The organism is Ascidiimonas aurantiaca (assembly GCF_037646345.1).
Lineage (GTDB): Bacteria > Bacteroidota > Bacteroidia > Flavobacteriales > Flavobacteriaceae > Ascidiimonas > Ascidiimonas aurantiaca.
The window spans coordinates 230,685-288,355 of record NZ_JBBEWR010000001.1 but is presented as its reverse complement, the minus strand read 5'-3'; the positions used below and the strand labels follow the sequence as shown (position 1 = coordinate 288,355).

Here is a 57,671-nt window from a genome sequence, read left to right as displayed (position 1 = left end):
AAAAAAGGTGATGCCAAAGAAGAAAAAGCCATTGAAGACAGTTTTATTTACAAGTGGTATGAAAAAATGGAGCGACCGCTTATAGAAAATAAGAAAAAACGACTTGTTTTCCTTCTCATTACAGTATTGCTGTTAGTTGGGTCTGTCGGGATGTTCTTCACCAAATCAGTTGCTGTAAAAATGCTGCCTTTTGATAATAAAAATGAATTTCAGGTAGTTATTGATATGCCGGAAGGCACCACGCTTGAACGCACCTCAGCCGTAACCCGGGAGATAGGACAGTATCTTTCCGGAAGGACCGAAGTGGTAAATTACCAGAGTTATGTAGGTACCTCTGCTCCCATTACCTTTAACGGACTTGTACGGCACTATGATCTGAGAGGTGGCAGCAATATGGCCGACATTCAGGTAAATCTGGTAGATAAGCATGACCGGAGTGCCCAGAGCCATGATATTGCTAAATTGCTACGGCCCGGCATTCAAAAAATTGCCGCGCGTTACCAGGCCAACGTAAAAATAGTAGAGGTCCCTCCCGGCCCCCCTGTACTCTCAACCATTGTAGCGGAGGTATATGGACCCGATTACAAACAACAAATACAAATTGCGAACCAGGTACAGGAAATTCTCAAAAATACCAGTGATGTTGTAGATACCGACTGGATGGTAGAAGATGACCAGACGGAATACATTTTGGAGACCAATAAAGAAAAGGCAGTACTTTACGGAGTATCTCCCGAACAAATTACCTCTACTCTCCACATGGTAATGGCCGAAAGACCGGTTACTACCCTGTACGATGAAAACGCTTCCCGGCAGGTACCTATTACGTTAACGCTAGATGAAAAAGAAAGATCGGCCCTGGAAGATATTCAGGGTATTCAGATACGATCGCAAAACGGAACCATGATCCCGCTTCATGACCTGGTACAGGTAAAGGAAAAAATACAGGCTAAAAGTATTTACAGAAAAAACCAGAAACGTGTAGTCTATGTGATGTCTGATATGGCGGGGAAACTGGAAAGTCCGGTATATGCCATCCTGGGGATGACCGATAAGCTGAAAAACCTGGATCTGCCGGAAGGCTATCATCTGGAAGAATTGTATATAAAGCAACCGGCATACGAGGATCACTACACTGTGAAATGGGATGGTGAGTGGCAGATCACCCTGGAAGTATTTCGGGATCTGGGTATTGCTTTTCTGGGGGTTATTATCATTATTTACATGCTTATTGTGGGTTGGTTCCAGAATTTTAAAACCCCTATAGTGATGATGGTAGCCATTCCGCTGTCGCTTATTGGCATTGTGCTCGGGCACTGGCTCCTGGGTGCTTTTTTCACCGCTACTTCATTTATCGGTATGATCGCCCTGGCAGGTATCATGGTACGAAACTCGGTTTTGCTAATAGATTTTGTAAATCTGAGGCTCAAAGACGGGGTACCCCTTAAAAAAGCCGTAATTGAAGCCGGAGCCGTACGTACCACACCCATTTTATTAACTGCAGGAACCGTAGTTATCGGTGCTTTTGTCATTCTCTTTGACCCTATTTTCCAGGGACTGGCCATCTCTCTTATGGGAGGTACCATTGCCTCTACCATACTCACGCTGCTGGTAGTGCCCCTGGTGTATTATTTAATTGAACATAAAAAATATAAATAAAATGAAACTGGTAATAGTAACCTCTGTAGAACAATTTCACGATGATGTGTATAGTCTTTTTAAAAAAGCAGGTATTGAACAATTTAGCGGATCTGAGATTGAAGGCTATCAAAATATCACCTCTGCAATAGCTGCTACCCGCTGGTTCCCGGGTAAATCGGGAGGTGCAGAATCCAGTCTGTTTTTCTCATTCACCCAGGACACTCAGGCACAGGATCTGTTTACACTCATAAAACAATACAATAAAAATATGAAAACGAATAACCCTTTAAGGGCCGTAATAGTACCCGTTGAAAAATTTATTTAATTTAAAATCAAAGAAGTATGAAAAATAGAATTATACGAGCCATAGCAGGTGTTTTTATTCTTACCAGCTTACTACTGGCTATAAAGGTAAATATGAACTGGCTTTGGTTTACCGCATTTGTCGGAGCCAATCTGTTACAATCGTCCATCACCAAATGGTGCCTAATGGAAGTGTTTCTGGAAAAACTCGGAGTTAAGGATTGATGTGGTAACACAGGTATTTTGATTAATTGCCAAAGCCCCAAAATACAGGGGCTTTTTTTGTTTATACGGGTTACAAAATAAACTCTCGGGAAGTGATACTTATCATTAATCAATTACAAAAGTCTGTCTAGATTTACAAAATCCGGAAAAGCCGTATATTTTTTTATAAAGAAAAGCATATTGAGTACACTCTTTATACGAAAAATCATTTTAAAACAACTGTTATGAAAATAGTATGGAGTATTATTATCATAGTACATGGTTTGATCCATGTCATGGGGTTTGTCAAAGCCTTTGAACTTGCTGAGGTCAGTGAGCTTTCAAAGTATATTTCAAAACCCATAGGTGTTTTATGGCTGCTAGCCTGTGTTTTGTTTTTGGTAACTTCTCTTTTGTATATCCTTGATCGCCCTTTATGGCCTGTTTTAGGGATCATTGCTATCCTGTTATCTCAAATACTTCTATTTGTTTCCTGGGGCGATGCTAAATACGGTACTGTTATAAACCTTATTATTCTTTTGGTATGTATAGCCGGATATGGTAAAATAAGATTTGAGAACACCATTATTCAGGAAGTAACGTCCCTGTTAAAAGTTAGCGCCCCTGCTGTAAAGGAAAGTTATATTCCTGATATTGACTCTGCAGGCTTACCTCCTATTGTTAAAAAATGGCTTCAATATACGGGAGTTACTGAGAACGAACCGGTACAAACCGTATATCTGGAACAAACGGGTGAAATGAAAACCGAACCGAAGGGGGAATGGATGCCCTTTGCAGCAAAACAATACTATCGTTTGCCTGATGCCTCTTTTATATGGACGGTGAATGTGGAAAGCGGCTCTTTATTACAAATTCAGGGCAGGGATAAACTCATAAACGGAGAAAATGAAATGCTCATAGTGGCTTATCACCTGTTCCCTATAGTCAAAGAGGGGTATCATGATAAAATAAACCGTTCCGGGATGACACGCTATCTGGCTGAAATATGTCTTTTCCCTCAGGCTGCTCTTTATAAAAACATACAATGGGAGTCACTATCGGCAAACTCTGCTAAGGGTACACTTACCTCAAAAAACACAGAGGTATCTGGTATTTTTACCTTTACCGATACCGGTGAACTTATAGCTTTTGAGAGTAAACGGTTCTATGGGGGTGCTACCGATGCACAATTACAGAACTGGCTGGTTGAAATACAGGATTACCGCGATTTTAATGGTTACCGTTTACCGGCTTCCTGTAAAATAACCTGGAAGCTCCCCGAAGGCGATTTTGAATGTTTTCGTATTAAAATTGCCCATATAGAATACAATCGAAAAGCCTTTTAACCGTTCTCGTCAAAGAGTGTATAGGTGTCCAAATATGTAAAAATGAAAAATGTGTACATATAAATTGGTTTCTTAGGGTAAGCTGATTATATTTGCACCGCTTTTCCTGAAAATGGAAGAGGTCGCGTAGCTCAGCTGGATAGAGCATCTGCCTTCTAAGCAGACGGTCGCAGGTTCGAATCCTGCCGCGATCACTTAAAGCGGAAAATCCATCGCCAAAGTGATGGATTTTTTGTTTTATACCGCTTATTTACTGAGTTTAACCCTTGTTTTGTTTAGGTTTCTTAGAACTCCCTTTTCATCCTCTATTGCTTAATAAGTTTCTATAAGTTTGTAAAAACCTACCCCCTTTTCTAACCCTTTTTTTATTTTAGCATAAATACACCTTGTAATAAGCCACATTTAAGGTCTTTTTTATTCTTATGAAACAAGTAAGTGTGACGTAATGAAAAAAATGCTTAGAAGTGCCTAAAATTATATGTTAATTATTTGATAATAAGTTTGCTTTAATCCTTTTGTAAAGGAAGTTTTATAATCTAACTTTGGTAGCCTAACACTAAATTAATTTATGGTTTTAAGCGGAAGATATAAAGGAGATGCATTTAGATTAGCAGCGGTATTATATGTTGATAATAATTATGAGGTTACACCTAGAACTATTCTCAGGAAAATAATTGAATCTATTTTCTTGGAAAATGATAATGTATTTCTTTCGACTGATAATGTAATAGATCAAATCCAAGATAGGTATGAAATAACCTATTCAGAGGAAGAGGTAAAGGAATGTATAAACTCTAATTTAGAAGATCATTTTTTGGTTAATAAAAAAGATGACGGTAGTTATATATTATGCCTTGAAATTAAACGATTAGAGTTATTAAGAAAGAAACTTAACCATAAAAATATAGATTATTTTATAGATGAGTTTTTGAAATTAAACGCAACTAATTTTGAGGGTGTAAGTAATGGTAAAGAAGTAATTTATAGATTTTTATACGAGGGTTTTTTATCTAATATTTCTAGTTTTACGAGACTTCTCGACTCTGACTTTGATTTAAAAACCTTTATAGAAAACCTAAATCATAATTTCGACTTAGACGAAGCTAAACTTATTAATAGTTTCTTAAAATGGGATGAATCTGATAAGAATAAGTGTGTTTTTGATATATCTTGTTTTGCTCTAGAATACTGTTTAATAACTAACAATAAATCTAGCTCTGTATTTGAGTTGAATAATTTAAAAAATAAAAATTTTTATTTAGATACGAATGTAATCTTTCGGGCTATAGGAATAAATGGAGATACTCGAAAGAGAAGAACGTTAACATTTTTGGATAAGTTCTCTGATGCCCAAGAAAAACTTATTATAACTAAGTTTTCTGATACTGAATTTAGAGCTACAATAGATCATTATATTAGTGAATTAGGGAGGTTTAGTAAAGGAAAAAGAATAGGGTCTGAGGTATTTTTAGAATATAGTTCTAATAAAGACATTTATCATCATTATTTTGAGTGGAGGTCAAAAAGGGCTAATAATAGTTTAGAATTATATAGGGCTTCAATTTTATCTACTTATGAGGCTCTTATTAGAAAATATAATATTAAACTCTATGAGAATATACCTATAAATGTTTTTGAAGAAGATACTAAAAAAGATATTGATCAATTAATTGAGGATATATACGCAGGGAAAAGACTTTGGGCTAGAAACCCTGAAAATGTAAACTATAGTTCTATCCATTACGATGCTAAGAATATTTATTTAATTGCAAAAGAAAGAGGAGAAGCTACTAACGACATTTTTCAAGCTAAACATTTTTATATTTCTACTGATCAGTTATTGAAAAAATGGGATTTAGAACGTGAAACAAAAACCCCCATTGTAATATTACCTTCTCATTGGATGACGATACTTCTAAAATATTATTCTAGGACTAATGATGATTTTAAGAGTTTTGTAAGTTTTATTAGTCTATCTCAAAATGGTAGTAGTATATCGAATAGAACCCTTGCTAATGTATTGAAAGGAATTAGTGAAATTACTGAGGATGTAAGCCAACAATCTAGAATAACTAAGGTCTTGGTAGAGAATAAATTTAATGATATTATTAATGAAAATTCATCTGTTGATGAAATAGCGGATAATGCTAGAAATTATACTGAAAATCTCTTAGAGAAAGAATTAGCTGAACAGCGTAAGGCTATATCTGATTTATCGGGAGATTTTAAGAAACAGGAAGAAAAAATTAAGAAGCTTCAAGCTTCTAAAAAAAACGACTCTGATAAGCTAGATAAATACCAAAAAATCATTATTGATGGTAAGCTTAAAAAATATAGTCGATTGGGATATTTATTTTTATTTGGTGTTATACTTGGGGTTATAATTCTTCTTTTGTTATTTATTTACCAAGATAGTAGTTGGAACCATATTAGTAAATTAAAAAATTGGTGTAATAGTCTTAAAGAAGACAGTTTAGAGAAAAGTATAGCTTTTGCTTTGTCTTATGCTATTCCAGTTGGATTAATTGCTTACTGTTTTAGCGAGTTTAATAAACGTCTATGTAGTAAAGAAAAGAAAAATGAAAAAAAAGAAACTTACACGAAAGAGCTATTGAATGAAAATTAATTTATGCAGTTTATCCAATGAAATTGTATTTTTTACACTAAAACACCGTGATTTAACCCCAAATATAACCTCCTTTAAAAAAATGAAGTGCTAGAGTTGGTTGTTTATGTGGGGTTTAAGAAAATAGTTGGAAACTTGCCGCGATCACGAATAAATCGACAAAAAATTGAAAACGAAGCAAGCTAAACACATAGCTTGCTTTTGTTTTTAGGGTTGTATAGTTTTCTTTTCCTGGTGTGATGACAAGTGCAATGACTTTTAAAAAATAGCGAACTTCGGTTCGCTTTTCCTTTTATAACACTGCAATCCCTTACAAAATACAAAACGCCTCATCCATCTAATTCGTGAAAATATTCATATAATTACACTTTTTATTTACTCTCTAAAAAAGTATTAATCCTGGTTTAAACTAACAAATATCATTTTGAGAAATAAAATATTTATTTCTTTTTGTAAAAAACTTTGAAAAATGAAGAGAAAAATTTTTATAACAGTATTAATGATCGGAGCTAGTTTTAATATTACAGCACAAGAAAAAATTTTAACAGGAGATAGTGGTAAAAGCGATTTTGTTTATAAAAACGGTAATGTCGGCATTGGAACTAATGATCCTATTTCAAAGCTATATGTTAGAAACGGAGGGCAGCACTTAGCATTTTTAGAGGGCAGTAATACCAGTGGTTATGTACTAAGTATAGGGGTCAATGATGATGGAGTAAATATTGTGAATAACTCTATTATCAGAGGGTTTAATTTCCGAAACGCTAATGGAAACTTATTAAAAATTTCACATACGGGAGATGCTGCTGTATATGGCAAATTCGAAGCAAAAGAAGTTAAAGTAAGTCTTACTCCTACCGCCGATTTTGTATTTGAGAATGATTATAACTTACCTACTCTTGAATTTATTGAAAATTATATAAAAGAAAAAAAGCATTTACCAGAGATTGCTTCCGCTAAGGAAATGGAAAAAAACGGAGTGAATATAGGAACATTTCAAATACAATTACTCCAGAAAATAGAAGAGCTAACTCTTTACACCATACAACAGGAAAAGAAAATTAAAGAACAGGCTCAAAAAATTGAAGATCTAGAATCTTTAAATAACAAACTTCTTGAATTACAATCAAGGCTGGAAAAACTGGAATCTGAAAAATAAAAAGCTTATAAACCATATATAATAAAACGTAGTTGCCCTTCGGGAGAGACAAGGTTTGTTATGTTTACGGATGTATCCCCGTTTGCGAAAATCTGATTAATTGATTAACTAATCGTTATAGAATACACACAGGGTTTTTCTGAAACAGTGTAACAATTCGCGACTTATTTCGTCATTCAGAAAACCTGTAAGCTGAATGGGAGAAATATACAAGACATTATGAAATCAATTTACTTACCCTGTATATTTGTGCTATTTTTTAGCGACCTGATAGCTCAAAACTCCAAATCTGTTGAAAGCAATATTCAACAAAATGTGAGTAATTGGCTCGTTGAGGCAAAATTGCCAGGAATAGCTATTGCTAAAATCACAAATGGTAAGATCACTCAAATAATTCTTGAAGGAACGGATGCTAAGGGTAATAAAATAACATCTTCAACGCTATTTGACGTAGCATCGTTAACCAAAACCATAACTACCTTAGTTACCCTTAAGTTATATGAAAAAAAAGATTTTAATATAGACGAACCACTTTATAAATACTGGATTGACCCAGATATACAAGAAGATACGAGACACAGAAAGTTGACCTCAAGACTTATTTTAAGCCACAGGAGCGGGTTTAAAAACTGGAGATATATGAATGATGACAAAAAACTGTCGTTTGATTTTGAACCCGGAGAGAAGTTTCAGTATTCTGGAGAAGGGTTTGAATATTTACGAAATGCCTTAGAACATAAATTTGACACCTCGTTAGAAAGGTTGGTGGACTCACTTGTGTTCAAACCTATTGGAATGGTAAATAGCTCTCTGGTCTGGAACAGAAAGATGGAGAAGCTTGATTTTGCAGGCTCTCACAACAAAGAGGGTGAAATGTATGATTATGAAAAAACTTCTGAAGCCAATGCAGCAGATAATTTACTGACAACTTTGACAGATTTCAGCAAACTCACAATAGCGTTGCTCAATAATTCCTATCTTGACAATTCGCTTTTTGAAGAAATGAGTAAACCGCATTCTAAGGTTCGTGAAGGTATTAGTTTTGGTTTAGGGTGGATTATATTTCAAGACTTACCTAATGAAGAATACGCACTATTTAATGCAGGTAGTGATAAAGGCGTCAATTCATTAATTGTTCTTTTACCTGAGTCAAAAAGAGGTTTAGTAGTGCTAACTAATGGAGATACTGGAAGAGGTATTGCAATGAAAGCTGTCAAATTATTCTTAACTGATACCGGAAATGAGATTTTAAAACGGTTTTAATTTTAAATCGGATTTTAGACATATCAATTAACAAACTGTAAACATCACCTTATATAACATAATATGACCGGCAAAGACTTCATCTAAAAGCAGGAGTTTAGCTGCATAAATAACTGCCAGATTTTAGTTATTGACTCTGAAGTTTCAGGAGGAGAGAATGCGCTTCAAATGTACACCTATAAATCTGATAGCCTATTATCTAAAATGGAGAAATAAACGAACTGAAAATAAAATCCGGAGTTCGAGCAATAGCCAACCCAATAGCAGGAAACATAGAGTTTTTTATCGATAATTTTTTATTAAACGTAGAATAGAAGCTTACTACCCTAATACATAAAAAGTTATTCAAAGAAAAGGATATAATAAATTATTGAACTAACCCAATTGAGTTAATGTGTAAACTAAATACAACACTCCACCTGGCTTCAGGTTTTTATAAGAATAGGTTAGAGTGCATTTACCCTTTCTGTTTGCAAAACTTCATTATTTGCCATTGGTATGCACAAAACCCAGTTGCTAAAAAATCAAAGATTTTTTCTAAAGTAAATTCTCATTTTTTGCCCTGCACTCCTGTGAAGCGTTGAACTAAATGGTTCAAAACCTTATGAGTACAGCCAAAGCACGGTATCGGGCAAAACCTACACAAACATAGTCGCTTAAACACCATTTAGAAACACCCTACCTGTCTTGTTAATTTTATGTAACTTCGTTGCCGCTAATTTTCAAGACAGAAAGTTACTACGTTTAGCAACTTGTTGTAGCTACTTAAAAAATGGAGCCCAGAGACCATTAAAAACGGGGTGAAACCGAAAAACCTTAAGAGTAGGAATTATAAATATTAAAAAAATGAAAATTAAAAACTTACTAATTTTAGTACTAGCATTGGGTCTATTATCTGGCTGTTCTTTTCGACTTGTAGATTTTACAGTGATTAGCTCAAAAAACGTTAGTTTGGATATTGACAGGGCTGAAGGAAAGAAAGTGGAAGGAAAAAAATCCTATTTTTTAGGTATCGGTTGGAACATAAAAGACGCTATGGATGAAGCTCTGGAAAAAGCCGGACCTGAATACGATTTACTCGTTGACGGCGTGGTTAGATATGGTAGCTATCCTTTCGTTGCTTCTGTTACAGTCGAGGGAACAGCAGTGAGTTCAAAAGATATGAAAAATAAGTTAGGTGAAACCGGATTCAAAGATTGGTTGAATGGAAAAAAACTAACTTATGATAAACAAACTGAAGTAGTATATACTGAAAAGAAGAAATAACACAACCAGCCACAACAAAGTATAGTTAAGAGCTAAAATAAAGTTTTAGACCTTTTCTGCCATCTTTGTTTTTCAACTAAAAAATATAGCATTTTTTACTTCGCTATTTTACAAATACAAAAATGTTGGAGTGCATTCACCCTTTGGGTGTGCAAGATCTCTTTATTTGCCATTGGCTGACACAAAACCCAGCTACTAAAAAATCTTTGATTTTTCCCAAAGCAAATGCTTGATCTTTGCCCTGCACTCCAACAAAGCAATAAACCCCAATGAATACACCCAAAGCGCGGTATCGGGCAAAACCTACCGACGGTATGGCCACTTAAAACCATCTAAAAACGTCCTACCTATCCTATAAATTTTCACATAAATTCGTTCCACTAATTTAAAGGAAAGAACCTTACTGCGCTTAGTGTTGCATCACTCATGATTTTGAAAATTTACCAAAATTTGGTGCTTTACCCAAAACCAAGGGAAAGGTTAATGGCTGGATTCAAGTTAACGAACAAAACAGTAGCCGATTTAAACAGAGCTTGGGAATATAAGGAGGAAAAATCGTTAGAGAAGCTAGCTGACAAATATTACAGAGAATTTACAGAATACCGAAAATGGATTGCCGAAAAACCAACATTCATAAAAAATACAGGCTACAAGGTGTATAATAAATTGTAATAGAATTTCCTCTCGGAAATTTCCTTTATGTTAGCTACCTTTGGTTTACGGCAGATATTTTCTGCTTCGTAAAACATGGCTAGTCTCAAAAAATCTGCAACTAATCATACACTAAACCATTGCAAGTAATTTTTTAAAACATTAAGGTAACATTTTATTGTTTTTAAATACTTGCCAATATTAACTCACAAACTTATGTACAAATGAAAAAACCCTTATTCCTTTTCTTGATCCTTACCTCCCAAATATTTTTCGCTCAACAATACTGGAGTACTAATCTGGCAGTAAAAAGTGACGGAATAACTGAAATTGGAAAATATATAGATTTTCACGAATCATCAAATGATCCGAATGATTTTTCCGTAAGGTTGTCCAGTATAGATAATATACTGAATTCATCCAGTTCATTACTAATTTCCGGAACGAATTTAGATAATAAAAACCTGTCTTATTTAGCCAATTCCAGATCCTTACTTATTGGGTGGAATCGAAATGCAGGAGATGGTGAGACGAGCTTCATTACTAATCGAGGGGCCGGATCTACAGGAGGGTTTGAATTTAGGGATATTGATAATTCCGGAAACGAAACCCTTCTATTTAAAATTGTAGGAAATGGAAATATTGGTATTGGCACGGCTAATCCCGGCTCTTGGAAATTAGCCGTAAACGGAAATATCAGAGCAAAAGAAATAAAAGTAGAAACAGGATGGCCTGACTTTGTTTTTTATGATGATTATAAGTTACCGACACTTCAAGAAGTAGAAAACCATATAAAAGAAAAAGGACATTTAAAAGATATTCCCAGCGCCAGAGAGGTGGAAGAAAACGGAATTTTGCTTGGTGAAATGGATTCTAAATTGCTTCTAAAAATAGAGGAATTAACTCTTTACACCATCCAACAGGAAAAGAAAATCCAAAAACTGGAAAGAGAAAATAAAGAACTAAAGTCTTTATCTGACAGACTAACAGAAATCGAGAAATTATTCAAATCAAAACAATAAAAAGCTTATAAAACTACAATAATGAAAAAAATAATGTTTTCGATTGCCCTGTTTGTAATTACTTTTGGAGTGAATTCACAAAATCAAACTATTGGAGTAAATTACTCTTTTGGTTTTAATCCCGATAATGACAATTTTACGTATAACGGAGCCTCTTTAGGAAATTATGCTTTAGGCTGGTATTCGGGTACGAGTAGTGCTGAAGCAAGATTATCAGGTTACGGAGGGATTAAGCTTTTTACAAATAAGAACCCCAGATTAACAATATCTATTAATGGTAATATAGGTATAGGAACCATTAATCCCTTAAGCAAACTCCATTTATATAGTAATGATTCAAATGTATCTTCAGACGCAGGGTTGACCGTCGAACAAAATGGTTCTGGAGATGCTCAGGTGCAATATCTTTTAACCGGTGTTCAAAGATGGGTTACCGGAATTGACAATTCTGATGGGAATAAGTTTGTCATTGGGAGGGGAACTAATTGGGTTCAAGGTAGAGATTTGATTATAACTGATAGTGGAAATATTGGAATTGGCACTTCAAACCCTGATATGAAATTAACCGTAAAAGGAAACATTCACGCAGAAGAGGTTAAAATTGACCTTAATGTGCCTGCCCCCGATTATGTTTTTAAAAAAGACTATAAGCTTAGAAGCATAGAAGCACTCGAAAAGTTTATTGAAGAGAATCATCATCTGCCTGAAATACCTTCTGCCAAAGAATTTGAACAAAACGGAATACTCCAGGCTAAAATGGATATGGATCTTCTTAAAAAAATAGAGGAATTGACACTTTATATTATCGCTCAACAAAAAGAAATAGAAAGACTGAAGTCTATGGAAAAGAGACTGACTGAAGTTGAAAAGTTACTTGAATTAGAAAATAGAACACTCTATAACAACAAACATAATTAATAACGATTTCTATTGTAAACACAAGAGTAAAAGTACCCGAAAAAAGTATATTTTAAACCGAAAGCAAATGTAAGTACTTCTTAATGAGCCACGGCTAAAAATAAAATAATAACCATAATTTTAAAGTAATGAAAAAAAATATTCTTATCTCGCTCTTTTTAAGTCTTACATATAGCGTAAATGCCCAACAATGGAACCCCAATGGAGACAATACCACTTCTGGGGCTGTAATAACTCAAAACCCAAACAATACGGCGGCAAATTCTGCCTTTTCCTGGTATAACAATACAGCTAGAATTCGAATTGGAGGAACTGGAAATGGTATTGAAAACGGATTTCTAATTCAGGGAGTTGGTGAGAAAAAGCTTTTCGAAGTTAATGATGGTTTTGCAAGAGTATTCAACCCAAATAATAGAGAAGCCAATATTACCCTTTCCTGGCTTAATAATATCGCCCGGCTCAGGATTGGCGGATCTGGTATAGGGGCCGAGAACGGGTTTGAAATTCAATCAACCAACGAGAAGAAATTATTGAAACTAACACATAGTGGGAATCTGGCTATTTATGGAAAAATAGAAGCAAAAGAAGTTAAAGTAAGTCTTACTCCTACCGCCGATTTTGTATTTGAGAACAATTATAACTTACCTACTCTTGAATTTATTGAAAATTATATAAAAGAAAAAAAGCATTTACCAGAGATTGCTTCCGCTAAGGAAATGGAAAAAAACGGAGTGAATATAGGAACATTTCAAATACAATTACTCCAGAAAATAGAAGAGCTAACTCTTTACACCATACAACAGGAAAAGAAAATTAAAGAACAGGCTCAAAAAATTGAAGATCTAGAATCTTTAAATAACAAACTTCTTGAATTACAATCAAGGCTGGAAAAACTGGAATCTGAAAAATAAAAAGTTTATAATCGATTGTATAATGCAAATAAAAAACAGTGATATTACCAATATTGATAAAATATTTGAACTTTACGATTTTGCAACAAAAATGCAAAAATCCAAATCTGTTGTGCCCTGGCCAAAATTTGACAGAAATCTCATTGAATTGGAAATACTCGAAAAACGGCAGTGGAAAATGGTAGATGGAGACCAAATAGCCTGTGTATGGGCCATTACAGATGATGACCCGTTAATATGGGGAGAAAAAAATAATGAGCCTGCAATATATATACATCGAATTTCTACCCATCCTGATTTTAGGGGACAGAGTTTAGTAAAAGTCATTGCCGAATGGTCCGGAAATTATGCGAAAAAAAACAATAAAAAATATGTGCGTATGGATACTGTAGGTGAAAACGTCGGGCTTATAAATCATTATACAAAATGCGGATTTGATTTTCTGGGGCTCTCTAAACTAAAAAACACCGGGGGGCTACCGTCGCATTATCACAATGCTACTGTCAGTCTTTTTCAATTAACGGTTTGAGATAGATTGCAAATCATTATGTATGGTGTTTATTATTAACAAAATACGAATGTAAAACCCGTAACAAACGCCTATACAAAACCATTAGCTGTAAACTAAAAAAAATTAAGTATAAAATGAAGAAACTATTAATCCTTCTAGGACTTGTTACCGGAATGAACTTAAATCTCCCTGCTCAGGAAATCATTTTAAGTAAGGCCTAATTAGAAAATATATTATGCAAAAAATGGGAAGTTGATTATGCCATTGTTGATGGAATGAGAATTAATCAAATACTTAATACGGCGCGTTATGATCTCAAATTTCAACCTGATGGTAAATATGACCTAATTTCAAAAAATGGCAATGCCGAGAGCGGGATATGGATTTATGACACAAATAATAAATTTATTGAGCTTTTATTCTAAGGAAAAGTCGTTTCTCGCATAAAGTCAATTAACAAAACAAAATTGATTTTGACACTTGTTTCAGAAAAAAATAATCCTTCAGGAATCGATGATATAACTGTGTATTTTAAGCCATATTGATTTTATCTTTTATACCAAAAATCAATACCTAGTAACATCATAAAACCATTCTGAGTAGCCTACCTTACCATTTATGGTAATCCCTTCACAAATAAGCACCATTTTACCGGTAACATCGCTATTAAAAAAAGTGGTTTTCGTCTTACCGCTACGATCGGTAATGATATCGGGTTTCCAATACAATAGTGTTCGTCTGTCAGGAACATTCCAGTCTATTTTTGAAGGGTCATGGTATGGAGGAACATAATATTCGCGTAAGGGAGAATACTGAGGAGCTGTTTCATTTAACATGTTAGTTCTGTTAGGGAAAGCACCATACAGCCCCTTACCCGAATATGTATAAATAGCTAATATGGCCGGAAATGGCGGAGGTGAACACAGGCCACAATTAAAAACATCCCGAAAATACTTGTTGGCCGTCGGGGCATTTCGTATAATCTCGGTACTTTTTATACCTCTCAGGGGAATATCGCCAATATGTCTATAATCCTGTATATCTACCGGAATACCGTCTATTACCACATACGTGAAATCGGCCCCATGTACACTTGCCATTTCAAGCTGTCCGTTCCTACCCACACGTTTAATTTCCAATTCTTCCGGATAATTGTACAAAAGCCATGAATAAAGTCGGCCTGTCCAGTTTTTTTCTTTCTTTTTTAATTCTCTATTGTCGATAACCACATCTGGCATACCATGCTGGTCAACCATTTGAGCACGTTCTGGGGTAAGATTATAATCACTTACTACTACTTCATTAAGTACTATGGTATTGGGCAACAGGAAAGGATCATATCGTATATCATCTTGCATTTTTTGTATTATTTTATTTTGAATAACACTATCTACGGGTACAATAATTTTTTCTGTTTTATATGCTATCTCGGGTATTTTTCGTCTTTTAATATTAACTTTAAAACTACTGCTTTTATTCTTTGTATCTGATGGTTGTATCACAAACTTTTGACCATTTCCATAACTGTCTCTCAAAGCAAACTTAAAATACCCGGTACTGTCTATATCCTGTGTATAAACCTCCAAGGGCTCCCCCATCATTAACATATTTATAGAATACGTATTATTCTTTAACCGTTTTCTTTTACTCACCTTATACATCCCTCCCACGGTACCTGTTACCTCCAGTCCTTTTTCAGCCTGAAAAAATTTTAACTGCCTCTTCGGTCTGTATTTATAATTGGTCCACCCCTGGGTCAGCATAAGGTAATCCAAATCGGCCAGGTGGTTGTTATTATCAAAATAGTATGACGGATTTTCTACAGTTCCCTTAACATCTGATTGTAGCAGAAAATAGGATACAATAGTATTTCTCCTCAAATTGGTGCCGTAAAAATAACTGGAATCGACTGCCATAACAGAAACTGAACTGGATATAGGTTGGCCGTTATACTCTGTTGTTATTGAGACCTGTACACTATCCCGAATGGAATACTCTTTGCTATCTGTTCCAATTTTAATGTGCAGTCTTTCCTCTTTCAATTCATTAAAAAAATGACGTTCGGCAACAGGTCTGTAATTTTTGTCATATACGGTGAGCCCTACAACCCCATGTGGCAGATCTTTATTCTGAAATCTATACACAAAGAGGCCGTTTTTAAATCTTGATTTTAAGAAGTACAGGTTTTTGCCTCGGTGGTACAGCTTCACAAAAACGCTATCAGAGTTTTTTATTTTATTCTTAACTCGTAGCTCCTTATACGATTTATTGTGACCTAAACTGAGTACTACACCTGCTGTTTTGGGTTTGGGTAATTCAAATTTGAAGGTATTTCCATTTTTTGTGGTTATTACTCCGTAATAGGTTTTTCCTGCTTCCGGTAACAGGCTCACTTGGCCCATACCTAAAATATTGCTTTCAAATTCAACCACTTTATTTTGGTTGTTATCTTCAATAATTCCCTGAACTTTAGCACCTTTTGACCTGTAATCTAAATATTTAAAACCAACAACACTCTCTAATCCTTCTACCAAAGCACCCCCTTCCGGAAAAAACTGCAATGTACCGTGTTCCTCATCCAGTACTATTGATTTTTTGAACAACTTATTCTGCGTTTTCAACTGGTAATTAATAATCTGTACGTTTAAGGGTACGGCATGCTTTATAGCTGTATTAAACTTCTTCCCGGTCTTTATGAGTATAGAATCTGTGCTGTCTTTCCAATTTATATATAACATGGCATTCCCTTTATGAAGACTGTCTAATACCATTGGAAAAATCACAGACGAAACCGAAAACGCATTTGTTGCCAGATCCTTTGTAAAAACAATATCCTGTATTGGGTTAGTTTCGTCAGGACTTCGTTGTAATTTATATATGTTTACAGGTACTGAAGTAATAAAATCCGGGCCAAAATTTTTGTTCCATTCTGTATATGCTCTTATGATATATTTTCCCTCTGTATAACTGGAATGTAATTGAAAAAAGCTATCAGCAATACCGGTGCTGATTTTTAAGAGCTTTCTGTCCACAATACGTTTATTCAAAGGGTCAATAAGCTCTACATGCAGTATGGCACTTTTTGTTGTTGGCATATGATTAACCGCATTGGTTACCAAGGCTTTAAACCAAATGGTTTCTGATGTATTGAAAGAAGTCCCGCTAAGTTGCAGGTATATTTTTTCGGCTGCTACCGAATTCGCGAATATCTGATCCTCATTTTCCAAAGGATTTTGCGCATAACTACAGTGTATATAAAGTAACAGACAAACTATGGAGATACCATGTGTACGCATACTATTAAGGAGCTTGTTTATAAAAATACACAAAAAGGTATATTTCAAAGGGATGTAAACACAATAAAATGCATATACTATCTGGTTGTAGAATCGATAAACTGAAACTCAATAAAGGACCTGGTTCCTGCTTTTGCAGTTGCCTTGTTTTTTTCTTGCGAGATAAATAATCAATCCCACTTAACAATAAAAACGAATGACAGTCAAATTGATCTTCCGACTATTATGGGTGTAATCAGTAATGAAATCATTAAAAAAATATGAGGTTGCCATGTTAAAATAACATCTTCTGCTCAATACCTTTTTTTGGTGACAAGCCGTTCATTTTTTTAATAACAGGGATAGAAATATTAAAATCATGACCCCCATCATAATACACTTTATGGCTCACATTTTCGTATCTTTGCCCTGCCTTTTTCACAGGCGATTGCTATAAAGAAAATTAACAACACTAAAAGCGTAATTTATGAATGTATCTTCTCCTATTGCCCGTCTTCGCATCATTGCTATATTGGAAGGTATTAGCTATTTGCTTCTCGGAATTACTATGCCCCTTAAGTATTTTTATCAACTACCTGAGCCTAATTTTTATGTAGGGCTTGCACACGGTGTTCTATTCATGTTGTATATTGTACTTTGCCTGCAATGTGCACTGTTGTACAAATGGCCCTGGCATATTACATTTTGGGCTTTTATAGCCTCTGTGATTCCATTTGGGACTTTTGTAGCAGATGCCCGTATTTTTAAAAAACAAACTTATTCTGTACGTATATCATAAACAAAAAAATAAAGAACACCTGTTTCTACAGGTGCTCTTAAACTGGCACTACTTTTTACTATATCTGTATAAGCTATTTAAAATACCCGCTAGATTATACTTTTTCGTATGCGCAGATGATTATACGGATCTTTAGAATATTTCTCTTTGATTTTAATAAGATCTTTATAGCTTTCTGCAAAATAGGTTTTGGTAGGTATCGAGCTATCTTTAAAACTAATAAAAGATCCTGAAGTGTTTGGAATATCAAAATCCCGGGCTACCTGCATCCAGTCTAAAGCCCTATTGGTTCTTACATACACATAGTTATCCTGCAATTCTTCTTTTTGTGCTGTGGTTTCGTTCCACCACGTTTGATATTGTATAGTGTATAATTTGTCTTTATAGGGGAACGCACTATTAGTGCCATTAGGGTTTTCTCTATAGTAATTTCCTGTTATGGCTCCTAAGGTAACATATGTAAAAAGGCCCAGGTCACGATTTCCTTCAAACAGTAAATCAGAGATAAGGCTCCTTATTAAGGCTCTGTGTCCTGACTCACCGAGGCCCTGTTTTTCAACCAGTCTGCTGGTTATTTTATGTGGTGCAGGGTCATCGTAATCAGGGGGCAGTGGTTTTCCTTCTGCCAGTAAGTTAAGAAACCGGGGAGGAAGCTTAACATTCTCCCCCATTCTATGACGGTTTTCTAATATTTTGTTATGAGATTCTCTTGCCCAATTACTCATAAGATAGTCTCCAAACGCTTCCTTTGTATCTGTACCAGTGCCTCCATGATGTGGATCTATTTCCAGGTCATATTGTGGAACATCGGCAAACCAATTGTTAATAAATGTCTTTAAAGACTTCTCGTTACCTTCCCAATACCCATACATCACACAGTTTTGGCTAATAGAATCTACATTGGTTTCTGCTAACGAAGCAGGTAATGCATTGATCATAAGGTTGGTACCTATGAGCTTTGGAGTATCAGGGCTGTTAATCACATTTTCCCAGGCTTTTAATACTTTAATAGTAGGGTACACGGCTTTGGGCTGATCGCCTATCCCTTTTGGATACGGGTTCCAGGTAAGCTGAAAACGTATAAGTTCTTCGGGTAATTCAAAAGTCTGTATCCTGAACTCGGTAACCAAGCCGTAACTCATACCACCACCGCCTTTTAGGGCCCATAACAGATCTGGCACTTTATTTCCCTGAACATCTACCGATATTCGTTCTCCATTACCAAGAACGATATTGGCACCTACCAGCCATTCACAACACATTCCTTTTTTACGGGTCCAGGGACCCCAGCCACCACCCATGGTAAATCCGGCAATACCTACCGTGGCACAAGTGCCATGAGGTAACATTACATCTTCGTTGGCAAGCTCGGTAGTAAGCTTTCGAAAAATATTTCCCGGCCCAATACTGGCTATTTTGGTTTTGGGATCCACATGTACCCAATCCATTTGAGAAACGTCTATTAAAATGGTATTGGTACCGGTACACTCTCCTTCATGGTCGTGCCCTCCTGCCCTTATACGAACCTCAAAATTAAATGAAATTGCCAATCTGTAAGTATTTTGAACGTCTCTCTCGGTTCTACAATATACGATTACCCAGGGCCTGGCCTGAATACGGCGGTTAAATATCTGGCAAAACTCTGTATAGGATACTTGTGCCTCCCAGTCGCCCGTACCCGTTTTTATTTGTTTATGTGGGTCTGACAATTCTTTTTCAAGCAATTTTAGAAAACGAGACATGATATCTACGGAAACTACGGATGAAATGGTATCTGAACTCATAGTGTTTGAATTAATTAAAGTTTGGAATAAAATCTTGCCAATAGAGGAGAAATAGTTTGTATAAATATCTTTACTCTATAATGTTATAAATATATTAAAAGAATTTTCTTTCAGCAAAAGTAATATTTATAATTATTTTATAGATCCGTATATGTTTTTAAAGATCTGCTCATTTCCTAAAATATATTCAGGGATCTAGTATTTGTGGATAATTGTAAAAATACTGTTGGCAGCTAAACTGAAGGTTTTTTTCTTTTAGTGAATATGCTATGATATAAGGAAACTATGCAGATAAATGAGAAACATTTAAAGTATGTACTCTGGTAAAAATCTTCGCATGTTGTAAAAAAACAATTGGGACATAAAGCTGAAAAAATGCAAGGTAAATTTATAACCCGGATTTATGATCTTAACCCACTCCCTTCATAGTGAGCAAAGTAGTACCCCAAACAAGAATAGAAGAAAGAAAGATACCTATGGCGTTAGCGGTAAATGCTTTGTGCTTTTCTATTTTAAATAACCAGGCGGCTATACTGCCGGCATATACACCTGTACCGGGCAAAGGGATCATTACAAAAATCATTAACCCTAAAAAACCGTATTTCTGGATCTTGCCGCCTGAGCCTGTTTTAGCTCTTCTCGCTACATAAATAGCGGCTTTTTTATAGTAATACCAACGTAACAAATACCTGTTTACTTTATCAAGAAAAAATAGCATCATTGGAAAAACTAAAAGGTTAGCAAGAAAACATAAAATGAAGACCAAATAAATATCAAGGCCACTTAAAAGGCCATACGGAATACCCACTTTGCCTTCTCCCAAAGGCGAAATAGTCCATAACACCATGAATAGTATATCCCTGATCATCCCATTCGTGTTTATAAGGATCAAAACTACTATTCCCTAAGCAGTAGTGCACTATAATTAATCACAAAAAAATATTAAAAAAAACATAAAATTGAGTATTTACCATATTAGGAACTAAAATCTATGCTCATTAATTGTTCTTTTTACAGACAGAAAAATAGTAACTATAAAAAATGAAAAACGGGCTTAAGCCCGTTTTTCATTTTTTAATTTCTAACTAACCATGACACTTGGTCTGGCCACCTGTAAAGCATACTACAGGCCCCATAGATACCCAGCCACAATCTGCATCCATAGAAGGGGGATAAATGGTACCCATTTCTTCCCAGGTAAGCAGTAAATTTCCTCCGGTTACTGATTTTTTCTGTAGTCCTGAAACAGATCTTTTGTTCAATGACAATTTAAAAGCTTTTTTCTTCATGAGTTAAATTTTTTGCTAAAAATAAGAATCAATTGCTGTTTTTTAAAAATTATTCTGTTAAAAATAAAGTAATTTAATATTAGTATATTTATGGTTTTTCCGTATTAAAATGTGAACTTTCAAGGTCACACTCAACTATTCTACAGTCAACTCATCGATTTAGATCAAAGTAGATAAAATAAATATAGTTCATAGGTTTAACAGTCTTATAGTGGTTATTTTAGTATTTTTAAGAATTATAAAAACTACTGCACTTTTTATTAAGCATAGTAGTCATTTCTCACTTATATCAATCAATCATGAAAAAAACTTTAGTATTCGTAACCGTTCTGTCGTTATTGTACGGTTGTAAAAACGGTACGAAAACCGATGAAAAAACAGCACTTGTTGAAAATTTAAAGACCTATACCATCGAACAGATGATGGACAATGAAGCCATAGGAGGCGGAAGTTTTGCTCCTGATAACTCGAAGTTGCTAATTTCCAGCAATCGTTCAGGTATCTATAATATGTACATTATTCCGGTATCGGGGGGTGAACCAATACCTGTAACAGCATCAGACAGTTCTTCTGTTTTTGCTATTTCATATTTTCCCAATGACGAACGTATGTTGTTCAGAATGGATGGAAACGGTGATGAGATCTATCATATTTACCTAAGAGATACTACCGGTACACATACAAATCTTACACCTTACGAAGGTGCAAGAAGTTTATTTTACGGGTGGGCGAAAGACGATCAAAGTTTTTTCTTCGCCTCTAACAAAAGAGATAAACGGTACATGGATCTTTACGAAATGGACCTTAACAAATTAGAGTCCACTCTGCTCTACCAAAATGAAGAAGGATACAGTGTGGGCGCACTCTCAGACGATAAAAACTATTTGGTGTTGAGTAAATCCATAAATACTAATGATAGTGATCTCTTCTTGTACGACCGAAAAAACAAAGCGCTTATTAAAATAAATGAAAACCCAAGTGCCAACAGTGGTGAAGGGTTCTCTCCCGATGGCAGCGCTTTTTATTATACCACAGATGACGGTGCCGAATTTGCCTATCTTATGAAATACAATCTTCAGGACGGTACCCGAGAAAAAGTAATGGAAAAGGAATGGGATATTTCGGGCAGTTATTTTACCGAAAACGGAAAATATAGAGTAACGTATATTAATAAAGATGCCAAAACGGTAATTGAGGTGATGGATACGGAAACCGGTAAGAACCTTGATCTTCCTGTTATCGAAAATGCCAGCATTAGCAATGTAGGTTTTTCAGAAGATGAAAAGATGATGCGTTTTTATGCCGGTGGCTCCCATACACCTTCTAACCTTTTTGTGTATAATTTGGAAACCGGGGAACAAAAACAGCTAACCAGTGTACTTAACGATGCTATAGACGGTACCCATCTGGTAACCGCAGAAGTGGTTAGATATCCTTCTTTTGACGGGCTTGAAATCCCGGCTATTTACTATAAACCACATCAGGCTTCCGAGAGTAACCCCGTACCGGCACTGGTTTGGGTACATGGTGGCCCTGGAGGACAGTCCCGGCAAAATTTCAGTCCGTTAATTCAATACCTGGTAAATCACGGTTATGCAGTACTGGCAGTTAACAATCGTGGCAGTAGCGGGTATGGTAAAACATTCTATCAAATGGATGACCTTAACCACGGTGATAAGGATCTAAGAGATTGTGTAGAAGGTAAAAACTGGCTGGCACAGCAACCTGATATTGATCCGGAAAAAATTGGTATTATTGGAGGTTCCTACGGGGGATATATGACGATGGCTGCACTTACTTATACGCCGGAAGAGTTTGATGTAGGCGTAAACATTTACGGAGTAACCAACTGGATACGTACCCTTCGTAGTATCCCGCCATGGTGGGAATCTTTTAAAGATGCCTTATATAAGGAACTGGGAGACCCCAACAGTGCAGATTCTGTACGTTTACGAAAGATCTCTCCACTTTTCCATACTGATAAGGTAACCAAACCTTTAATGGTACTGCAGGGTGCCAAGGACCCCAGAGTATTACAGGTAGAATCTGATGAGATCGTAGCCGGTGTACGAAAAAACGGGGTGCCGGTAGAGTATGTATTATTTGAGGATGAAGGACATGGTTTTATTAAAAAGGAAAACCAGATAGAAGCTTATAGCCGTATTCTGGAATTTTTAGATATGTATCTTAAACGGGAAGGCGGCGCACCTGTAAAGGACGGTCCGGGTGAAGAAAAGATTGAAACTGAGCCCTAATGCATTAAGGTGCTTATACCCATATAATATCCCCACAGCAAATGCTTTTTGCTATGGGGATATTTTTATTAAAAGCTTTTTGTTACAAGGTCCAGTCGGTCCATCCGTCCATCCAGGTATCATTTCTACCAAATGCTCCCCGATAGGTAACACTGGTATCAAAGAACCCTCCACTATTCACACCGGTAAAACTCGCCGAGTTTGGTAAACTCGAGACCGCGTTAGGCCTTAGATCAGGTTGAATATTGTTAATACTGTTCCAGGCATTGGGGGAAAATCCAATTCTACCGGCCATAGTAAAGCTTGATACACTGCAGCTAAAAGCAGTAACAATACTGTTGTTAAGTGCCGGAGTAAGAAATGCCGAATTAAAATCAGTTCCGGTTACATCTTCCAAAGTTGCCAAACGAGCTCCCTGGCCTGGAGCCGGGATTACCACGGTGGTATTTCTTATGTCAATACGGTCATCCCTGGAAACAGAGGAAGTATTAAAGTTAGCAGCTCCCGCATCATTAATACGCAGTGCACTACCAAAGCCTAAAATCACACTATTATACAAATTTTGATCTGAATTATCTATAAAATAAATTCCGGAACTATAATTTGCATTTACAACCCCTAAACAATTATTTTGGTAAGGTCCTATGATGGTAAAATTGCTAAAATTAGCTTTGGTAAAATCACTTGATGTTTTGTAACCACTATCGTCATCTCCCTTACTTTCACTTCCATTCAATGGTGCTGCCGATAACCAGCTTCCATTTTGATCTCTTATAATTACTCCAAACTGTAGGTTTCCGCTGTAACCTAAATTTGTATCAAAATCATCATCTCCACTCCTATTTGCTATTAAGTACTTACCATTTACACTTCCTCCTATAAATGCGAAAGCGTCATCAAATGAATAAGATATCTGTATATATTCTAAAGTAGTTCCTGAACCCACTCCGGCAAGTGTCAATGAATTAAATTCGTTTTCGGCACTTATTTCATCTCCGGCATATTCAATACGCACATAGCGCATAATTCCGGAATCATCGTTATTATCAGGATTAATTGATCCAAAAAGCCCTATGTTTGCTGGTACTGGCAAACCTTCTACAGCAGCAACTCCATTAAATGTTCCCGGTACATTTGGGTCTGCTTTGGCATTCACGTGTGCTTTTCCCAATAACATTACCCCTGCCCAGTCCCCGGGTACCGGGTTAGATTTATTGGCTGTAAAAACAATAGGAGCAGTAACCGTTCCCTGAGCATCTATTTTAGCACCCCGTTCAATAATAAGAGCCCCAGGAGCAATATCACAAGCAGTCTGGTTCCTTTGGTTCCCAAGAATATGTACACCAGGTTCGATGGTAATAGTATATCCTGATAAAATACGGACATAGTTATGCAATATATAGGTATTACCCGTAGTTAAGGTTATGTTTTGATTTACAAATACATTCCCATCTGAGTCGGGTAAAAATTGATCAAAAGGGGAAGGTGCTGTGGCGTTGCAACCGATGTCTATAGGGATAGCTACAGATGAATTAACCTTATTTGAATCAAAAGTCTCTCCAACATTTTCACGCTCACAGGAGGTAGTAAATAGAATATAAAGGCAAAAAAATACGAGTAATTTTAATACATTTTTCATGTTAGCAAGTTTTGAAGTTTATTTTTAGTTATTATTATGCGTACGTATAGTAATCATAGTAAAATACTTACTATAATTCCTATATAAAAACCTATTAAAAAAGGGGTTGCGTCTTATTGGTTCCAGCTGCAGGTAATAACTAACAAATCGGAAAAGAAGAAAAGTAACAGAAAGAAAGTAAATGGCTTTTAAAAGCCATTTACAATTTACATATTATTGGCAATTTGTACCAAAACCGGTAAGACATAGAGAACCTGTTTGCCGGGTTCCACAGGTATCGGCGCAACTTTGCGTAGGTGTAGGAAACGTTGTTGGCTGATCCCATGTCCAAAGAAGATCTCCTCCCTTCAAATTAGCAGAGGTAAGGTCTGATACAGACCGTTTGTTTAATTGCAAATTCTTTAAAGCTTTTTTCTTCATAATACATTTGTTAAGTTAATTTATAATTTGTCTAAAATACTAATTATTTCAGAAAGAAAAGATTTACATTTTGTTAAAAATAGGTGATAAAAAAAGCGGGATGCCTATAGCACCCCGCTACGCATCATAACCAATGATGCCACCCAAGTAATTATAGAGAAATATGTATTGAAGGTTCTTTTTTGTTGCGCCCAGTAACTTCTATACTTAAGGCCAGACCAATACCGTCAAAAACAAGCTCAGGAGAAACGTTATTTACGCTACTTCTGTAGATGCTTCCGGTAGGTTCTCCGGTAAAGCTGGAATTTAACCAGTAAAGCTTGCCTCCCAAACGATCAAAATCCATTGATAAGGTGGCCGATACGTCTGTCGCAGTGAATTGAGTTAAAGGAGAACTACCATCAACACTACCCTTTAGGATTACATCTGAATCATCTCCAGGCTCTCCCAGATCAGCAACATACAGATCATTACCAAGAGGATCTACAGCCATACCTCCAAGTATTCTAAAGTTCTCATTACCATATACAACAGTTAAGGAATTATCGTTTCTGGAAACAGAATTGATACCAGTTTGAGCATCTACAAAGTATATACTATTGGTTATAAAGCTATAGTCCATTTCTGTTACAGTATCAGGTCCTAATGCCTGTAACACTGCAGGAGTACCTCCGTTCATACCTACTTCTTTAACTGAAGTTAAGAAATCAGTAAAACTGGTCTCTGCATAAAATACTTTCCCGGCAAGTACACTTGCTGCCAGTGCATTGATCAAACCGCTTGTTTGAAGAACCACTTGTTTGGTTGTACCATTTTTAGCATCGGCTTTTACTATTTGAGAAATAGGCTCAAAAGTAACAGGGTCTGTATCCTGTACCACATAAAATATCTCTCCGGTTAGAGGTGAAGCTGCCAAAGCAGAGATAAACCCGGTAGAAGAAACGATCCCTGTTCTGGAAGTATTTCCAAAAAGTGAGCGTCGGCCTCTAAAAATAGTAGTTCCGTTAACATCGGCTTCTACCCAGAATACGGGGAGTACCAGATTGTCAAGAATGTTCAGGCTTCCCAGAAACATTTCGGTACCTTCAACTTCTACGGTAAGAGGTCCGGAAACTGCTTCCTCAGAAAGTTGTACGGTTACTCCCTGGTTCGCATCGAAGGAAACAACGGCTGCTTCCTCTCCGTTTTGGAAAACCTTTAGTGCCTCCATAGAGTTCCCTACATCGCCTTTTATATGTAAAAAGGAACCTTTGGTAACTTCGGGAGTTACTACTTCCAGATCGCTTAATAACGGAACGGCTTCGGCCGTCGCAGCCATTTCTGCCTGGTCATCGCTACAGCTTACGAAGGTAAAGCTTCCGGCAATTATACTGAACAGGACTACAATACCTTTTCGAATGGATGTTTTTTTAGTAAAAACATTTTGTGATCTTTTCATTGTTGTGTGTTTTTAGGTTACTTAATTGTTATTGTTTGTTTTGTTTAATTTTTGTGGCACTTATTCAAAACTTGTGATTTTGGGATTTTCTGTGGTAATTTTTATTGGATATTCAGATCAAAGTAGAGGCCAAAGTTTATTCCTCTAAACAGATCTTCTATCCCTGAGCCATCCAGTGCCGCACGTTTAATGGCTCCATCGGTTTCCTGATTGATCCAGAACAGGAAACTATTTTCGATATCTATTTCAAGATCTGAAGTATCGCCCAGATCGGTCCCGCCCTCTACAAAGTTGGTAAGACTACCTGAGCCGTTAAGGTTCCCTTGAAATATTGCAGGTCCGCTGATAAAGGAACGGTTAATCACATACAGTGTACCCATGTCCGGATTAATAGCTATATTGGCCGCATCTTCAAGTCCGTCACTGCTATCATAAAGAACTTCTACTGGCGAACTTCCATCCAATGCACCCTTGAAAATAGTACCGGTAGTTACCCCTGTAAAAAAGTCCAGAGTTGTAGTACTTACATAAAATTTTTGTGTTATCGGATCTATTTTTAGGCCTCCAGGAAAAGCACCTGTTATAGTAGTTAAAACATCCAGATTCTCGGTATTCAGGTCTCCTCTGTAAATGAGCGTATTAATGGTGGGCAGGCCGGTATTAAAATCAAAACCTTCTTCGGTTACGGCTATATATACAATGTTTGCCTGGACATCCAGGGCTATATCTCTTGCTCTAAAGGTTTTAAAAGTATTAAAATCATCGTTTACACTAAAAATGATCTCCGGTGTTCCTGATCCATCTATTGACGCTTTATAAATATCATATCCATCAGAAAATCTGTTATCACCCCAGTATAAAAAGTTACGTTGCGTATCTATGGCTATACCTGATGGTTGCGGAGTGTTGTATAGGGTCTCTATTTGTACCCCTGTTTCTTGTATAATACCTCTATTGATACCACTAGCATTAGTCCAATAGGTTTCTCTTACGGTAGCAGGAGGTTCGTTTACTGTAAAGGGTACACCTACAGAAGTGCTTCCTGAACGTGTTACGGTAACTAAAACTTCGCCGGGTAATACATCGGTGGGTACTTTGACAATAATTTCCTGAAAGGTTGCATTTACAATTTCTGCTTCAACATCTTCAAAGAAAACAGTAGGCTGGTCTTCTCCGTCAATAAAATTATCTCCTGTTATGATAATCTCATCGTTTACAATACCAGATGTGGGGTTAATCATGGTAATGACCGGTGCCGGTAAAGAGGTATCTACTATAAAGTTTTGCGAAGATATCGCCTCCTGATCTCTTACGGTAACCGTAACAGGACCATTTATAGTACTGGATTCCGGAACTACTACGGTTAACTCTGTAGGAGTTGCTTTTTTCACAAGAGCATTACTAATAGAGCCTGATGTAATTGTAAAAAGTACTTCATTTCTGGAAAGATAGGTTGTATCAAAGCCCGTACCTCTAATAATGACCTCTTCTCCCACCCTGGCAGAAAGTGGTGTGATTTCTGTGATAGAGAGATCCCCTAAGGGTTCCAGATGAATATCGTCGTCATTACACGAGTACAAAAAAGATAATAGAAAGGTTTGTACAAATACAAGCCAAATGATGTTGCTGTTAAGGAAACTGTTTACTTTTTTCATAGATTTTTAACTATCTTTTCAAGGCTTTTTGGTAATTAAAAATCACCGGCCGACCTTTAACCAGCCGGTGATCTGGTAAATGATAGAAAATAAAATTATAGAGTCCAGTCGGTCCAACCGTTCATCCAGGTGTCATTTTGACCAAAAGCCCCCCGATACGTAACAGTATCAAAGAATCCTCCACTGTTCACTCCGGTAAAACTGGCAGAATTTAGTAAGCCAGAGCCCGCAGTTGGTCTTAAATCCGGTTGAATATTGTTAATTCCGTTCCAGGCGTTAGGAGAAAGCCCAACTCTGGCAGCCATTCTGAAACTAGGTACTGTGCAGCTAAAGGCTGTAACAATTTGATTATTAAGAGCCGGTGTAAGGAATGCACCGTTAAAGTTGCTTCCGGTAGCATCATCCAAAGTAGCCAGACGGCTTCCCTGGCCCGGTGCAGGAATTACAATAGTAGTGTTCCTTACATCGATCAAACTTGCTGATGAAGTAGCTGAAGTATTAAAGTTAGCTGCTCCGGCATCGTTGATACGAAGACCACTGTTAAAGCCGGTGATAACACTGTTGTAAAGATTCTGGTCTGAATCATCTCTAAAGTAGATACCAGAACTATAGTTTGCATTTACAGGCTCTCCACAATCATTTTGATACGGCCCTACGATAGTAAAATTACTAAAGTTTGCTCTTGTAAATGTGGTATTCCCGGGTATATTATCATCATCATCTCCGTTACTCTCACTACCATTAAGAGGTGCAGATGAAAGAAATGCAGCATTAGGATCACGAACAACTACTCCAAACTGAAGATTTCCCTTGTAACCCTGATCGGTATCAAAATCATCATCTCCGTTTCTGTTAGCCACCAGGTACTTACCATTAACAGTACCTCCAAAGAATTCGAAACCGTCATCTAATCCATAAGAAACCTGGATATACTCAAGTGTAGTTCCTGAACCAACGCCCCCCAGGGTAAGACCATTTAACTCATTATCAGGGCTTATTTCATCACCGGCATACTCAATACGTACATAACGCATAGTCCCTGAATTATCAGCATCATCAGTACCTCCATAAAGACCCAGGTTTGTTGCAATTGGCAATCCTTCGATTGCACCTACTCCATTTGAAGTTAACGGAACATTAGGATCTGCTGCAATATTTACTGACGCTCTTCCCAATACTACAACACCTGCCCAGTCTCCTGGTGCAGGGTTAGACTGGTTAGCAGAGAATACAATAGGAGCATTAACGGTTCCCTGAGCATCTATATCTGCCCCTCGCTCTATTACCAGTGCTCCGGGAACTACATCACAGGCAGTTTGTCCTGCCCGGTTTCCAAGAATGTGTACACCTGGCTCGATAGTAATGGTAAAACCGGACTGGATACGAACATAGTTATGAAGTATGTATGTATTACCAGTAGTTAACGTAATGTTTTGATTAACTAAGACATTACCATTCGCATCCGGTAAAAACTGGTTAAAAGGTGCAGGTGCACTGGCATTACAACCTATATCTATAGGTGTTCCTGACCCGGCATTAACCGCATTAGGGTTAAGATCCTCTCCAACATTTTCACGCTCACAAGAAGTAGTAAGCAGGAGAGATAAGCAAAAAATTCCAGATAGTTTTAATAAATTTCTCATTTTAATTTTAATGTTTTTTTAGATAGTTTTAATTTTTCATTTTTTCATCTCATAACGAGTTGCCTTCATTATTGCCCTTATGGCAAATCCTCTGCATCAAATTTTAATTTCTACGGTCTCTTTTCATACATTTAATTTGGGGTTTAGATTTAACAATTAATTAATATATAGTTACAGTACTGTCTAAAATGTTAAATACAAGCCTAAAGAAATATAACTTCCTTCTCTAAACTCGCGTTCTACATAGTCACCTCTAAAGGAATCACCCGTAGATCGGGCAATTGCATTCTCTACGCCGGGATCAAATTTTTCATTTTGATTTCCGTCTCTGTAAAACTTAAATGGGGCGTTTAAAAGGTTTTGTATCCCGCCTCTTACCTGCAAGTTGTCGGTGAGTTGCTGTGAAAAAGTTATATCGATAAGATGACGGTGTCTTTCGTAAAGTGCTCCTACGTCTGAATTATTAATACCTTCGGCAATACGCAAACGATCACCGGCTACGTTGTAAAGGAAAGAGAACTTGGTTGGGCTATCCTGTTCCCCATAGTAAAGTCCTAAGTTTATAATATAAGGAGAGGTTCCCTGTAAGGGCCTGCCATCTACACCTTCTACCGCAACCACTTCACTCTCCAGTAAGGCACCGTTAAAAATAAATGACATTTTTCTAAGCCCATGTGCTAAAAAGCCTAAATTTTTTCGAGCTTCTACTTCCAGACCATATACCTCTGCCCTTTCCGTATTTAAGGGCGTCATTACCGGCAATACAAAGCTTGCAGAAGAGGTATCATATTGTTCAATAGCATTGGTAAGGCGCTTGTAAAAAGCACCTACAGATAAAAACTCTGAAGGGGAGGGATAATGTTCCCATCTAATATCATAGTTGTCGATCTCGGCATTTAGTAAAAGTGGGTTACTGGCAACATTAAAACCGGCTTCAAAGTCAAAGAATTGAAAGGTAGACTGTTCTCTGTATTGTGGCCTATCTATAGTGCGGCCATAAGCTGCTCGAATCGCAGTTCTGTCTGAGATATTATAGGTAACATTGATGGAAGGAAGCAGAAAATCCTGGATCTTATTGGGAGTAGGCTCAAAAATGGTTTCATTACCATCAAAACTCACTGGAATTGAATCAATAGTTTGTCCGTTTGCATCAAATAGAAGACGCTCATTCCATTCATAGCGCACCCCTGCATGGATGTTGATTTTATTATCAAATAAAGGTATTGTAGCCGCTATGTAACCTGCACGTATCTCATCATCAAAGCTATATCTGCCAGGAAATGCACTGGCCGCTGGAGGATTAAGTGTTATACGTCCCGGACGAAATTGTGTATATAGAGTATCTATTACATTTTCCCAGGGAGCAGGGTCTAAAATATTAACAATATCCGTGTCTCTGGGTTCAGTAAGATCAGCCTCAATAACTACCATATTGGAATTAAAACTTCGATCTCTTTGTTCCAGGTATCCCCCGGCCTTTAACTTAATCCCGCTTTTAAGATCTTTGGTATAATCTAATTGGAAAATCTCAGCTTCCTCATCAGTATCAAAAGAAAGTCTTGTATTAAAATTTCCACCTCCTGCATTAAATTCAGGAGTCCAGAGTTCAGTGCCCGATTCAGGATCCTGTTGTTCTGCCGGGAAAATAAATTTATAGCGTTGTAAGTCAGGTATATTGTCATAGGCTCTGTTAATACCTGCGGACCAATAAATATGATGACTCCCTATCTGGTGGTCACCACTTAGTTGTACCTGCAAAATATCTCTTACATTGTAGCGATAAGAAAAAGTTTTTTCTCTAAAATTTCCTTCATCCGTTCCTTCTCTATTGTTTAATTCATCAGTAGCATTACGGGTTATAAAAGAGGTAAAGTCTATTTTATGATCATCATTAATCACCAGACTTAAATTTTGCATGGCGCTTAAACGAATACGTTCTACATATAAAGAGTCTATATAAACTCCGTTATTACCACCCCTGCTGATCTCTCCGTTATTATTAGTATCTCTAAAAAACTGTGCCCCATTAAAGGTGAGATCGGTTTCTATAAACTGGCGTTGTAATTCATAATTAACGTAGGTTAGGTTGTTAAGCCTAATATTCCCAATACGCCAAGAATCGTTATAGTTTATAAATGCGCGGGTATCCAGTGCATGATAATCCTCCTGAGGGGTACGTACGCGTGGCAACTGGGCACCCACGCGTGCTAGTTCTTCCGGGTAATCGTTGATATTAGGCAGTGTATAGGTGGGGTCTCGCAAGATATCGGGTAGTTCCCTGTCTTCCACGCCTCCACCATACCAATCTTTATCACTACCCTCATAGGTAACAAATTCTGAAAGACTGGAGCCAAAGGTTCTATACTGTTGCAGATAGCCTATTTGCAGTCTTCGTGCAATGGCTGTTTTTTTAGTTTGTATTTTGACAACCCCTCCTCCAAAATTACCTGGTAGTTCCGGAGATGGAGATTTGTGAACGACCATTTGATCTATTACAGAAGAGGGTAACAAATTATAACTGAAAGCACGGGTATCCATCTCGCTACTGGGCGTAATCATACCATTTAGCATAGTGAGGTTGTATCTGGGATCCATCCCCCGTACCAGGACAAAGTTGTTAAGCATGGTTATCCCGGGTACTCTTCGTACTACTTCTGCCGCATCTATATCAAAAGAACGACTTATCTGCTCGTTGGAGATCCCGGTAACAATTGCATCACTGGATTTAATGGTACTTACCAGACTTTCTTCGGTAGAATCTTCTAACGGGGCATATTTTACATTAATAGCTGCAGAAACAACTACCTCATCAAGTTGGTCTGTATTAAATTTTAATGTAATATTAAGCTGGGTGATGTTGCCTCCTATAACATCTACACTAATACGCTGTGTTGCATACCCTAAAAAGGAAACCTCAAGTATATAATTCCCCTCGGGTATATCGGTAATTTCATAAGACCCGTCAAGGTCGGCAGCTACGCCTTTATTCAACGACCTTATGAGTATAGAGGTGCCTGCCAGTGTTTCTCCCGGCATTTCTCCGTCATACACGATCCCGCGTATGGTCCCTGTTCTTTGTTGTTGTTTTGGCAATGTATTTTCTTTTTCAAAAACAGCAATGGTTTTATTCATGACATTAAATCCCAAAGATGTTTTTCGTGTTATCTCTTCAAGTGCTTCGTTAATGTTATTTGTACTTATAGATATATTAGAGATACGGCGGGATTTAATATTGGCTCCATAAGCAAATTTAAATTCGGTTTGTAACTCAATGGCAGTAAATACTTGTTCTAGTGTGGCTTCGTTGTAATTAATGTTTATAATTGTGTTGGATTGGGCCAGGGAGGTGTAACACACCGTCCATAAAATGAAATAATATATTTTCATCGAATGTTTTTTTTTGTTTTATTTGCATACAAAAGGTCGCTCTCCCTCTATTAAGGAGGAGTAAAATATGACCGGTCTTTTTTTTGAAAGAGCTCCCGTATCGCCAAATATCAGAGCTCTTTCTTTTTTATTCGTATACGGTAATCTGGCCTGTCTGCCTGTTTTTCATGATTTTTAGTTTATTAGTTAATGAAATGATCTCCAGTATTTTTTCCAATGAATCATCTTCGTGTATCTTTAATGTAATCCTTTTGTCCTGAAGGCTATCATCTGAAACAATAGGAACATGATACCTTTTTTCCAGGACTTTAAACACACGAGTAAGCGGTTCATCTATAAAGCTATAAGAAGGAAGTCGCCACGCCGATACTTCCTGCCTGTTAAACTTTACAACACTTGGGGCACTGTTTTGTAATTGAAATTCTTCTCCGGGTTTTATATCCCAGCTATCATTTCGATTGGTAATTTTTACTTTTACTAATCCGGTAAAGAGCGAGATCCGTGTGTCTTTGCTTATGGTATCGAGAACAATATTAAAAGAGGTCCCAAATACGGTAGTAATAGTTTTTCCGGCGGTAACCCGAAAGGGTTTTGTTGAATCTTCTGCTACATCAAAAAAAGCTTCTCCTTTTAACGTAACATTTCGGGAAGATGTAGCAAAAGACACAGGATATTCCAAAGAACTACCTACTCCCAGAACCACCTGAGTACCATCCTGAAGTGTTTCTCTTAACGGAAGCTTTGTGTGGTTTACCAATGTTACCAGAGATGTATGTTTTACGACAAAATGATATGATACTATTATGACAGACAGAACAACTGCTACAGAAGCTATTTGTGCGTATATGGATGTTTTTTTCTTTTGTTTTCCGGATATACGGCTTTCAAAAGATTTCCATGAGGCATTGATCTTTGTATCGGATATGGGGTCGTTAGCTTCTTTCCATACACGTTCAAGATAGTTTTCGAGCTTTTCTTTATCCCGATGTGTCATTGTAATTTAGTATTTACTCTAATAACAAATGAGAAAAGAAAAGTAACCATCTAAAGGTTTAAACAAATTGTTAAGTAAACGGAAATAAATCTTTAAAGACTAGCCAAAAGGCTCTTTGCATTCCTTACGCAGAAAATCACTGGCACGCTGCATCTGGCTGGCAACCGTGTTTTTAGAAATATTGAGCTTTAATGATATCTCTTCATAGGAAAGCCCGTGGAGTTTGTGCAATTCAAATATTTGTTTGCGCCGATGTGGCATTTCATCAATTTTGCGATATACAAGCCGAAGTTTTTCCTGATGGTTTTCAGATATTAATGCTTCATTATCCTCTGTTTGGGACGCCAGCATTACTTCTTTAAACTCTACTGATCTGCCTTCACGGTTTAAATGATTAAGTATAATATTCTTTGTAATGGTATATAACTGTTTTTCAAATAACACCTGGTCTTTTAAAAGGTTTCTTTGTTCCCAAATTCGCAGAAAAGTTTCCTGAACAATATCATCGGGAGACAAACGGCTAAGTAAAAACTTTTTTGCAAAACCGTGTACGCGTGCGTAATACTTTTTGTACAAAAGTTCAAGCGCAGAAATATCGCCATTTTTGATATTTCTTATAATCAGGTATGTGATTTCTGGTTCCAAAACTACTCTCAAATAAACTCAGTTTATGGAACAAAACCAAAGACACGATATTAATAAATAGTAAAGTCGGAAGAATTTAACATTCTGCCTTACAACTATTAAAAACGCAAAAAAAGGAAAACAATACCTTTTGAAATTATTGTTTTTCAGCTTCTTTCCCGTAGAAAAAGAAAGTTCTCATAAAGTTTAAACGTTGCTTATACAAATAAAAAGGTGAGGAATACTCCTAAAAAAGGACTATTCACTCACTCATACCTATAATTAATAATGCATTATACTAAACAGTGTAAATTCTACATACGTATCTTTTTTCCGGAAAACAGGGCTCACAGACCGGTTCAAACCCCGGGCCTTTATCAGGGCAATTTGCCTGCCATTCGAACGGGTCACATGTTTGGCCACTAATTACCGGATTTTTTGCCTCGAATAGGCTTCTTTGTTCATTTTTACTTAAAAATCAAACTTCTTATACTGTTTATAATTTGCTTCATATTCTAAGGTTTTGAACTATGGTTTTTTACTCTACTTCCAATACTACTCTAAAACCAACTCCTGCAAAACGCATTTCCGGGCTTTCTCTAAATCGATAGGCTATTCTGCATTCTGTAGGTTTACTTCCGAAAGCACCTCCTTTGGCAATTTTATATTTTCCTGTTAAGGGACCTTTCGGATCAATAAGACTTATCTGGCTGCTTATACTCCAGTAATCATTTACCCATTCATACACATTGCCTATCATATCATAAAGGCCCAATGCGTTTGGCTGAAAGCTTCCTACAGGAGCTGGAAAAACATAGGTATCATCCTGTGTAATGGAAAAAACTCTTTGCGGGAATTTTTTTTGATATGTTTTACCGGCAAGATTGGCAGTTAATTTTCCGGAATTTATATCATCTCCCCACCAATAGCGATAAGAGGTACCTCCGTGAGCGGCCAGTTCCCATTCTGCTTCTGTAGGCAACCTGTATGTTTTCCCTTCTTTAGCACTTAACCACTCACAATATCTTTTTGCATCATTCCAACTCACAAAATTAACAGGTAAACGTTCGCTTATTTCATAACCGGGATTATGCCAACTAGCATCGGGGTCCCATAAATTAAGCCCTGTTTGTACAGTGGACCAGCCGCCTTTAACATTATTGACATCCATAAAAACTCCGGTTTCTGCATCGGTTTTGGTTGTTTGATCTTTTACAAATTTTCTAAACTCTCCTATTGTTACTTCTTTTTCTCCTATGTAAAATGGTTTGGTAATGGTTACCCGATGTTGTATTTCATCTTCACGCCCTTCATCATCAGGCGCTGCTCCCTTAAGAAAAGTAGCGGGGAGAATACGTTTGAAAACCATTCCCTGAGAGTTGGTTATTCGCTCATTTGCCATAGATTGTTTACTAAACTTCTTTCTTATAAATACCATTTTTCTGTTTCCGGTTTTTTTTTGTCCATTATAGCTTAGCATTAACTGTTCATTACCTTTCAAAGTGTACGAAACCTGTAATTCACGAAAATCAGAAAGTTTTATTTGTGGTCTCACAAGCAGTGTTTTTCTTCCTCTTTTGGCAATAGTATAGGGCACTACTACGTCCCCCAGGAAAATACGATACTCATTTGAGGTGATGGTTAGTGAAATATTCTCCAGTTGTTCACGGGTAGCTCTTTTCATGTCTTCTTCAAACTCTACACACTGCCATACACCTGTAAGGTCTTTTATGGCGGGAGTTTTATCTCCACTCGCTCCTGCTAAAAGCAGGAACAAGAGTACGGAATAGTTAAAAAGTGTTTTCATTAGTGAAATGTTTTGGTTATTGTTTATTCGTTGGTCAAAAGTCATAATTTAATTCCCATACACCTCTGCCAAAAGAGGCTATGGTGATATGTTTATATTCGGTATTCAGTTCTATATCAAAGACCGGAACATGGGGAAGCCCCTTACCCAATGGTTTTAAGGTATGATTGGCACATGAGTATTCGGCCACTCCAAACTCTCCTGCTATAAAAAGAATCTCTCCTTTTTCTTTATGTGTATATAACTCAATATCATAAACATCACCCTGAAACCATGGGTATCTGGTTATATTGGTCAAAGGAGTAATAAGGGGTTGGTTTTTTACTGATTTGCCAAACCAAACATTATTTGAATGACTACTTTCGGCGGTTATGTAAAAAGAAAAAATTTCTGCTCCGGGCCTAATTGCGGTAATGTATGCCGGTGTATCTGAAAACTGAAATGCATCAAACACTTTTTCTATCTTCCACCGGTGTTTTTCTTTAAGAAACCTGTACACCCTTCCAAATGAGGTGCCGGCATATATTAAATTGGAGTTTACGTAGGTTACGGTTGTAAATACTTCCTGAGGACGCTCTGAAGTGAAGTTAAGAGCCTGCCACTGTTTTCCCGAATCATAGGAAAGGTACGGCCGGTCTGCCAGAAGGATGATATGGTCTGCATTTTGAGGGTTTAAATCATAGGGACAAAGAAGGGCAAATTCTTTTACGGGACGAATGGGCGGGTTTATGCGAACAAAACTGTTACGACTCCCTTTAGTGGTTGAGCAGGCCAGATAATAGGAAAAAAAGAGATTAAAGACTTTGTGTTGATTCTGAGGATGGATCATTACTTTACCGCCATCCCCATGATCCACATGTTCCCATGTTTTGCTTTCTGTATATCGTAAGGTACCATTATCCATAGCACCTGCCAATATATAATTTTTATCGGTCCTGCTACGTGTAACATTCATAATCTGTGTAATAACTAGTCCTTTGTTAAGACTCTTCCATGTGTTTCCGGCATTGTTTGTAAGCCATATTCCACCATCTCCTGCTATTAAGAATGAAGAAGGATCTCCGGGCATAAATGTAATTGCGTGAAGGTCAATATGTAATTCACTACCTATGGGTCTAAAATTCCAAGAGTTATCTATTCGTACTCCTTTATAAAGACTACTAAGATGTTTGCTTCGGTCCCCGGTTCCTCCAATGTAAATAGTATCTGTAGAAGCAGGATGATATGCCAGTAACATATTATGAAAACCATGTCCCTGAAGAAGGTCGGGAGTTTGGTGTACTGGTTTCCATGAGTCTCCCTGGTCTTCAGACTCAAAAAGTCCACGAAGTTTAAAATTAAGGTCTGCAAAAAGTGCCAGTAAATGATCTTTTTTTGAAGGATGTACGGCTACTCGTATTCTTGTTGTGTTGGAAACCGGCAAACCGTTATTAAGGCGTTGCCACAATGGTTTTTTATCCTGAAGGCCGGTAATGCGAAAAATGCCTCTGCCCCATAGGCTTACTAAAGCAGCCTGAGACGTGTTTCCTGTAAAGTGCACATCGGTAACCGGTATAGTTTTCTTTGCCTCAAAAAAGGGTATTAGCTGCCAGGTACTTCCTGCATCTAATGATTGGAACAACCCTTTTGTAGTAGCTGTCAATATATGTTCAGGATTTAGCGGATTGATAGCTATTTTGGCAAATGCTGCTTCTTTAAAAATATCTCTACCCAGCAGCTGCCAGGTATTTCCCCCGTCTTTGGTTTTGAGTATGCCTTTTCCGCGATCTCCGTACATGCTACTTTTTTTTGGTATGAACAATTCTCTGTAAGCTACGTTAGCTTCTCCTGTACCGGCATATATCACTGCTTCATTATGAGGATACATCGCCAGTGTGCCTATGGCAGAGACTGGTAAAGAATCTGTAAGCGGTTTCCATTTATTTTTTAAAGGAATATATTTCCAGACTCCTCCGGAAGCAGTACCTGCATATATGCTTTTTGTTTTAGGTGTAATAAGTGTATGGGTTACTCTTCCCGAAACGTTTATGGCACTGCCGTCATACCCTTCTCCATTAAATATGTGTTCGGGCCCCAGACTTTTCCACAAGGATGCTGTTTTTGTTATTTCACTTTTTTTTTAATTTCTGACCTAGTTACAAACTGTTCGGCAACAACCTCTATATACTGTGCATGTTGTTCCATTATAAAAGCAGCTTTATCAATATATAAGGAAGCTTTTTTAAATGTAATATCTTTAATAGTAGGGTCAGGAAGTATTTTAATTACATTTTTAGCAAAATAGGGCACCCCTATACTTTTGGGGCGTTTTATTTGTAAGTGAAGCTGATACGCGGCCACAACTTCCTTTATCTGTGCTATTTCACGGCAGTCATTATAGGCTTTTAGTACACAATCACTTACATGAGTACACGAATGGGGTTTAGATTGTAAAGTGGTACTAAAGTGTTTTACTGCCTTCAACAAGGAATCATTTTTTTCCTGGGATTCTGCGTATATGCGTAACACTGCTATCTTAGCTCTTTGCATCGCCGTTTCACAGCGCTTTTCAGCTCTTTTTATACGCTCTTTATAAATATCGCTATCTGTGGAGTGATGCTCTCGCAATTGAGTGTATCCTGTAAAAGCTAATACATTAAAAAACAACACGAATATTATATATGTTGGTATTAGTTTATTCATTTTGAGTGGTTTCTTGATAAGGTAGTTTTTTTGTTTTTTCCTGATATACTATACCTTTTCGGGTATTTGGAGGTAATATCTGAAGGGATTCCAGAAAAGCAATTATGGCTTCCTGATCTTCATAAGTCATTTTTTCAAATTCAATTCGCGAAGCACGTGCTTCTCCTCCGTGATGTTCGATAGCTTCTCTGAGGGTCGTAAGATCTCCTCTGTGTCCATAAGGAGCAGTATTACCTACTGCCCAAAGACGTTTGGTCAAAAACTCATTAGTTGCTGTAAAACCTTCTACAAGTACTTCATTTCCAAAATGAGGTCTTTCAGGATCTGATATTTTATGTCGTTTCAGATCAGTAAACGCCCTGACCATATAGTAACCCTCTTTGGTTTCTGTGAGTCTGGGGCGATCTATATCTTTGGTAAGATCAATTAACAAAGGGCTCTTTATTTCATGATTTCGCAGGGTTCCTTCCAGATTATAAGGGCCGGGTTCTGCAAATACAGGGTTGTTAAGTTTTAACTGCGGGATATGGCAGCTCGCACATTTAGAATTATTGAAGATAACTTTTCCTCTATTAACTTTTTCACGTGCTTTTTTGTCTGCGGGAAGTACTATTCCCGGCGTATTGAGCCCTACCTGAAAAACAATAAGTGCAGTTATATCTCCTTCGGTAAGCTCATTACGTACTTTATCACGGTCAAAATCCATAGAGCCGGTAAGGTGATATCCAAAGCGCTCTTCTGCCTGGAGTCCGTGATGAAGATTTTCTGCGTTTACGGTAAATGTGCGTAAAGAAGTTACTGTCCCTTTTTGTCCCCAGGGCCTAACTACCAGATCCCGATCTATGCCTTCTACTTCATGAAGCCTTAAGGTGCCGTCTGGTTCTGCGGTAAGATACCCAAAAGAAACTCCTTTGGTAATTAATTCTCTCCGAATATTCTGCCCGGTGGACAAGGCTTTTTCTTTTACTTCTTTTTTAATATGATGGAGATCTGCTGTCATTTCTCTTGCCAGTAATTCAATGAGACCTGCCCCATTAATTTCGGGGGTTCCTCTTTCTGCCGAAAAATCTGAAGCAGTGGAGAACATAATGGGCTGGCGGGAGCCCAAACCTGTAAAAACATTAGAAGTAAAATCACCTGCTCCTCCTACAGAGGGTGAATGATGACAGCTAAAACAGGAATTGGCATCTGGACCTGCTGTTCGGGTAAACGGTACTTCTGTGCCCAAAGGTCTTCTCGTAGGATTGGGGTTGCCTGTAGCACCGGGTCTTCCCATACCACGATCTTTGGTAAACTGAGCTACAAAAAGTCGTTCACCTGCTAAACGTAATTGCTCTAATGTCCATTTACCCTTTTGAATATCTTTTATAGAGATATGACCAATTTCATAAATATCCTGCGGGGTTTGCGATACGTATGCATAATTTGCCATTTTATGGGCGCAACCAATTATGAAGAACATGAACCCTAGCCAAACTACAAAGGCAATATCTTTTTTTATCTTATTCATCTATTAGCGTAGTTTGCTGATTCCTGAATAAAGATCAATATCTCTGGGAACCGGAGGTATGCGCATAGGAACTTCAACAAACTCCTGTCGCCATCCCTTACTGGAAAGGAACCCAAAATTAAGACGCTGCATACCATCTACATAAAAACGAACCAATGGTCTATCGGGAATTTCATCTGTTGGCCATATACAAAGTGAAGACATGAATTTACGGTTCTTGCCGAGAAAATCATAAAGAACAATGTTGGCATAAAGTCCCTGTCCGCGAGCACCTTCATAATCCCATCCGGAAATTATGCCCATTGTTTTAAGGGTATTGAGTGCATAGTTTACTTCGTCAAAATTCATGATGGTTCTCCTGAAGGTAATAGACGTTTCTTTATCTGTATCTAACTGTATGGTTTGATCTGATGTCAAGGGCCCTCTAAGATCCAGGTAAAATCCTTCCAAAGATGCATCTGTATCTGGTAAAGTCTTACCATTTTGAGGAGTTACAGCCATGAACCCTCCTTCAATATTAAGAATATATGGTTGTACCAGACTTTCTTTCTGTGGTACTTTTTCAAGAACTTCAGTTAACGGTCTACCAAAATAATTACCAACTGTAGCTCCGGAAGCACTTAAAATACCTCCCGACGGTGTGCTACCCCGTTGTCTGACATTTTCTTTTTTTATTTCTACCAGTTGTTGAACAAAAGCCTGTGTACTAAAGAAATCGATCGTTAGTGCCCCGTAAGGGTCTGTTCCTTCTATTATGGCAGAGCCATTTAAACTGTGATCGTTAGCAACCAAGAACATTCCGGGTTTCAGAATACGGTTCTTTCCTTTCCAGTTTTCTAGGAGCAGGTTTTGATTTTCCAGGAGTCGGTATCCAGATATAATTTCTTTTTCTTTCCACTTATTAAGACATTCGTATAACTCCTCTAAAGCATGAATTCCCACATGAAATAAGGATGATTCTATACCATTATTTTCAACAAGAATCTCACGGGCCTCTTTATCTTTCTGTATATTCAAGACCCACGAAGTCATGACTGCTGATATCTTGGATTTTTCTATTGCTCCAGGACGTGCATATAGTGAAAGATTACCACCTTCCATACCCATTAATAATAGATTTTTATCTAAATTACTGGTATAGTGAAGCATGTTACCGGTTTGTGCTACCATATTACAGGAAGTATGCGCGTGTACCGATGCACTTAAAGATTCATTAGTTCTGGGTACCCGTACTAATGGACTGGGGTAAGGGAATTTTGAAGGTTGAAAAAAATCGTCTGGCATAGGAGAAATGGGAAAAGCTATAGGAAGTATTTGATCGTATTTGGGAATTCTGTCAACAATACTTGCCCTTGCTTTTTTCAATGCTGCAAAACCCTCTTCAAAAAGGCTTCGTGAATTTTTCGGAGAAATACGGATGACTTTATCAAAAATAATATCAGATGCTTCTGCATTCATTTTCAGGATTTCCAGATTTTCATCGGGAAGTGCATCCATAATGATGTAGGTATTATTCTGGCTAATAAGTGATTTGGCTATGGTTTCCCTCAGTTCAGGATCATCGGAAACAAAAAGATCCAACTTTAAACCATATACATCTGCTGATTTTTGAAGACCCTCTCCATATTCGGGGTCACTTACAATTGCTCCGATATTAAGGTTAAAACCGCTACTTTCCATTACTTCAGAAAGGGTTACCGGTTCTACATAAATTGAAGAGTTTTCACGTACATCCTGGGCAAAGATCAAAACGGGAATTACAAGGAAAACCCCAAATAGAAAACGTGTTCTCATGGTTTGGCTGTTTAGTGGTTTACAATATGAAAAGTGAAGTTGAGGGAGCACAGATTCCTGATAATGAAATCTTTAACTAATTTAATAGATTCTGATGAATAAAAAAAGAGAGTTAGAAAAATTTGTTAAAAAAAGTAAAAAATTACGGGTTAACCATATAAGCAAAATAATTAATCCATAAAATTTTGATCTGTTTTTTTAAATAATACAAGGGGTTTCATTTTAACTTTGCTTGCCATATACTTATCTATCTAATCCTACTATTGTAGAACACTCACTTATAAATACCATTATGTTATGAAGATACGCATGGGTCTTTGAAGTTTTTAGCAACTCAAAAGCTTATGTTTCAGTTCTCTTTAGTCTTGAGCAGATACACTCTGTATTACAGTACAGGTATGGTACTGGTTTAGGGAATGCCTAAATAGTGATATGAGTTCTAAAGTTCTTTGTTTACGGTTGCATATCATAAAAAGGGCATCAAGTTACATTGAAAATAAAAGGATGCGTAGCCGGGCTACACATCCTTTTATTTGTATTTAAGCTTCTGTAAGCTCTACCTGTCTCACTTTGGCATCTCTAATTTCTACCCATTTGCCCTGAGGGCCCAGGAATGTAAAATTACATACACCAGAACTCCAGTTATCTTCAAGCACCAACGTAGCTGCGAATACGGAAGCGTCCCTGACCAAAATGGGAGAGGCCACATTTACCAGTATATGCGTGTTTTTGGGCATTACTGTCATGTACGTAAAATTACCCGTAACCGGCACATGCTCTTCAAAAGGCGGATTTACTGCCTGTGTAACTGAAGCATTGCCACTTACTTTTTTCGTAGGCGTCGTGACAATTAAGTCTAGTTTGAGATTGGGAGCCCCTAAAGCACCCGTAGATACTTCATAAGAAACGGGAAACGTCCCTACTTTTAGTTCACTCATTTTTTATGTTTTTTAGTTCCCTACTCTGTTCATGGCTTTTCGGTTTCCGCCAAACATCAATCTTTTGGAAAAACATTTGTGTACATTTTAAATGATTGAGGCTGAAGGCAATTTACAATTTATGTAGGTAAAAAATTACAGTGTAAATACGTGATTTCAATATACGTGTTTTATCCTGTTTTTAAAACTGCGGTGCTGCATGGTATAAAAAGTTAAAGAGCCGGAAATATTTCCGGCTCTTTAACTTGCATTCTGAATTATCGGAATAGGCTGGTTGAAAATTAGTTCAAATTTTTACGCATATTACGCTGTACGGTTTGCACAGTTAGTTTTATGGTCTCAACATCTGTTTGTTTTACTTGTGCAATCTCTTCATAGGTAAGCCTTCCAAATACCAAAAGGTCTATTACATCTGAAGTTTCCAAAGGTAACCAGTTATATATACGGTTTAATACTTCCCTTTTTCCGGGAGTAAGGTCTTTTTTTGAGTCCTGAATTTCAAGAGTACTTATTATATTCTTTTCAGCATCTTCATAAAGAAACTGAGGCTGGGCTTGTTCTTCCTGATGATACGAAATATCATCCAGCTCTTCCGGCATAAGCAGATCATTATCAATATCTGTTTCAAATCGTTCTTCAAATTGTTCCAGTTCCTCACTTAGCAGTTCGCTAACACTAACCGTACGGGTACGTATGGCTTCTTTTTTGAATAATGTATTTAGTTTTGCCTGCAATAATGAAAAAAGCTTAATACTTAAATTTTTATCATTTATGTTTTTATCAAAATCTTTATACAGGTCTATTATGGCATCATCGGTAATTTCGGCTGCCTTATACATATTCCTGGGTACAATACCCGAGGATTCTGCCGTATATAGCCTGTGTTTTACATAAGGTTGTACTTTTTGTACAAGCCCGAGTACTCTATTTCCAAATTCTATATCTTTTTGTGTAATAACTGATAAGTCTCTCATAACATCATATATTTTAGGTAAACACTAAATTACCATACCCTATGTGTATGAAAAATGACAAATATCATTAAGAGTAAACATCAAAATGCCGGGAAAAGAAGTATGAATAAAGTCTTTGCTATTAAAAATCTACCACCAATCCGATCACAGGGATAAATTGGCCGCTTTCGGGTTCAATTTCCACCAGGTTTCTGGGAGTAAGTTCGTTGCCATTTGCATCTCTTTGCAAACCAAACTGAGGAGGCTCCGGCAGTTGTTGTGACAACAGGTTTTGAACTTCAAAAAAGAGATTTACAGAAAGGCTTTTTAAGTTCCAGCGTTTGTCAACCCGTATATCCAATTGACTAAAGGTTTCCAGTTTTACCCGGCCCAGGGATTCATAGTCAAGAATGATCTCAGGATACACATTGGTAGTTGCTTCAATATCTACCGGTACAAAAGGTGTTCTCCCGGCAAAACGGTACCGGCTGCTGATCTCCCAGTTTCTTTTAAGCTTATAGCCTCCGGTAAATGAAAGCAGATGCCTGCTGTCCCAAACAGAAGGGAGGTAATCTGTTCTGTCAAAACCAGTAAATTCACTATAAAAGAAAGTATATGAAAATATTCCGTAAAAGTTATTGGTAAGTTTTTGTTGAAAAAGCAGTTCTGCACCATAACTCCTGCCCTTTCCCACGGTTTCTACCGCCTCATTACCCAATACTTCAAACCCGCCACCTTTATTGGCCAGAGATACGCCATCTAAAACAGATACGGGATAATCATCATATTGTTTGAAAAATGCTTCTACGGAAACACTGGCGGCTGGGCCCAGTATATGTTCCAGACCTATTACGTAATGGTCACTTTGCGTATATGATACATTTTGGTTAACCAGAATATTCTCGTTGTTTCGAAAACCCAGTATAGTATAAGGAGGGATCTTGAAATACCGCCCTGCGGTTGCATTTAGCTTCCAGTTTTTTACGAACTCGTATGACAACGAAAGACGCGGGGAAAATGTAGATAGAAGGGAGTTACCTTGAGTAAAGGTATCATCATCCATTCTAAAACCTAAAGAAACATCTAGCTTTTCATCAAAAAAAGAACGGGATGCATTCGCAAAATATCCGTATTTAAAGAAATTGATCTCTGTATTGTATTGTATATTGTCTGCTAAATTAAAAGTTGTATTGGAGTAGTCAGACCACTGGGTATTAAAACCCGCATTAAACTTCCACTCTCCAGTAAATTTGGTGACCTCAAAACGAAACCTTGTTTCAGATTCTCGGGCATCGTTACTAAAAATAACGCCTTCCTGGTTTTCATTATCCTCATACCTGGTAAACTCGTTAACCAAAAAGTTATTACTTAGTACTGATTGCATGTAACCGCTACCGTCTTTAAAGCGTTTTTTCCATGATATCCCTGCAGTATTGCTTCTTTGTTCTATAAACGGGACCTGCTCCAGGGTGGCCTGTTGTTCTTCATCAAAAGTATCGGGAGGTGCAATTGAGAAATCATCTATAGAACCTACCCCCAGAACATTTATCTCATTGTAATCATCAATCTTGTGGGTAATTTTGTATTGATAATCCCAATAATCCGGACGAATGGGTAACCCTATAAGCTCAAAAAGAAATTGCAGGTAACTGCGTCGGGCAGAAACCATAAAACTGGTATTGCTCTCTTCCTTACCTTTTTTGAACAAGGGGCCTTCGAGCGTAACTGCAGCCTCACTGGCGCTTAATCTGAAATTACCGTTAAAATCCCTATTGTTCCCGTTTCGCTGTTTAAACTGAAGAACTCCCGATAAAGGATTGTCGTAACGTGCCCCAAAAGCTGAAGTAGAAAGGGTGACATCTTCTATAAAGGAGACATTAAGCAGCCCAACGGGGCCACCGGCACTTCCCTGTGTACTGAAATGGTTAATATTAGGGATCTCCATACCATCCAGATAATATACGGTTTCGTTAGGGGCTCCACCACGTATAATGAGATCATTACGGAAGCCGCCTACTGATGGTGATACTCCTGGGAGAGATTGAGCTACCCGCACCACATCATTATTCCCTCCGGGATACGTAGCAATTTCTACAGCCGATAAGGTCTGAACTGACAAAGGCGTCTCCCTGGCTCTGCTTATTTGCCTTTGTGTAACCACGATCTCGTCAAGGTTTTGAGCAGATTCATTAAGGATAAAATTGTAAGGAGGGGTTCCTATGGATCGTACAATGACATTAAATTTGGTCTGGGACTCAAAACCAATAAAACTAGCTGTTAAATTGTAAGATCCCGGAACAATATTTCGTAAAACATAAAACCCCTGTTGATCAGTAATGGCTCCTATATTAGAATTTTCAAGATATACAGAGGCTCCTTCTAACGGAGCACCGGATTCATCGGTAACGTAACCATTTAATTCTCCGTAAACCTGTGAAAATGCATTGAAAGAAATCCACAAAAAAATGATCGATAAAACACCTTTTTTCATTGCTCTTTTGAATAGTACTCTTTCGTAAAAAAAACCTAATTATGAGTGCGTAAAACTATACAATTTAATCGTTACCCTGTAAGTTGGTGCATAAAAAAAGGCCCGTACGGGCCTTTTTATTTTGTATGCTCAATTTTTATTCTTCTTTTACAATAATAAGTGTCGCTTTTACTCCTGTGGTAAGATTCCATTCATTAGCAGTAACCAGGTTTCCTTTATCATCATATACCCGGAACTCTGCTGTATTGGGACCCGAAGCACCCTGGTTCAACGCCTGAAAATCAATACGGTTAAATCCTTTATCCAATGTTATATCAAAACTTTTAAAATCATAATCTAACCAAATATCAGGAACAATAACCATATCATTTACAGACAACTTAACTCTGTCCCCATCTACAAACTCATGATCTCTGCATATAATACGAACATACTTGGCGTTGCTTTTATAATCTCCCAAATACTGGTCTTCCATATATGAGGGTTTTATTTCTTTATCTCTTTTAAACTTTTTATCATAGATCTCTCCCGGATCCCGAAGGTCACTACCCGCAGTCATATCTATCGTCTTAGGTTTTGTTTTTAAATCAACAGGATCACCAAAATATCTAAGCATTTTTTCATTTTTCTTGTTATCATCTAACAATGACCCTGAAGTACCCAGACTAATTGTATTACTTGAAGAACTGACCACAAGCGGTTTCTTTACCGTCTCTGATTGAGCTGAGGCGGAAACACCGGTTATGAATACCCCTATGGCTAACAAAACCGTTCTATGGCTTGGTAAGAAAGAGCGCATATTTATGATTTAAATAACTAAATAATATTTAAAGATAGCTAATTAGACCTATTACCGTGGTAAGGTTATGTTAAATGATCTTTTTCGAGCTCACTTAACCTACTTGGTATCTTTATTTTTCCTGAGTTTTCTTTTGATCTTATTTATGGCAGATTCAATAGATTTCTCTGGTTCTATTACATTATAGTCTCCCCAAAAATCGGGGTCCGAAAAACCGGAGGCTTCATCCGAAAGCACTACAGAAGGCCGCAAACGTTCATTTACGGGCAGTGTGAGACCCTCGGTGTTCTTTTCCCAGTCTGTTACTGCCATTTCGCTACTCAACGTAAACAATGAGTTGAAAAGTTTATTTCGCCAGTTTACTTTAAAAGCCAATTGTACATTGCTGTAACCATAATACCATTTTCCTCCGGTTTGGCGATAATCAACCCGGTATGCTGCTTCTGTAGGCCATACCCGTACCGATGAGGGTTTTCTCTTAACAAACATCCTGCTGGCCTCTGCCAGGTTTTCCAGATTTAATTTGAAAACAGCACTCACCAGTGCCTGTGTATTTGAATTAATATATAAGGTACCGTAATACCGGGGGGCCTCTACCCAATCTTTTTGATTAAACCTGATAACAAAAACAGGTTGATTATTTACAGTGGTAGATCTTTCAAATGCAAACTCATATTCATCTATTAATTCTCCCTGAAAAATAAATTCCGGATATTTCATTATATCAACATACAAAGTGCTGAAAGGTCCTCCTTGTAGTTTCAGAGCCAGAGTATCAAGCCTGGAGTAATCAGTGCTTTTTCGCGATTTAAAAAGCTTTACCTGATCTGGTCTGGCATTGGCATAAGGCTGTTTATATACATTTACTACGGCCTCTGAAAGGGATACATTTCTACGTCTCTTACGAATGGTCTCTCTGTAAAAGGCTGTCATGATCATACCCTCGCCTACATAATTATTTTTTCGTTTTTCAAATACCTTGCGTACCAGGTCTTCCGGATCTTTGGGTATAGACACATCTACTTCGGTAAGCTCAATAGCAGAAGGTTCCAGTTCTATTTCATTTTTCTCGGGTTTTAAGGTAGCAATTGATATCTGTTTTTCCTGATAACCTAAAAAATAGACTGATATGGAGGTTGCATTTTCACTTTTAGGCACTTTAAGTAAAAACTCTCCCTCGGTATTGGTAATAGAACTTATGTTGCTCCCTTCTACCTGTAAAACAGCAAATACCAGAGGTTCTCCCGAACGGGCATCTACAACAGAACCGGAATACTGACGGAATTGTAAGGTATCCTGAACTGCTCTGTAAGACATGGTATGCGATGCTAAACCCCATTCAGGAAATACAATTCCTGTTATAAGGATAATAAACAACCCCACTCTGTTTTTGCCGTGGGTCCATATATTTTTAAACATGAGAATATCCATTTTATTAGTTGTAAAATTTAGTCACTTAAAAGATACAAAATTCAAAGTAAACCTCTATGTCAAAAATACTCATTTTAAAACAGTTCTCAGAGGTATTTACAAAAACTTCAAACCCTATATTTATCTCATTTTAACTTAGCAGTACTGTTTGTTTATGTTATGATAATCAAACTTTATCACAAACCTACTCAGGATTTGAAGTTTTTGAGGTTTTAGTTTCAAAACCTGAACAGTTTTAGTTGCCGGCTTGTTGTAAGAATATTTTGTGTAGTTTCATATATTGTTCTTCTGTATCGATATCTGTTGTTTTGAAGTCAGCTGGCAAGGATAATACATTTTCTTTATTTTGACTTATGAGTTGGGCTGCACCTTCGGGCCCTTTTAGGTTTGACAGCCCTTTTAGGTAATAGGGGTCAAAAAGAGCCGGTACGCCAGATTTATGTCCGTAAGAAGTAGCAATAATTTGACATTTTCCTTTAGTATATGTTGCGAGCATTTTTTTGTAATAGGAAATATCTACAAAGGGTTGATCACCCAGGCTTATCAATACTCCCTGATAATTCAAATGATCCTTACTTAAGAGGTAAGAAGCTCCCAACGCTATAGAGCTGCCCATACCTTCTTCCCATTTTTTGTTAAAAAGGTATTGAACCGGATAGTTTGCTAATGTGCTGCGTATATGTTTCTCATAGGCTCCCAGAACAACTATTGTTTTTTGAAATCCGGTTGTTATGGATTGTTGTATCACATGACCTAATAACGTGCGATTACCCCACGGGAGCAGTTGTTTCGGTCTCCCCATACGGGATGATTTTCCGGCAGCCAGAATAACCATAACACTGTTTTCTGCTTTTACCATTGCGTTCCGCTGTGTATAGTACCTGACTTGTCTTTTAAAGACAGAGGCTTCTGATCACGAACTACCGCCAGTATTTCTGCCAGAATGGCTATGGCTATTTCCTGAGGGGTCTCTGCACCTATATTTAGGCCGGCAGGCCCGTACATGGTATTAAAAAATTCAGGCGCCGTTTCGGGGTACCTGTCTAAATATGCGTTCCAAAGCTTTTCCCTACGTTTCGCCGGACCCAGCAAACCCAGATATAGAGGAGTACGGTTTTTCATAGCAATAAAATATGCAAGATCATTTGCAAAGCTATGTGTCATAAGTACTACAGCAGTATCATTATCGATTATAGAAGTATCCAAATTCTGAGGATCTGAATTTATAAGGGTGGTTACTCCTGGAAAATTTATAGAAGTCCTGGGGTCTGAAGCCGATGCTATAACTATTACTTCCCACCCTAATAGGGATGCCATGGAACAGAGCTGAACAGCATCGTGTTCTGCTCCTATGATCACCAGTTGAAAGCAAGGTTTCAGCTTTTGTTTAAAAACCTGCATTTCTCCGGTTTCCTGCAGGCTCTGTACATGCGCTTCACTACTGAAGGTAAACGTTTTTTCCTCGCTGTACTTAAAAAGTGTATTCCCCGCGTAGGTGCCGTTATCTATTGAACCATACATTGAAAAAAGGGTGATGGGTTTTCTGTTTTTTATGGCGCTCTCAAAAGCAGACAAACATTCATCATCCGGTTCAAAGGTTTCGATGAGTATGTAAAGAGTGCCTTCACACCCTAAACGATACCGACCATCGTAGGTAATCAATAAAGGGGTACCGTTTGAAAAAACCTGTGCAGCCCGCCGTACGATCTCTTTCTCCACACAACCTCCGCTCACAGCTCCGGTAAGCGTACCATTTTCAGCTATCAACATACGTACTCCGGGTCTTCGATAGGAAGACCCTTGCAGTGATACCACACTGGCCAAAACAGTTTTATGACCCGCTTCTGAAGCTCTTTTATAATGTGCCAGTATTTTTTTTAGTTCATGTGTCATGGTATGAAATTAGGTAATCGGAACAAAAGAAACAACCGCTCCCATATCAAAAGACTGGGTTGATGGAGGTACGATCACAAATCCATCTGCGGAAGCCAGGCTTAACAAGTCTCCGGAACCGTTCATAAAAACGGGGGTTACACAAACAGAACCTTTTATATTTTGTTTAGAAACCGGGATAAATCTGGTAAACTGCTCTTCTGGTTTTACAGATGTCTTTAAGACAGCTTCTTCCCTTTTTAACGGTAAACCATAACATTTACGGAGCCACGGGTAAAAATAAAGGTAGTATCCGGCAAAGGTTGAAACCGGATTACCAGGAAATGAAAAAACAACTGTGTTCAGAGCTTTATGAACTCCAAACCAAAAAGGTTTTCCGGGGCGTTGACGTACCCTGTGAAATATTTTTTCTACTCCCAGTGTATCTAATACTTCGGGGAGATAATCATATTTACCTTTTGACACTCCCCCGCTTATGAGCAATACATCATTCTTTTTGAGGGCCTCCTCTACTTCAGTATGTATTTTTTCTTTATCATCCGGCAAATGTATTGTTTGGCTCACAACCCCCCGTTTATTCAGCGCTGCTTCCAATGCCTGGGTGTTAGACCTTCGTATTTGGTGTGGCAAAGGTTCCTGATCTACAGGTACCAATTCGTTTCCACTTGATATACAGGTTACTATTGGCTGTTTATATACGGTTACCTGTTTTTTACCCACAGCAGCCAGAACACCCGCTATGGCAGCATTTATTTCTTGAGGTGCCTTTATTATTTTGGCCCCTTTTTTCATGTCGCTTCCTTTATAATGTATAAACTGTCCCTTTACTGGGGCCACTTTAGTTCTGAAGTAGCCCTCACTGCTTTCAAGATCTTCATACATGATAATGGTATCTGCCATATCCGGCACTACGGCACCGGTCATGATCTCTACACAATTGGAAGCATCTGACAAGATTGTTTGTGACGTTCCGGCAGCAACGATTCCTGTGGATTTCCATGATAAGGGAACTTTGTCTGTTTGAAAGCTAATCGCAATACCATCTCTGGTGGCACGGTTAAAAGGAGGAAAATCGCGATCTGCAAAAATATCTTCGGCCAGGATCCTTCCCGAAGCCTGTTCTAAAGGTATTTTTTCAATATCGAAAGCACGGCAATATTGCATCACCTGTGCAAAAGCATCATTAAATGCAATCATATTATTGTTTCTATATTAAATGGTATATACCGATCATATACTTATTTTATGAGTATTCTGTTGACTGTTTTGACTGTACGCGTCCATACCTCCTTCAACAGAAAAAACGGTTGCATTTCTATAGGCAGTCCTCAGAAAATTCGCAGCCTGTAAACTTCTCTCGCCAGACTGGCATATAAAATATATGTTTTTTTTATTGTCAATTTCGTAGTGCCGCCCGGGCAAGGCACTGAGAGGAATGTTAATTGCCCCTTTTAATGAGAAATCTTTAAACTCGCGAGGTGTACGAACATCTATTATTTGCTTTTGAGGGTTTTCGGTAAATTCGCGAATAAACGTATCCATATCAATAGTTTTGCAATTGTCTGCAATACAGTGGTCTGATACGTAAGTGTTCTGAAGCTTTGTTATCTCTTTATTTTCGGGCACTAATGAAAAACGTATCTTGTTAAGTTGTTGCTCCAGTGTATCGTATAACAGCAAAATTCCAGTCGTCACTTTGCCTATTCCGGTAATTACTTTAATTACTTCCAGAGCCTGAAGGTTCCCTATGATACCCGGTAAAACTCCTAACACGCCATTGGTATTACAATCAGGTATCTCAGACAGGGAGGGTGGTTTTGGAAAAAGGCAACGGTAGGTAGGCCCCTGCTTATAATTAAATACACTTACCTGACCCTCAAAAGCATGGAGTGCTCCATACACAAAAGGTTTTTTTAACAAGACACAGGCATCATTTACCAAATATCGTGTAGCAAAATTATCTGAGCAGTCAGCTACCACATCAAATTGAGAGATAATGGTGAGTGCATTTTCAGCGGTTAGCCGCACGGGAAATGGTTTTATCCCGGTTTGCGTATTTTGAGCTTTCAATAGTCTGGTAATCACTTCGATTTTGGGCTTCTTTACATCGGCTTCTGTATATGCTATCTGCCGGTGAAGATTGGATAACGCTACCCGATCATACTCTACTATGCCAAGTTTTCCAACTCCCATAGCGTTAAGATATTGAAGTACCGGTAGCCCAAGTCCGCCTGCCCCCACAACCAGTACCGAAGCCTCTCCCAATTTTCTTTGAGCCTCTTCTCCAAAACTCTTAAGTGATATTTGCCGTATATAGCGGTTTTCTTTCATATAGCCGGGTGTAATCTAAAAACAAAAGTAATAACCTGATTACCGGGTAAAATCTTTCTTTCCACCTTGTTTTCTTTCTAGCTGGATTTCTGTTATGGTAATGTCATGTGAAAGGGCTTTACACATATCATACACCGTAAGTGCCGCTACGGAAACCCCGGTCAGTGCTTCCATTTCTACTCCGGTACGTCCGGTACTGCCAACGGTGCAGGTTATGCACAATGCCGAAGTATCGGGAACAATATCTATGTGTACTTTGTCCAAAAGTAACTGATGGCAGAGCGGTATCAACGTATGGGTTTGCTTAACGGCCTGGATTCCCGCAATAACTGCGGTTTGAATAATACCACCTTTTTTTGAAATAAATCCGGATGTTGTCAATTCGCGAAACACTTCTTCAGGAAAAGAAACGCATCCGGAAGCGGTAGCCTGTCTTTTGGTCGTATCTTTATGGGAAACATCTACCATGACTACTTCTCCCTTTTCATTAATATGGGACAGTTCTTCTTTCATGTAATTTTGTTAAAAGGTTATCCTCCTATGGAGGTCATAGAGTTATCAAAAACACTCGCATATTTTTCCTGAGCCTCAAATCCGGTTTTGGCGCGGCTACCAATAGCCTGCAACACTGCTTCTTTTATTTTTACATCGGGATTTGTACTTCGCAAAAGTTCTCTGATATTTACTATCGGTTTCCCGTATAAGCAGGTAATTACATCTCCGGTAGCTGATATTCGCAAGCGATTACAGGTTCCGCAAAAGGTACGGCTAAAAGAAGGTATGATCCCAAAAGAACCTTTAAACCCTTTAATTTGATAATTGATGGAAGTCGAGGTTTTTTCTGAAGGGATCTCTTCCATATCCGGATAAGCGACCCGTATAAACTCCAATATCCTTTTATAGTTCCATTGTATTTGGTTAAAGACTCTGGAACCTCCGTTAAAGGGCATTTCTTCAAGAAAACGAACGCAAACGGGAAAGCGACGTGTAAGTTCTAACATGGGAATGATATCGTTTGTATTTTGCCCGTCTAAAACAATAAAATTGATCTTCACATGAAACCCTTCATTAATAAGCTGTACCAGATTCCCATAAACCGTATCGAAATGGTCTCGTCTGGTTATCTTTTCGAAAGTATGGCGCTCTATGGCATCCATACTAACATTTACATGTATAATCCCCAGTTGCTTTAACTCTTTTATATACTTGCCTATTAGGGTGGCATTGGTGGTAACAGATATTTCTTTTAAAGATGGGATACCTGACAAATGCCTGAGTAGCACCATTAGGTCTTTCCTAACGAAGGGTTCTCCTCCTGTTATTCGTATTTTATCAATTCCCATACCAGCCATAAGACTGCCTACACGGGAGAGTTCGTTAATAGTGAATAATTTATCTCGCTTGGCAAAATTAATACCTTCTTCGGGCATGCAATAGTTACAGCGCAGGTTGCAACGATCTGTTACAGCGAGGCGCAGATAATTTATAACTCTATGATGGTTATCTATTAACATAATGATTCAGGGGTGGGCTGAAACCCATGTTTCGTGATTTTCAAAAAACTCTTTTTTCCAGATAGGCACCTTTTCTTTAAGGGTATCTATCAAATATCTGCAGGCTTCAAAACAGGCATCCCGATGGGCAGATGAAGCACCTGTAACTACTACGGGCTCTCCAATATTTTTAGTTCCTACTACATGGTGTAGTATAACTTTGTTAAGCTCCCACTTTTCCAGAGCTTGATCTGCTATTTTATGCATTTCTGCGAGTGCCATTTTTTCATAGGCCTCAAAAAACAGTGAGGTAACTATCTTATTATTGGTTGTATCACGTACACTGCCCACAAAAACACAACTACCGCCACTGCCGGGGTGTGACAACTCTTCATAAATACGGGTTGTATCTATTTTTGATACTATGGATACATTCTTTTTCATAGAATACTAACCTCCGCTTACCGGGGGTATCAATGCAATTTCATCTTTTTCACGAATAGTTGTATCCATTCGGGCATACTCATTGTTTACGGCAATGACCAGTGAAGACAAAGCTGCCAGGTCGGGATATTTGTTTACAAGGTGGGTTTTGAGGTCTCGCACAGTGGTAAGGGGATAACTGTTTTTATCTACATTTAGAACAGAAGCTCCCACAATATCACGTGTAATACCAAATAACAATATTCTCATTATCCTATTACCTGTTTTGTTTTTAAACTTTCAATAAAGGGTTGATGATAATAACGTTCTCCTGTTGCCAGCCTGAATGCATTGGCTATTGCCGCGCCGGCAGGTGGCAGGGCCGGTTCTCCCAATCCTGTGGGAGCTATTTCGTTTTTAACAAAATAGGTCTCTACTTTGGGTGTTTCCTGCATTCTTATAAGACGATAGCTATCATAATTATTGGCTTCCGGCACACCTTTCTTGAAGGTAAAATTACCGTACATGGCGTGTCCTATACCATCCAGCACTCCTCCTTCGGTTTGATTGCGGGCACCCAGCGGATTCACTACGATACCACAATCTACCGCGCAGGTAACTTTTGTCACTACCGGAGTCCCGTCCCGCATGACTACTTCTGCTACTTCTGCCACATGTGTATTATGGCTGTAATAAGCGCTAAAACCTTTATAAACTCCTTCTTTCATAACATTCCACTTTCCTTTTTCTGCTGCGAGTTTAATAACTTCCTGCATTCTTTCCGGTGAATACTGAATACGATCATCGGTAGTACCTTTTACGTTTTCAAGAAGGTCCAGACGTAATTGTACCGGATCCTGTTTTAGCTTTTCAGCCAGTTCATCAAAAAAGGTTTGTTCGGCAAAAGCCAGGAAATTGGTATAGGGAGCTCTCCAGGCTCCGGTGGTGATCTTACTTTTATAATTGGCTACATCTACTTTGTAATTGGCTATAGCTCCTGCCGGGAAAAAATTAGGTATTAAACCGTACATATTGCTGTTAACAGATGCTTCCCTAAGGTAGTACCCGGTTACTTTACCATCTTTAAGAGAGGCTTTTATACGATATTTTATAGCCGGGCGGTAAATACCTGCAGTCATGTCGTCTTCCCGGGAGTAAACTACTTTAACAGGTTTTTGGGCTATATTGGATATCTCGGCTGCTTCTACCACAAAATCGCCATAAAGTCTTCTGCCAAAACCACCTCCCATTCGGGTCATTTCCAGATGAATATCCTTCTCATCACGTTCTAATATCTGAGCTACTCGTTTTGCAGTTCCTTCAGGAGTTTGAATAGGCCCTACCAGCTCTATTTTTGTGCTGGTTACATGTGCAAAGAAATTCATAGGTTCCATGCAGTTATGCGGAAGAAAAGGAGATTCGTAGGTGCGCTCTACTACTTCATCTGCCTGAGAGAATGCTTTATCTACATCGCCGTCTGAACGCATGGTCTGAAAACTGTTTCCGTCTAAAAGACCCATGAGTATTTTGTCATGATCTTCAGTACTTTCCAGATCGCTGTCATTGGTCCATTCTGCCTGTAATCTTGATTTTCCTTTCATTGCAGTCCAGGTATCTTTTGCCAGAACCGCTATTTTGTCTCCAAACTGGAAAACCTCTTTAACACCGTTTACTTTTAGGGTTTCGGTATCATCAAAGGAAACCAGTTTTTTGCCAAATGCGGGTGGCCTTAGTACCGAAGCAATTAACATTCCCTCGCGTTTGAAATCAAGCCCAAACAGAGGTTTTCCGGTAATGATCTTATCAATATCTACATTTTTTATATCCTTCCCTATAATAGAAAAGTCTGAAGGATCTTTTAAAGTTACCAGTTCAGGAACTTCTAATCCTGCAGCTGCCGTTGCTACTTCTCCATATCCTTTTTTTTCACCTCCCGGGCGATAAATAAACCCTTTTTCTGTTGTACATTGAGAGGCGGCAATTCCCCATTCTGCTGCGGCAGCGTTAATGAGCATCTGCCTTGCGGTAGCTCCTGTCTCCCGAAGTGCATCCCAACCCTGACGTATGGACTGACTACCTCCGGCTACCTGCCGGGTATAGTTT

Annotated in this window: 46 protein-coding genes and 1 tRNA gene (2 of these 47 cut by a window edge); 16 read left to right on the top strand and 31 right to left on the bottom strand. The window is 37.8% G+C overall.

From position 1 onward, the window contains the following. The 14 genes from WAO84_RS01270 to WAO84_RS01205 all read left to right on the top strand — a co-directional run. Nucleotides 1–1,659, top strand: partial view of an efflux RND transporter permease subunit gene (locus WAO84_RS01270; protein ID WP_340063206.1) — the 3' portion only. The gene continues 1,533 nt to the left of window position 1, outside the view; only the last 1,659 of its 3,192 coding nucleotides appear in the window; the start codon falls outside the window, past its left edge; it ends in the stop codon at nt 1,657–1,659. 1 nt (nt 1,660) lies between these two features. Further along, nucleotides 1,661–1,966: a hypothetical protein gene (locus WAO84_RS01265; RefSeq protein WP_340063205.1), complete on the top strand. Its 306-nt coding sequence runs from the start codon at nt 1,661–1,663 to the stop codon at nt 1,964–1,966. Nucleotides 1,967–1,983: 17 nt separating this feature from the next. Continuing rightward, nucleotides 1,984–2,169: a YgaP family membrane protein gene (locus WAO84_RS01260; RefSeq protein WP_340063204.1), complete on the top strand. Its 186-nt coding sequence runs from the start codon at nt 1,984–1,986 to the stop codon at nt 2,167–2,169. A 224-nt stretch (nt 2,170–2,393) separates the two neighbouring features. Next, the gene (locus tag WAO84_RS01255; protein ID WP_340063203.1) at nt 2,394–3,494 is read left to right on the top strand and encodes a DUF6544 family protein; all 1,101 of its coding nucleotides are present in this window, start codon (nt 2,394–2,396) and stop codon (nt 3,492–3,494) included. Between the two features lie 120 nt (nt 3,495–3,614). Continuing rightward, a tRNA-Arg gene (locus WAO84_RS01250) sits at nt 3,615–3,688 on the top strand. 374 nt (nt 3,689–4,062) lie between these two features. Next, nucleotides 4,063–6,120, top strand: coding sequence for a hypothetical protein (locus tag WAO84_RS01245; RefSeq protein WP_340063202.1), 2,058 nt, complete (start codon nt 4,063–4,065; stop codon nt 6,118–6,120). A 469-nt stretch (nt 6,121–6,589) separates the two neighbouring features. Continuing rightward, nucleotides 6,590–7,279 (top strand): hypothetical protein, encoded by a 690-nt coding sequence (locus WAO84_RS01240; protein ID WP_340063201.1) that lies wholly within the window; start codon nt 6,590–6,592, stop codon nt 7,277–7,279. Between the two features lie 219 nt (nt 7,280–7,498). Beyond that, nucleotides 7,499–8,542 (top strand): serine hydrolase domain-containing protein, encoded by a 1,044-nt coding sequence (locus WAO84_RS01235; RefSeq protein ID WP_340063200.1) that lies wholly within the window; start codon nt 7,499–7,501, stop codon nt 8,540–8,542. 846 nt (nt 8,543–9,388) lie between these two features. After that, a complete protein-coding gene (locus WAO84_RS01230; RefSeq protein ID WP_340063199.1) occupies nt 9,389–9,808 on the top strand; it encodes a hypothetical protein in 420 nt (139 codons plus the stop codon). Between the two features lie 432 nt (nt 9,809–10,240). Further along, a complete protein-coding gene (locus WAO84_RS01225; protein WP_340063198.1) occupies nt 10,241–10,480 on the top strand; it encodes a hypothetical protein in 240 nt (79 codons plus the stop codon). 203 nt (nt 10,481–10,683) lie between these two features. Beyond that, a complete protein-coding gene (locus WAO84_RS01220) occupies nt 10,684–11,481 on the top strand; it encodes a hypothetical protein (protein WP_340063197.1) in 798 nt (265 codons plus the stop codon). Between the two features lie 21 nt (nt 11,482–11,502). Continuing rightward, entirely contained in the window at nt 11,503–12,399 is an 897-nt protein-coding gene (locus tag WAO84_RS01215) for an autotransporter outer membrane beta-barrel domain-containing protein (protein WP_340063196.1), read from the top strand. Nucleotides 12,400–12,527: 128 nt separating this feature from the next. Beyond that, entirely contained in the window at nt 12,528–13,310 is a 783-nt protein-coding gene (locus tag WAO84_RS01210) for a hypothetical protein (protein ID WP_340063195.1), read from the top strand. 22 nt (nt 13,311–13,332) lie between these two features. Further along, the gene (locus WAO84_RS01205) at nt 13,333–13,839 is read left to right on the top strand and encodes a GNAT family N-acetyltransferase (RefSeq protein WP_340063194.1); all 507 of its coding nucleotides are present in this window, start codon (nt 13,333–13,335) and stop codon (nt 13,837–13,839) included. A gap of 548 nt (nt 13,840–14,387) precedes the next feature. Here the strand turns inward: WAO84_RS01205 and WAO84_RS01200 are convergent. Next, entirely contained in the window at nt 14,388–17,117 is a 2,730-nt protein-coding gene (locus tag WAO84_RS01200) for a hypothetical protein (RefSeq protein ID WP_340063193.1), read from the bottom strand. 466 nt (nt 17,118–17,583) lie between these two features. On the opposite strand from WAO84_RS01200, the gene WAO84_RS01195 reads away from it, so the two are divergent. Next, complete coding sequence (locus tag WAO84_RS01195; protein ID WP_340063192.1) at nt 17,584–17,895, top strand: DUF3817 domain-containing protein; 312 nt, start codon at nt 17,584–17,586, stop codon at nt 17,893–17,895. A gap of 89 nt (nt 17,896–17,984) precedes the next feature. Here the strand turns inward: WAO84_RS01195 and WAO84_RS01190 are convergent, their stop codons facing one another. From WAO84_RS01190 to WAO84_RS01180, 3 genes are all read right to left on the bottom strand, one after another. Next, on the bottom strand, nt 17,985–19,679 hold the full coding sequence (locus tag WAO84_RS01190; protein ID WP_340063191.1) for an FAD-binding oxidoreductase: 1,695 nt from the start codon (nt 19,677–19,679) through the stop codon (nt 17,985–17,987). A gap of 409 nt (nt 19,680–20,088) precedes the next feature. Further along, on the bottom strand, nt 20,089–20,547 hold the full coding sequence (locus WAO84_RS01185) for a COG2426 family protein (RefSeq protein WP_340063190.1): 459 nt from the start codon (nt 20,545–20,547) through the stop codon (nt 20,089–20,091). A gap of 217 nt (nt 20,548–20,764) precedes the next feature. Then, a complete protein-coding gene (locus tag WAO84_RS01180) occupies nt 20,765–20,968 on the bottom strand; it encodes a hypothetical protein (RefSeq protein ID WP_340063189.1) in 204 nt (67 codons plus the stop codon). A gap of 299 nt (nt 20,969–21,267) precedes the next feature. Between WAO84_RS01180 and WAO84_RS01175 the strand changes: the two genes are divergently transcribed. Then, nucleotides 21,268–23,223 carry a S9 family peptidase gene (locus WAO84_RS01175; RefSeq protein ID WP_340063188.1) on the top strand — a complete coding sequence of 652 codons (1,956 nt, stop codon included), beginning with the start codon at nt 21,268–21,270 and terminating at the stop codon, nt 23,221–23,223. 82 nt (nt 23,224–23,305) lie between these two features. On the opposite strand, the gene WAO84_RS01170 is transcribed toward WAO84_RS01175, so the two are convergent. From WAO84_RS01170 to WAO84_RS01040, 27 genes are all read right to left on the bottom strand, one after another. Beyond that, the gene (locus WAO84_RS01170; RefSeq protein WP_340063187.1) at nt 23,306–24,862 is read right to left on the bottom strand and encodes a hypothetical protein; all 1,557 of its coding nucleotides are present in this window, start codon (nt 24,860–24,862) and stop codon (nt 23,306–23,308) included. 213 nt (nt 24,863–25,075) lie between these two features. Next, complete coding sequence (locus WAO84_RS01165; RefSeq protein WP_340063186.1) at nt 25,076–25,282, bottom strand: hypothetical protein; 207 nt, start codon at nt 25,280–25,282, stop codon at nt 25,076–25,078. A 151-nt stretch (nt 25,283–25,433) separates the two neighbouring features. Then, a complete protein-coding gene (locus WAO84_RS01160; protein ID WP_340063185.1) occupies nt 25,434–26,720 on the bottom strand; it encodes a hypothetical protein in 1,287 nt (428 codons plus the stop codon). 101 nt (nt 26,721–26,821) lie between these two features. Continuing rightward, nucleotides 26,822–28,375: an IPT/TIG domain-containing protein gene (locus WAO84_RS01155; protein ID WP_340063184.1), complete on the bottom strand. Its 1,554-nt coding sequence runs from the start codon at nt 28,373–28,375 to the stop codon at nt 26,822–26,824. Nucleotides 28,376–28,470: 95 nt separating this feature from the next. After that, the gene (locus tag WAO84_RS01150; RefSeq protein WP_340063183.1) at nt 28,471–30,018 is read right to left on the bottom strand and encodes a hypothetical protein; all 1,548 of its coding nucleotides are present in this window, start codon (nt 30,016–30,018) and stop codon (nt 28,471–28,473) included. Nucleotides 30,019–30,201: 183 nt separating this feature from the next. After that, complete coding sequence (locus WAO84_RS01145; RefSeq protein WP_340063182.1) at nt 30,202–33,405, bottom strand: TonB-dependent receptor; 3,204 nt, start codon at nt 33,403–33,405, stop codon at nt 30,202–30,204. A 127-nt stretch (nt 33,406–33,532) separates the two neighbouring features. Beyond that, on the bottom strand, nt 33,533–34,399 hold the full coding sequence (locus WAO84_RS01140) for a FecR family protein (RefSeq protein WP_340063181.1): 867 nt from the start codon (nt 34,397–34,399) through the stop codon (nt 33,533–33,535). 99 nt (nt 34,400–34,498) lie between these two features. Further along, nucleotides 34,499–35,056 (bottom strand): RNA polymerase sigma factor, encoded by a 558-nt coding sequence (locus WAO84_RS01135; RefSeq protein WP_340063180.1) that lies wholly within the window; start codon nt 35,054–35,056, stop codon nt 34,499–34,501. A gap of 505 nt (nt 35,057–35,561) precedes the next feature. Further along, entirely contained in the window at nt 35,562–36,830 is a 1,269-nt protein-coding gene (locus WAO84_RS01130; RefSeq protein WP_340063179.1) for a formylglycine-generating enzyme family protein, read from the bottom strand. Between the two features lie 34 nt (nt 36,831–36,864). Further along, nucleotides 36,865–38,919, bottom strand: coding sequence for a WD40/YVTN/BNR-like repeat-containing protein (locus WAO84_RS01125; protein ID WP_340063178.1), 2,055 nt, complete (start codon nt 38,917–38,919; stop codon nt 36,865–36,867). 14 nt (nt 38,920–38,933) lie between these two features. Further along, nucleotides 38,934–39,512: a hypothetical protein gene (locus WAO84_RS01120; RefSeq protein WP_340063177.1), complete on the bottom strand. Its 579-nt coding sequence runs from the start codon at nt 39,510–39,512 to the stop codon at nt 38,934–38,936. Next, nucleotides 39,505–41,022 (bottom strand): di-heme oxidoredictase family protein, encoded by a 1,518-nt coding sequence (locus tag WAO84_RS01115; RefSeq protein ID WP_340063176.1) that lies wholly within the window; start codon nt 41,020–41,022, stop codon nt 39,505–39,507. Before WAO84_RS01115 ends, WAO84_RS01120 begins: the two co-directional genes overlap by 8 nt. 3 nt (nt 41,023–41,025) lie before the next feature. Continuing rightward, entirely contained in the window at nt 41,026–42,816 is a 1,791-nt protein-coding gene (locus WAO84_RS01110) for a hypothetical protein (RefSeq protein ID WP_340063175.1), read from the bottom strand. Between the two features lie 539 nt (nt 42,817–43,355). Beyond that, a complete protein-coding gene (locus WAO84_RS01105) occupies nt 43,356–43,754 on the bottom strand; it encodes a DUF1842 domain-containing protein (protein WP_340063174.1) in 399 nt (132 codons plus the stop codon). A 281-nt stretch (nt 43,755–44,035) separates the two neighbouring features. Further along, nucleotides 44,036–44,728, bottom strand: a complete 693-nt coding sequence (locus tag WAO84_RS01100) for a hypothetical protein (RefSeq protein WP_340063173.1) — start codon at nt 44,726–44,728, stop codon at nt 44,036–44,038. A gap of 121 nt (nt 44,729–44,849) precedes the next feature. Next, complete coding sequence (locus WAO84_RS01095; protein ID WP_340063172.1) at nt 44,850–47,198, bottom strand: TonB-dependent receptor; 2,349 nt, start codon at nt 47,196–47,198, stop codon at nt 44,850–44,852. A 136-nt stretch (nt 47,199–47,334) separates the two neighbouring features. Next, on the bottom strand, nt 47,335–47,997 hold the full coding sequence (locus tag WAO84_RS01090) for a hypothetical protein (protein ID WP_340063171.1): 663 nt from the start codon (nt 47,995–47,997) through the stop codon (nt 47,335–47,337). Between the two features lie 99 nt (nt 47,998–48,096). After that, nucleotides 48,097–49,416: a carboxypeptidase-like regulatory domain-containing protein gene (locus WAO84_RS01085; protein ID WP_340063170.1), complete on the bottom strand. Its 1,320-nt coding sequence runs from the start codon at nt 49,414–49,416 to the stop codon at nt 48,097–48,099. Nucleotides 49,417–49,663: 247 nt separating this feature from the next. After that, complete coding sequence (locus WAO84_RS01080; protein ID WP_340063169.1) at nt 49,664–50,287, bottom strand: nucleotidyltransferase family protein; 624 nt, start codon at nt 50,285–50,287, stop codon at nt 49,664–49,666. Further along, nucleotides 50,281–51,321, bottom strand: a complete 1,041-nt coding sequence (locus tag WAO84_RS01075) for an XdhC family protein (RefSeq protein WP_340063168.1) — start codon at nt 51,319–51,321, stop codon at nt 50,281–50,283. Before WAO84_RS01075 ends, WAO84_RS01080 begins: the two co-directional genes overlap by 7 nt. A 9-nt stretch (nt 51,322–51,330) precedes the next feature. After that, the gene (locus WAO84_RS01070; RefSeq protein WP_340063167.1) at nt 51,331–52,518 is read right to left on the bottom strand and encodes a molybdopterin molybdotransferase MoeA; all 1,188 of its coding nucleotides are present in this window, start codon (nt 52,516–52,518) and stop codon (nt 51,331–51,333) included. Between the two features lie 33 nt (nt 52,519–52,551). After that, entirely contained in the window at nt 52,552–53,652 is a 1,101-nt protein-coding gene (locus WAO84_RS01065) for a ThiF family adenylyltransferase (protein WP_340063166.1), read from the bottom strand. A 39-nt stretch (nt 53,653–53,691) separates the two neighbouring features. Beyond that, a complete protein-coding gene (moaC, locus tag WAO84_RS01060; protein ID WP_340063165.1) occupies nt 53,692–54,165 on the bottom strand; it encodes a cyclic pyranopterin monophosphate synthase MoaC in 474 nt (157 codons plus the stop codon). A gap of 17 nt (nt 54,166–54,182) precedes the next feature. Continuing rightward, complete coding sequence (moaA, locus tag WAO84_RS01055; RefSeq protein ID WP_340063164.1) at nt 54,183–55,166, bottom strand: GTP 3',8-cyclase MoaA; 984 nt, start codon at nt 55,164–55,166, stop codon at nt 54,183–54,185. 6 nt (nt 55,167–55,172) lie between these two features. Next, nucleotides 55,173–55,589 (bottom strand): molybdenum cofactor biosynthesis protein MoaE, encoded by a 417-nt coding sequence (locus tag WAO84_RS01050; RefSeq protein ID WP_340063163.1) that lies wholly within the window; start codon nt 55,587–55,589, stop codon nt 55,173–55,175. A gap of 6 nt (nt 55,590–55,595) precedes the next feature. Further along, nucleotides 55,596–55,838: a MoaD/ThiS family protein gene (locus WAO84_RS01045; protein WP_340063162.1), complete on the bottom strand. Its 243-nt coding sequence runs from the start codon at nt 55,836–55,838 to the stop codon at nt 55,596–55,598. Beyond that, nucleotides 55,838–57,671, bottom strand: the 3' portion of a protein-coding gene (locus WAO84_RS01040) for a xanthine dehydrogenase family protein molybdopterin-binding subunit (protein WP_340063161.1). The gene runs 323 nt beyond the window's last position; 1,834 of the gene's 2,157 nt are visible here — the last part of the coding sequence; the start codon falls outside the window, past its right edge; it ends in the stop codon at nt 55,838–55,840. Before WAO84_RS01040 ends, WAO84_RS01045 begins: the two co-directional genes overlap by 1 nt.

Coding starts and splice junctions, on each gene's coding strand:
- WAO84_RS01255 (WP_340063203.1), top strand. CDS start 2,394: ATGAAAATAGTATGGAGTATTATTATCATAGTACATGGTTTGATCCAT.
- WAO84_RS01160 (WP_340063185.1), bottom strand. CDS start 26,720: ATGAAAAGATCACAAAATGTTTTTACTAAAAAAACATCCATTCGAAAA.
- WAO84_RS01070 (WP_340063167.1), bottom strand. CDS start 52,518: ATGATTGCATTTAATGATGCTTTTGCACAGGTGATGCAATATTGCCGT.
- WAO84_RS01165 (WP_340063186.1), bottom strand. CDS start 25,282: ATGAAGAAAAAAGCTTTAAAGAATTTGCAATTAAACAAACGGTCTGTA.
- WAO84_RS01175 (WP_340063188.1), top strand. CDS start 21,268: ATGAAAAAAACTTTAGTATTCGTAACCGTTCTGTCGTTATTGTACGGT.
- WAO84_RS01045 (WP_340063162.1), bottom strand. CDS start 55,838: ATGAGAATATTGTTATTTGGTATTACACGTGATATTGTGGGAGCTTCT.
- WAO84_RS01150 (WP_340063183.1), bottom strand. CDS start 30,018: ATGAGAAATTTATTAAAACTATCTGGAATTTTTTGCTTATCTCTCCTG.
- WAO84_RS01170 (WP_340063187.1), bottom strand. CDS start 24,862: ATGAAAAATGTATTAAAATTACTCGTATTTTTTTGCCTTTATATTCTA.
- WAO84_RS01205 (WP_340063194.1), top strand. CDS start 13,333: ATGCAAATAAAAAACAGTGATATTACCAATATTGATAAAATATTTGAA.
- WAO84_RS01220 (WP_340063197.1), top strand. CDS start 10,684: ATGAAAAAACCCTTATTCCTTTTCTTGATCCTTACCTCCCAAATATTT.
- WAO84_RS01155 (WP_340063184.1), bottom strand. CDS start 28,375: ATGAAAAAAGTAAACAGTTTCCTTAACAGCAACATCATTTGGCTTGTA.
- moaC (WP_340063165.1), bottom strand. CDS start 54,165: ATGAAAGAAGAACTGTCCCATATTAATGAAAAGGGAGAAGTAGTCATG.
- WAO84_RS01140 (WP_340063181.1), bottom strand. CDS start 34,399: ATGACACATCGGGATAAAGAAAAGCTCGAAAACTATCTTGAACGTGTA.
- WAO84_RS01210 (WP_340063195.1), top strand. CDS start 12,528: ATGAAAAAAAATATTCTTATCTCGCTCTTTTTAAGTCTTACATATAGC.
- WAO84_RS01245 (WP_340063202.1), top strand. CDS start 4,063: ATGGTTTTAAGCGGAAGATATAAAGGAGATGCATTTAGATTAGCAGCG.
- WAO84_RS01240 (WP_340063201.1), top strand. CDS start 6,590: ATGAAGAGAAAAATTTTTATAACAGTATTAATGATCGGAGCTAGTTTT.
- WAO84_RS01115 (WP_340063176.1), bottom strand. CDS start 41,022: ATGAATAAGATAAAAAAAGATATTGCCTTTGTAGTTTGGCTAGGGTTC.
- WAO84_RS01230 (WP_340063199.1), top strand. CDS start 9,389: ATGAAAATTAAAAACTTACTAATTTTAGTACTAGCATTGGGTCTATTA.
- WAO84_RS01260 (WP_340063204.1), top strand. CDS start 1,984: ATGAAAAATAGAATTATACGAGCCATAGCAGGTGTTTTTATTCTTACC.
- WAO84_RS01100 (WP_340063173.1), bottom strand. CDS start 44,728: ATGAGAGACTTATCAGTTATTACACAAAAAGATATAGAATTTGGAAAT.
- WAO84_RS01265 (WP_340063205.1), top strand. CDS start 1,661: ATGAAACTGGTAATAGTAACCTCTGTAGAACAATTTCACGATGATGTG.
- WAO84_RS01080 (WP_340063169.1), bottom strand. CDS start 50,287: ATGGTAAAAGCAGAAAACAGTGTTATGGTTATTCTGGCTGCCGGAAAA.
- WAO84_RS01050 (WP_340063163.1), bottom strand. CDS start 55,589: ATGAAAAAGAATGTATCCATAGTATCAAAAATAGATACAACCCGTATT.
- WAO84_RS01085 (WP_340063170.1), bottom strand. CDS start 49,416: ATGTTTAAAAATATATGGACCCACGGCAAAAACAGAGTGGGGTTGTTT.
- moaA (WP_340063164.1), bottom strand. CDS start 55,166: ATGTTAATAGATAACCATCATAGAGTTATAAATTATCTGCGCCTCGCT.
- WAO84_RS01075 (WP_340063168.1), bottom strand. CDS start 51,321: ATGACACATGAACTAAAAAAAATACTGGCACATTATAAAAGAGCTTCA.
- WAO84_RS01110 (WP_340063175.1), bottom strand. CDS start 42,816: ATGAGAACACGTTTTCTATTTGGGGTTTTCCTTGTAATTCCCGTTTTG.
- WAO84_RS01180 (WP_340063189.1), bottom strand. CDS start 20,968: ATGAAGAAAAAAGCTTTTAAATTGTCATTGAACAAAAGATCTGTTTCA.
- WAO84_RS01200 (WP_340063193.1), bottom strand. CDS start 17,117: ATGCGTACACATGGTATCTCCATAGTTTGTCTGTTACTTTATATACAC.
- WAO84_RS01095 (WP_340063172.1), bottom strand. CDS start 47,198: ATGAAAAAAGGTGTTTTATCGATCATTTTTTTGTGGATTTCTTTCAAT.
- WAO84_RS01105 (WP_340063174.1), bottom strand. CDS start 43,754: ATGAGTGAACTAAAAGTAGGGACGTTTCCCGTTTCTTATGAAGTATCT.
- WAO84_RS01130 (WP_340063179.1), bottom strand. CDS start 36,830: ATGAAAACACTTTTTAACTATTCCGTACTCTTGTTCCTGCTTTTAGCA.
- WAO84_RS01185 (WP_340063190.1), bottom strand. CDS start 20,547: ATGATCAGGGATATACTATTCATGGTGTTATGGACTATTTCGCCTTTG.
- WAO84_RS01190 (WP_340063191.1), bottom strand. CDS start 19,679: ATGAGTTCAGATACCATTTCATCCGTAGTTTCCGTAGATATCATGTCT.
- WAO84_RS01120 (WP_340063177.1), bottom strand. CDS start 39,512: ATGAATAAACTAATACCAACATATATAATATTCGTGTTGTTTTTTAAT.
- WAO84_RS01145 (WP_340063182.1), bottom strand. CDS start 33,405: ATGAAAATATATTATTTCATTTTATGGACGGTGTGTTACACCTCCCTG.
- WAO84_RS01215 (WP_340063196.1), top strand. CDS start 11,503: ATGAAAAAAATAATGTTTTCGATTGCCCTGTTTGTAATTACTTTTGGA.
- WAO84_RS01235 (WP_340063200.1), top strand. CDS start 7,499: ATGAAATCAATTTACTTACCCTGTATATTTGTGCTATTTTTTAGCGAC.
- WAO84_RS01065 (WP_340063166.1), bottom strand. CDS start 53,652: ATGAAAGAAAACCGCTATATACGGCAAATATCACTTAAGAGTTTTGGA.
- WAO84_RS01195 (WP_340063192.1), top strand. CDS start 17,584: ATGAATGTATCTTCTCCTATTGCCCGTCTTCGCATCATTGCTATATTG.
- WAO84_RS01090 (WP_340063171.1), bottom strand. CDS start 47,997: ATGCGCTCTTTCTTACCAAGCCATAGAACGGTTTTGTTAGCCATAGGG.